The 57671-nt window shown below is 38.4% G+C and carries 54 protein-coding genes, 6 tRNA genes and 3 rRNA genes (2 of these 63 cut by a window edge); 26 read left to right on the forward strand and 37 right to left on the reverse strand.

Translation table 11 applies throughout. From position 1 onward, the window contains the following. A protein-coding gene (locus tag HUV91_RS10390; protein ID WP_174493342.1) for an alpha/beta hydrolase crosses the window boundary here: on the reverse strand, positions 1–209 show its 5' end (the start). 691 nt of this gene lie to the left of the window's left edge; only the first 209 of its 900 coding nucleotides appear in the window; the start codon lies at positions 207–209; its stop codon lies beyond the left edge, outside the window. 124 nt (positions 210–333) lie between these two features. On the opposite strand from HUV91_RS10390, the gene HUV91_RS10395 reads away from it, so the two are divergent. From HUV91_RS10395 to HUV91_RS10410, 4 genes are all read left to right on the forward strand, one after another. Beyond that, positions 334–669: a TIGR01244 family sulfur transferase gene (locus HUV91_RS10395; RefSeq protein ID WP_174493343.1), complete on the forward strand. Its 336-nt coding sequence runs from the start codon at positions 334–336 to the stop codon at positions 667–669. Beyond that, positions 662–1084: a beta-lactamase hydrolase domain-containing protein gene (locus tag HUV91_RS10400; protein WP_130074062.1), complete on the forward strand. Its 423-nt coding sequence runs from the start codon at positions 662–664 to the stop codon at positions 1082–1084. The genes HUV91_RS10395 and HUV91_RS10400 overlap by 8 nt, the downstream gene beginning before the upstream one ends. A gap of 207 nt (positions 1085–1291) precedes the next feature. Then, positions 1292–2491, forward strand: a complete 1200-nt coding sequence (locus HUV91_RS10405) for a hypothetical protein (RefSeq protein WP_174493344.1) — start codon at positions 1292–1294, stop codon at positions 2489–2491. An 83-nt stretch (positions 2492–2574) separates the two neighbouring features. After that, positions 2575–3948 (forward strand): dihydrolipoyl dehydrogenase, encoded by a 1374-nt coding sequence (locus HUV91_RS10410; RefSeq protein WP_174493345.1) that lies wholly within the window; start codon positions 2575–2577, stop codon positions 3946–3948. 109 nt (positions 3949–4057) lie between these two features. Here HUV91_RS10410 and rrf read toward each other — a convergent pair. From rrf to HUV91_RS10450, 8 genes are all read right to left on the reverse strand, one after another. Then, positions 4058–4172 (reverse strand): 5S ribosomal RNA (gene rrf / locus HUV91_RS10415). Positions 4173–4348: 176 nt separating this feature from the next. Beyond that, positions 4349–7241 (reverse strand): 23S ribosomal RNA (locus HUV91_RS10420). Between the two features lie 384 nt (positions 7242–7625). Next, positions 7626–7701: transfer RNA gene (locus HUV91_RS10425), tRNA-Ala, on the reverse strand. A 74-nt stretch (positions 7702–7775) separates the two neighbouring features. After that, positions 7776–7852: transfer RNA gene (locus HUV91_RS10430), tRNA-Ile, on the reverse strand. Between the two features lie 59 nt (positions 7853–7911). Next, positions 7912–9448: ribosomal RNA gene (locus tag HUV91_RS10435) — 16S ribosomal RNA — on the reverse strand. Together the 16S, 23S and 5S rRNA genes with 2 tRNA genes alongside form the textbook arrangement of a ribosomal RNA operon. 446 nt (positions 9449–9894) lie before the next feature. Further along, a complete protein-coding gene (locus HUV91_RS10440; RefSeq protein ID WP_174493346.1) occupies positions 9895–10965 on the reverse strand; it encodes a DUF6670 family protein in 1071 nt (356 codons plus the stop codon). Between the two features lie 20 nt (positions 10966–10985). Next, the gene (gene pssA, locus HUV91_RS10445; protein ID WP_130074401.1) at positions 10986–11813 is read right to left on the reverse strand and encodes a CDP-diacylglycerol--serine O-phosphatidyltransferase; all 828 of its coding nucleotides are present in this window, start codon (positions 11811–11813) and stop codon (positions 10986–10988) included. Between the two features lie 37 nt (positions 11814–11850). Next, positions 11851–12708, reverse strand: coding sequence for a 23S rRNA (adenine(2030)-N(6))-methyltransferase RlmJ (locus HUV91_RS10450; protein WP_130074400.1), 858 nt, complete (start codon positions 12706–12708; stop codon positions 11851–11853). Between the two features lie 114 nt (positions 12709–12822). On the opposite strand from HUV91_RS10450, the gene HUV91_RS10455 reads away from it, so the two are divergent. Both HUV91_RS10455 and HUV91_RS10460 read left to right on the forward strand, forming a co-directional pair. Then, a complete protein-coding gene (locus tag HUV91_RS10455) occupies positions 12823–13425 on the forward strand; it encodes a 2OG-Fe(II) oxygenase (protein WP_174493347.1) in 603 nt (200 codons plus the stop codon). A 94-nt stretch (positions 13426–13519) separates the two neighbouring features. After that, positions 13520–14047 carry a hypothetical protein gene (locus HUV91_RS10460; RefSeq protein ID WP_174493348.1) on the forward strand — a complete coding sequence of 176 codons (528 nt, stop codon included), beginning with the start codon at positions 13520–13522 and terminating at the stop codon, positions 14045–14047. A 66-nt stretch (positions 14048–14113) separates the two neighbouring features. Here HUV91_RS10460 and HUV91_RS10465 read toward each other — a convergent pair whose 3' ends face one another. From HUV91_RS10465 to HUV91_RS10485, 5 genes are all read right to left on the reverse strand, one after another. Continuing rightward, positions 14114–14365, reverse strand: coding sequence for a DUF2789 family protein (locus tag HUV91_RS10465; protein WP_174493349.1), 252 nt, complete (start codon positions 14363–14365; stop codon positions 14114–14116). 209 nt (positions 14366–14574) lie between these two features. Next, the gene (locus HUV91_RS10470; RefSeq protein ID WP_130074396.1) at positions 14575–14811 is read right to left on the reverse strand and encodes a DUF2789 family protein; all 237 of its coding nucleotides are present in this window, start codon (positions 14809–14811) and stop codon (positions 14575–14577) included. A 210-nt stretch (positions 14812–15021) separates the two neighbouring features. After that, on the reverse strand, positions 15022–16008 hold the full coding sequence (locus tag HUV91_RS10475) for a malate dehydrogenase (RefSeq protein WP_130074395.1): 987 nt from the start codon (positions 16006–16008) through the stop codon (positions 15022–15024). 169 nt (positions 16009–16177) lie between these two features. Next, positions 16178–16840 (reverse strand): ribonuclease T2 family protein, encoded by a 663-nt coding sequence (locus HUV91_RS10480; RefSeq protein WP_130074394.1) that lies wholly within the window; start codon positions 16838–16840, stop codon positions 16178–16180. A 45-nt stretch (positions 16841–16885) separates the two neighbouring features. Continuing rightward, positions 16886–18874: a lytic transglycosylase domain-containing protein gene (locus HUV91_RS10485; protein WP_130074393.1), complete on the reverse strand. Its 1989-nt coding sequence runs from the start codon at positions 18872–18874 to the stop codon at positions 16886–16888. Between the two features lie 264 nt (positions 18875–19138). On the opposite strand from HUV91_RS10485, the gene miaB reads away from it, so the two are divergent. The 5 genes from miaB to HUV91_RS10510 all read left to right on the forward strand — a co-directional run bounded on the left by miaB (position 19139) and on the right by HUV91_RS10510 (position 23811). Then, on the forward strand, positions 19139–20593 hold the full coding sequence (gene miaB / locus HUV91_RS10490) for a tRNA (N6-isopentenyl adenosine(37)-C2)-methylthiotransferase MiaB (protein ID WP_130074392.1): 1455 nt from the start codon (positions 19139–19141) through the stop codon (positions 20591–20593). A 38-nt stretch (positions 20594–20631) separates the two neighbouring features. After that, on the forward strand, positions 20632–21708 hold the full coding sequence (locus HUV91_RS10495; RefSeq protein ID WP_130074391.1) for a PhoH family protein: 1077 nt from the start codon (positions 20632–20634) through the stop codon (positions 21706–21708). Positions 21709–21741: 33 nt separating this feature from the next. Then, a complete protein-coding gene (gene ybeY / locus HUV91_RS10500) occupies positions 21742–22227 on the forward strand; it encodes an rRNA maturation RNase YbeY (RefSeq protein WP_174493350.1) in 486 nt (161 codons plus the stop codon). 178 nt (positions 22228–22405) lie between these two features. Next, the gene (locus tag HUV91_RS10505; RefSeq protein ID WP_174493351.1) at positions 22406–23515 is read left to right on the forward strand and encodes a mechanosensitive ion channel family protein; all 1110 of its coding nucleotides are present in this window, start codon (positions 22406–22408) and stop codon (positions 23513–23515) included. 5 nt (positions 23516–23520) lie between these two features. Then, positions 23521–23811, forward strand: coding sequence for an antibiotic biosynthesis monooxygenase family protein (locus HUV91_RS10510; protein ID WP_174493352.1), 291 nt, complete (start codon positions 23521–23523; stop codon positions 23809–23811). A gap of 36 nt (positions 23812–23847) precedes the next feature. On the opposite strand, the gene HUV91_RS10515 is transcribed toward HUV91_RS10510, so the two are convergent. Continuing rightward, complete coding sequence (locus HUV91_RS10515; protein WP_174493353.1) at positions 23848–24732, reverse strand: energy transducer TonB; 885 nt, start codon at positions 24730–24732, stop codon at positions 23848–23850. 219 nt (positions 24733–24951) lie between these two features. Here HUV91_RS10515 and HUV91_RS10520 point away from each other — a divergent pair, with 219 nt between their 5' ends. From HUV91_RS10520 to HUV91_RS10545, 6 genes are all read left to right on the forward strand, one after another. Beyond that, positions 24952–25632: a hypothetical protein gene (locus tag HUV91_RS10520; RefSeq protein WP_174493354.1), complete on the forward strand. Its 681-nt coding sequence runs from the start codon at positions 24952–24954 to the stop codon at positions 25630–25632. A gap of 147 nt (positions 25633–25779) precedes the next feature. Next, positions 25780–26484, forward strand: coding sequence for a DUF3108 domain-containing protein (locus tag HUV91_RS10525; RefSeq protein WP_130074385.1), 705 nt, complete (start codon positions 25780–25782; stop codon positions 26482–26484). 102 nt (positions 26485–26586) lie between these two features. Next, positions 26587–27162: a xanthine phosphoribosyltransferase gene (locus HUV91_RS10530; RefSeq protein WP_174493355.1), complete on the forward strand. Its 576-nt coding sequence runs from the start codon at positions 26587–26589 to the stop codon at positions 27160–27162. Between the two features lie 135 nt (positions 27163–27297). After that, the gene (locus HUV91_RS10535; RefSeq protein ID WP_174493356.1) at positions 27298–28173 is read left to right on the forward strand and encodes an acyl-CoA thioesterase; all 876 of its coding nucleotides are present in this window, start codon (positions 27298–27300) and stop codon (positions 28171–28173) included. A gap of 2 nt (positions 28174–28175) precedes the next feature. Then, positions 28176–28619, forward strand: a complete 444-nt coding sequence (locus tag HUV91_RS10540) for a hypothetical protein (RefSeq protein WP_174493357.1) — start codon at positions 28176–28178, stop codon at positions 28617–28619. 170 nt (positions 28620–28789) lie between these two features. Further along, entirely contained in the window at positions 28790–29185 is a 396-nt protein-coding gene (locus tag HUV91_RS10545) for a hypothetical protein (RefSeq protein ID WP_174493358.1), read from the forward strand. Between the two features lie 335 nt (positions 29186–29520). Here HUV91_RS10545 and wrbA read toward each other — a convergent pair whose 3' ends face one another. Further along, a complete protein-coding gene (gene wrbA, locus HUV91_RS10550) occupies positions 29521–30114 on the reverse strand; it encodes an NAD(P)H:quinone oxidoreductase (protein WP_130074380.1) in 594 nt (197 codons plus the stop codon). Between the two features lie 113 nt (positions 30115–30227). Between wrbA and HUV91_RS10555 the strand changes: the two genes are divergently transcribed. After that, positions 30228–31472, forward strand: a complete 1245-nt coding sequence (locus HUV91_RS10555) for a YihY family inner membrane protein (RefSeq protein ID WP_130074379.1) — start codon at positions 30228–30230, stop codon at positions 31470–31472. A 284-nt stretch (positions 31473–31756) separates the two neighbouring features. Here the strand turns inward: HUV91_RS10555 and HUV91_RS10560 are convergent, their stop codons facing one another. The 3 genes from HUV91_RS10560 to HUV91_RS10570 form a co-directional block, all read right to left on the reverse strand. Next, positions 31757–33118, reverse strand: coding sequence for an NAD(P)-binding domain-containing protein (locus HUV91_RS10560; RefSeq protein ID WP_130074378.1), 1362 nt, complete (start codon positions 33116–33118; stop codon positions 31757–31759). Positions 33119–33575: 457 nt separating this feature from the next. Then, positions 33576–34214, reverse strand: a complete 639-nt coding sequence (locus HUV91_RS10565) for a fumarylacetoacetate hydrolase family protein (protein WP_130074377.1) — start codon at positions 34212–34214, stop codon at positions 33576–33578. Between the two features lie 38 nt (positions 34215–34252). Then, a complete protein-coding gene (locus HUV91_RS10570; RefSeq protein WP_130074376.1) occupies positions 34253–34753 on the reverse strand; it encodes a YcxB family protein in 501 nt (166 codons plus the stop codon). A 174-nt stretch (positions 34754–34927) separates the two neighbouring features. Here HUV91_RS10570 and HUV91_RS10575 point away from each other — a divergent pair, with 174 nt between their 5' ends. Both HUV91_RS10575 and HUV91_RS10580 read left to right on the forward strand, forming a co-directional pair. Beyond that, positions 34928–36232, forward strand: a complete 1305-nt coding sequence (locus tag HUV91_RS10575; RefSeq protein ID WP_174493359.1) for an SRPBCC family protein — start codon at positions 34928–34930, stop codon at positions 36230–36232. Positions 36233–36244: 12 nt separating this feature from the next. Further along, complete coding sequence (locus HUV91_RS10580) at positions 36245–36802, forward strand: hypothetical protein (protein ID WP_130074374.1); 558 nt, start codon at positions 36245–36247, stop codon at positions 36800–36802. Positions 36803–36874: 72 nt separating this feature from the next. On the opposite strand, the gene HUV91_RS10585 is transcribed toward HUV91_RS10580, so the two are convergent. The 6 genes from HUV91_RS10585 to HUV91_RS10610 form a co-directional block, all read right to left on the reverse strand. Further along, positions 36875–36951: transfer RNA gene (locus tag HUV91_RS10585), tRNA-Arg, on the reverse strand. A 144-nt stretch (positions 36952–37095) separates the two neighbouring features. Then, positions 37096–37959 (reverse strand): cysteine ABC transporter substrate-binding protein, encoded by an 864-nt coding sequence (locus HUV91_RS10590; protein ID WP_174493360.1) that lies wholly within the window; start codon positions 37957–37959, stop codon positions 37096–37098. 26 nt (positions 37960–37985) lie between these two features. Continuing rightward, the gene (locus HUV91_RS10595) at positions 37986–38831 is read right to left on the reverse strand and encodes a transporter substrate-binding domain-containing protein (protein WP_174493630.1); all 846 of its coding nucleotides are present in this window, start codon (positions 38829–38831) and stop codon (positions 37986–37988) included. Between the two features lie 44 nt (positions 38832–38875). Further along, positions 38876–39607 carry an amino acid ABC transporter ATP-binding protein gene (locus HUV91_RS10600; RefSeq protein WP_174493361.1) on the reverse strand — a complete coding sequence of 244 codons (732 nt, stop codon included), beginning with the start codon at positions 39605–39607 and terminating at the stop codon, positions 38876–38878. A 9-nt stretch (positions 39608–39616) separates the two neighbouring features. Beyond that, the gene (locus HUV91_RS10605; protein ID WP_174493362.1) at positions 39617–40282 is read right to left on the reverse strand and encodes an amino acid ABC transporter permease; all 666 of its coding nucleotides are present in this window, start codon (positions 40280–40282) and stop codon (positions 39617–39619) included. Continuing rightward, positions 40272–40931, reverse strand: coding sequence for an amino acid ABC transporter permease (locus HUV91_RS10610; RefSeq protein WP_217431196.1), 660 nt, complete (start codon positions 40929–40931; stop codon positions 40272–40274). Before HUV91_RS10610 ends, HUV91_RS10605 begins: the two co-directional genes overlap by 11 nt. A 202-nt stretch (positions 40932–41133) precedes the next feature. Between HUV91_RS10610 and HUV91_RS10615 the strand changes: the two genes are divergently transcribed. Beyond that, the gene (locus tag HUV91_RS10615; RefSeq protein WP_174493363.1) at positions 41134–41799 is read left to right on the forward strand and encodes a hypothetical protein; all 666 of its coding nucleotides are present in this window, start codon (positions 41134–41136) and stop codon (positions 41797–41799) included. Positions 41800–41814: 15 nt separating this feature from the next. Here the strand turns inward: HUV91_RS10615 and HUV91_RS10620 are convergent, their stop codons facing one another. The 5 genes from HUV91_RS10620 to HUV91_RS10640 form a co-directional block, all read right to left on the reverse strand. Next, positions 41815–42012: a hypothetical protein gene (locus HUV91_RS10620; protein ID WP_174493364.1), complete on the reverse strand. Its 198-nt coding sequence runs from the start codon at positions 42010–42012 to the stop codon at positions 41815–41817. 112 nt (positions 42013–42124) lie between these two features. Further along, the gene (locus HUV91_RS10625) at positions 42125–42955 is read right to left on the reverse strand and encodes a hypothetical protein (RefSeq protein ID WP_174493365.1); all 831 of its coding nucleotides are present in this window, start codon (positions 42953–42955) and stop codon (positions 42125–42127) included. An 89-nt stretch (positions 42956–43044) separates the two neighbouring features. Beyond that, a tRNA-Arg gene (locus HUV91_RS10630) sits at positions 43045–43121 on the reverse strand. Positions 43122–43171: 50 nt separating this feature from the next. Then, positions 43172–43248, reverse strand: a tRNA-Arg gene (locus HUV91_RS10635). 15 nt (positions 43249–43263) lie between these two features. Next, positions 43264–43353, reverse strand: a tRNA-Ser gene (locus tag HUV91_RS10640). 267 nt (positions 43354–43620) lie between these two features. Between HUV91_RS10640 and rnr the strand changes: the two genes are divergently transcribed. From rnr to HUV91_RS10660, 4 genes are all read left to right on the forward strand, one after another. After that, positions 43621–46065, forward strand: coding sequence for a ribonuclease R (gene rnr, locus HUV91_RS10645; RefSeq protein ID WP_174493632.1), 2445 nt, complete (start codon positions 43621–43623; stop codon positions 46063–46065). Positions 46066–46206: 141 nt separating this feature from the next. Then, positions 46207–48261, forward strand: coding sequence for a M3 family metallopeptidase (locus tag HUV91_RS10650; RefSeq protein WP_174493633.1), 2055 nt, complete (start codon positions 46207–46209; stop codon positions 48259–48261). 40 nt (positions 48262–48301) lie between these two features. After that, positions 48302–48511 carry a YheV family putative zinc ribbon protein gene (locus HUV91_RS10655; RefSeq protein ID WP_165353081.1) on the forward strand — a complete coding sequence of 70 codons (210 nt, stop codon included), beginning with the start codon at positions 48302–48304 and terminating at the stop codon, positions 48509–48511. Between the two features lie 13 nt (positions 48512–48524). Beyond that, positions 48525–48956, forward strand: coding sequence for a hypothetical protein (locus HUV91_RS10660; RefSeq protein WP_174493366.1), 432 nt, complete (start codon positions 48525–48527; stop codon positions 48954–48956). Between the two features lie 346 nt (positions 48957–49302). Here the strand turns inward: HUV91_RS10660 and HUV91_RS10665 are convergent, their stop codons facing one another. From HUV91_RS10665 to HUV91_RS10685, 5 genes are all read right to left on the reverse strand, one after another. Then, complete coding sequence (locus HUV91_RS10665; RefSeq protein WP_130074363.1) at positions 49303–51498, reverse strand: TRAP transporter large permease subunit; 2196 nt, start codon at positions 51496–51498, stop codon at positions 49303–49305. A gap of 361 nt (positions 51499–51859) precedes the next feature. Then, positions 51860–52447, reverse strand: coding sequence for a rhombosortase (rrtA, locus tag HUV91_RS10670; RefSeq protein WP_174493367.1), 588 nt, complete (start codon positions 52445–52447; stop codon positions 51860–51862). A gap of 86 nt (positions 52448–52533) precedes the next feature. Then, the gene (locus tag HUV91_RS10675; RefSeq protein ID WP_174493368.1) at positions 52534–53661 is read right to left on the reverse strand and encodes a hypothetical protein; all 1128 of its coding nucleotides are present in this window, start codon (positions 53659–53661) and stop codon (positions 52534–52536) included. 551 nt (positions 53662–54212) lie between these two features. Beyond that, positions 54213–54395, reverse strand: a complete 183-nt coding sequence (locus HUV91_RS10680) for a hypothetical protein (RefSeq protein ID WP_174493369.1) — start codon at positions 54393–54395, stop codon at positions 54213–54215. 220 nt (positions 54396–54615) lie between these two features. Then, positions 54616–54873, reverse strand: coding sequence for a succinate dehydrogenase assembly factor 2 (locus HUV91_RS10685; RefSeq protein WP_130074359.1), 258 nt, complete (start codon positions 54871–54873; stop codon positions 54616–54618). A gap of 181 nt (positions 54874–55054) precedes the next feature. Here HUV91_RS10685 and HUV91_RS10690 point away from each other — a divergent pair, with 181 nt between their 5' ends. Continuing rightward, positions 55055–56227 (forward strand): acyl-CoA dehydrogenase family protein, encoded by a 1173-nt coding sequence (locus tag HUV91_RS10690; RefSeq protein WP_130074358.1) that lies wholly within the window; start codon positions 55055–55057, stop codon positions 56225–56227. Positions 56228–56368: 141 nt separating this feature from the next. Here the strand turns inward: HUV91_RS10690 and HUV91_RS10695 are convergent, their stop codons facing one another. Both HUV91_RS10695 and HUV91_RS10700 read right to left on the reverse strand, forming a co-directional pair. After that, a complete protein-coding gene (locus tag HUV91_RS10695) occupies positions 56369–57163 on the reverse strand; it encodes an alpha/beta fold hydrolase (RefSeq protein ID WP_174493370.1) in 795 nt (264 codons plus the stop codon). Between the two features lie 125 nt (positions 57164–57288). Next, a protein-coding gene (locus HUV91_RS10700; RefSeq protein ID WP_174493371.1) for a flavin-containing monooxygenase crosses the window boundary here: on the reverse strand, positions 57289–57671 show its 3' portion. 1108 nt of this gene lie beyond the right edge of the window; 383 of the gene's 1491 nt are visible here — the last part of the coding sequence; its start codon lies beyond the right edge, outside the window — the gene reads right to left on this strand; its stop codon occupies positions 57289–57291.

Here is a 57671-nt window from a genome sequence, read left to right on the forward strand (position 1 = left end):
CAATAACGATAATCAAATAGTACAACCGCATAACCTGCTTGAGCAAAACGCTTGGCATATTCGATTAAACGAAATTGTCTTAAGGCTGCAAATCCATGCGCCATCACAATCACTGCTGGTTTTTTTATATTTTTAGGTCTATAGAAATCAGCAGCAATCACCTCCTGACCGCTTGGAACATACAGTGGTTCGACTGTATAAGCGTACATAGGCACTCCATTCCATTATATTTTGTTGGTTTTATCTTATAAATCTACTTCATTACTAAATCGTAATACAAAGCTTAATGCTATGATACTAACATAGTTTTTTTAAATATTGTGGAGCATCATCATGAGTGAAAATGTTGGATTTGCAGGCCAAATTGGTCCTGAACATATTTCCCAAGTTGTTGAAAAAGGTTTTAAATCGATTATTAATAATCGCCCAGATTTAGAAGGTGGTACTGAACAACCAACAAGTGCTCAAATTGAGGAAGCTGCACGTAATGCTGGCTTAGATTATGTACATCAGCCTGTGGTTGCAGGTCAAATTACAGAAGTAGATGTACGTACTTTTGCGAATCATTTTAATGAACTTCCAAAACCTGTGCTAATGTTCTGTCGTACAGGGAATCGTTCAAACAACCTTTACCAACTTGCAAAACAAATGGATCTCTTAGATGACTAAGAAACAATTTACCTTTTGGATTGTTTTTCTTTGTTTTAGTATTTCAAACACTTTTGCAGAAACACTTTTTGATCGAACTACACTGACACCATCAGTCAGTGTAGCGGGGAAAATGACTGTCAATAAATTTCAAGTTTTGCTCACTCAAGGCTTTAAATCTGTCATTGTGAACCGACCTGATAATGAAAGGGGTAATCTTGTTACAGCATCTCAATTGCGTCAAATATCTGAAAAATCTCAAGTCAGTTTGGTTTATCAGCCTGTCATTTCAGGTAAGATCTCACAACAAGATGTCATTGAATTTTCAAAATATTACAATAGTTTACCCAAACCTATTTTAATGATTTGCAAAAGTGGCTCAAGATCAACCTCATTATTTAATCAAGCAAAAGAGGCGGGACTTCTTCATGAATAAAGTCATTTTTGTAATTATGAGTGTTGTACTTTTAAGCGCTTGTAGCAGTATGAATGTTAAACCAACTGTTGGCGTGAGTATGGGGGCGTCGATTTAAATTAGAAGAAATATGATATGGTGCTATTTGCACCATATTTTAACTGTGCTATCTTTACATAATATAAATAAATTTATACATACATTTCAAATCATTTTTTTGGGGTACTCATGAATTTTCTGAAAGGAACATTAGCATTAAGTCTGTCTTATTTACTCGTTGCGTGTGGTGGTGGAGGTAGCGATGGTTATTATGATAAAGTTACTAATAATACACCTCCAACAACACAATCTGAAGAAACTATCAAAGCACAAAAAACATTAGATCTACTAAAAACTGAAGGGCAATATTTATTTGGAAACTATGATCCAAATGATTCTACAACAGCTAAAGGCTATATTGATCATGCTTTAGATACCTTTTCTCAAGGCCCTTTGCGACTTGCCACTGATGTAAAAAAACTCTTTGATACAGATAAATCTAACTTTAAATACTACAATGTTTGTTTTGCTGGTGAAGGTAATCAAATATATGAGAACACACCTTGTTATGTACTTCAAGGCGAAGCAAATATTAAAGCTGCTCTAAACAAAATCTCACCCAATACTTATCAAAATTGGGATTTTAACGTGACTAAAGACCAATTAAATTCTCTAAAAATTTCACCTGACCAAATATCAAAATTTACTGGTGAAGCATTCCTGATCATTTTTGATAATCAAAATAAAGATAAAGCCTTTAATGATGTATGGGTTGCGGGTGTTTTTGGCTATCCTTATAAACAGTCATGGGGTTTAACACAAACAGATCAATTACGTATTGTTTCAATGAATGGAGAAGGTGAATATAATGTAACCTCTTCCCCAAAAACAACCACTCCATCAACAATAGAGCCAGAAGAAGAAGCTAAAACTTATGGTGCTTTAAGTATTTATAAAGATCCAACATCAAAAGATGGTGAATTATATGTACTACAAAATAATTCTAGTTTTGATGTATTAATTAATGATAATCCAAATACACCAAATGTTGAGCCAGTATCCTTTATAGTTTCCTCTGTTCCAGGTGATCCAACAGCATTAGCTACATATCGCATTAAAGCGAATCTAGATCAAGTCTTAGATTTACCTAATGTTTCTGCAATTTCTGGTATACGTATAGAAAATGAATTACCTTCAAAAAATGAGCAAAGCTTCACTGGTAGTATTCATCTCGAAGGTAGAAATATTTTTACCTTTAAACAAGCCCTAAATGGTTCAATATTGAAATTCAAACATGCACTTAATGGTATTATGTTTGAGGGACAATCTGTCAATCAGAATGGTAAGATTAGCACAACTTTAACTCAACCAAATAACATCAAATACTAATGTAAATATTTGCAAGAAAGCCTTCATTTGAAGGCTTTTTTTATTATATTCTTTTTAAAATAGTGAGTTATGAGTTATTTTTTATGTACGATATTATTATTATTGGTGCGGGAACTGCGGGAATTGCAGCCTATAAAGAAGCTGTAAAATACACCAATAAGCTTCTGATTATTAATGATGGTCCTTGGGATACAACATGTGCACGTGTTGGCTGCATGCCAAGTAAAGTGCTTATTTCAAGTGCAAATCGTCTATATGATATACAACATGCAGATGAAGTTGGAGTAAACATTAAAGCAGAGATTAATACGACACAAATTATGCCGCATGTCCGCCAACTGCGTGACCAATTTACACAAGCAACATTAAAAGATGTAGAAAGTTGGAATTCTACCCATAAAATAAATGGCAAAGCCAAATTTATTAATTCCAATACAATCGAAGTCAATCAACAACAATTTCAAGCAAAAAGTTTTATTATTGCCGTAGGCTCAACACCAAGTTTTGATGTTGCATGGAAACAAGAACTCAAAGAACACCTTATTACCTCAGATCAAATCTTTGAATTAGAGCAACTTCCTAAATCACTCGCAGTCATTGGCAGTGGTGTAATTGCAATTGAGCTAGCACAAGCCATGCAGCGTTTAGGTATAAAAACAACTGTTTTTGCACGAAGTAAAAAAGTCGGTTCACTTTCTAGCCCACAATTGCAAGAATTAGCACAACAAACAATTGCCAAAGAAATAAATATTTTATTTGAAACACTGCCACAAAAAGTTGAAAAAACAAAAAATGGTGTAAGAATTCATTATCAACGTGGAAATGAAAATATAACTTTAGAGGTTGAGTACTTATTAGTAGCAACAGGTAGACAATCTTTGCTGAATACCCTGAATCTAGAAAATATTCATCCTGAATATCAAGACCTAAAAAAACTTCCGATCCATCCCCAAACGAAGCAATTAGCAAACTTACCTATTTTTATTATTGGAGATGCATTTACAAATACACCTATTCAACATGAAGCGGCTCATGAAGGTAGAATGGCTGTACACAATTGTCTAAATACCCCAATTAAAAATATTAAGACATTAACACCACTTGCGATTATGTTTAGCTCACCTGAAATGGCAACAGTAGGACAGAGTTATAAAGCATTAAAAGACAAAGAAGTTGATTTTATCACTGGTTTCGCATCCTATCAAAAACAAGGACGTGCTCTTGTACTCGGTAAAAATAAAGGTGGCATTGAAGTTTATATTGATAAAACATCACGAAGACTTTTAGGTGCAGAACTTTTTGTAGAATCCGCTGAGCATATGGCACATTTACTTTCTTGGATGATCGCTGAAGAAGTAACACTTGACGATCTTCTTACAAAACCCTTTTATCATCCAACACTTGAGGAAGGGTTGCGTACTGCTTTAAAACATGCAAGAAGACAATTAAATCAATAAAATATAACAAGGAATAATTGAAATAATTATTCCTTATTTATAAATATTATTTTCCCACCCGCCATAAAAAACACCCCCAACCTTTCAGTTGAGGGTGTTTAAATTTAAAAGCTGGCGATGACTTACTCTCACATGGGTAATCCCACACTACCATCAGCGCTAAGAGGTTTCACTTCTGAGTTCGGGAAGGGATCAGGTGGTTCACTCTTGCTATTGTCGCCAGCAAACTGTTATGGACCTTATTCGGGTCTTATTTAAACTGTGATTTACAGTGTATGCCTTACTTCGTACCAAATGAGTTATTAACAGGATAATTTGAGTTGCTATTGTAACTAGCTTTTGAACTAAATCAAGCATTTTGCTTTGAATTCATTGAAACATACAACTGTTTGGGTGTTGTATAGTCAAGCCTCACGAGCAATTAGTATTGGTCAGCTTCATGCATCGCTGCACTTCCACATCCAACCTATCAACGTCGTAGTCTTCAACGGCTCTTTAGAGGACATAAAGTCCTAGGGAAATCTTATCTTGAGGTAGGCTTCCCGCTTAGATGCTTTCAGCGGTTATCCCTTCCGAACATAGCTACCCGGCGATGCGACTGGCGTCACAACCGGTACACCAGAGGTTCGTCCACTCTGGTCCTCTCGTACTAGGAGCAGATCCTCTCAAATTTCCAGCGCCCACGGTAGATAGGGACCGAACTGTCTCACGACGTTCTAAACCCAGCTCGCGTACCTCTTTAAATGGCGAACAGCCATACCCTTGGGACCTGCTTCAGCCCCAGGATGAGATGAGCCGACATCGAGGTGCCAAACACCGCCGTCGATATGAACTCTTGGGCGGTATCAGCCTGTTATCCCCAGAGTACCTTTTATCCGTTGAGCGATGGCCCTTCCATACAGAACCACCGGATCACTAAGACCTACTTTCGTACCTGCTCGACTTGTGGGTCTCGCAGTTAAGCGCGCTTTTGCCTTTATACTCTACGCGTGATTTCCGACCACGCTGAGCGCACCTTCGTACTCCTCCGTTACTCTTTAGGAGGAGACCGCCCCAGTCAAACTACCCACCAGACATGGTCCTCGCTCCAGATAATGGAGCAGAGTTAGAACCTCAATATTACCAGGGTGGTATTTCAAGATTGGCTCCACCGAAACTAGCGTCTCGGTTTCAAAGCCTCCCACCTATCCTACACAAGTAAGATCAAAGTTCAATGTCAAGCTGCAGTAAAGGTTCACGGGGTCTTTCCGTCTAGCCGCGGGTACACCGCATCTTCACGGCGATTTCGATTTCACTGAGCCTCTGCTGGAGACAGCGCCCCCATCATTATGCCATTCGTGCAGGTCGGAACTTACCCGACAAGGAATTTCGCTACCTTAGGACCGTTATAGTTACGGCCGCCGTTTACTGGGGCTTCGATCAAGAGCTTCGCTTACGCTAACCCCATCAATTAACCTTCCAGCACCGGGCAGGCATCACACCCTATACGTCCACTTTCGTGTTTGCAGAGTGCTATGTTTTTAATAAACAGTTGCAGGGGCCTAGTTTCTGTGGCTGCTCTCAGCTCAGGAAGCAAGTTCCATCACCAAAAGCAGCGTACCTTCTCCCGAAGTTACGGTACCATTTTGCCTAGTTCCTTCAGCAGAGTTCTCTCAAGCGCTTTGGTCTACTCGACCTGACCACCTGTGTCGGTTTCGGGTACGATTCCTGTGTAACTGAAGCTTAGAGACTTTTCTTGGAAGTATGGTATCAGCCACTTTACTGTACAAGTACAGCTTGCTATCAGTTCTCAGCATAGAGTACCCCGGATTTGCCTAAGATACATGCCTACAACCTTTCACCTGGACAACCAACGCCAGGCTGACTTAACCTTCTCCGTCCTCTCATCGCATTACACAGAAGTATTGGAATATTAACCAATTTCCCATCGACTACGCCTCTCGGCCTCGCCTTAGGGGTCGACTCACCCAGCCCCGATTAACGTTGGACTGGAACCCTTGGTCTTTCAGCGAACGGGTTTTTCACCCGTTTTGTCGTTACTCACGTCAGCATTCGCACTTCTGATACCTCCAGCAGACTTCTCAATCCACCTTCATCGGCTTACAGAACGCTCCCCTACCACGTATACATAGTATACATCCGCAGCTTCGGTACTATATTTTAGCCCCGTTACATCTTCCGCGCAGGCCGACTCGACTAGTGAGCTATTACGCTTTCTTTAAAGGGTGGCTGCTTCTAAGCCAACCTCCTAGCTGTCTATGCCTTCCCACATCGTTTCCCACTTAATATAGATTTTGGGACCTTAGCTGGCGGTCTGGATTGTTTTCCTCTTGACTACGGACGTTAGCACCCGCAGTCTGTCTCCCGGATAGTACTCATTGGTATTCGGAGTTTGCATCGGTTTGGTAAGTCGGGATGACCCCCTAGCCGAAACAGTGCTCTACCCCCAATGGTATTCGTCCGAGGCGCTACCTAAATAGCTTTCGGGGAGAACCAGCTATCACCGAGTTTGATTAGCCTTTCACCCCTATCCACAAGTCATCCCCTGGCTTTTCAACGACAGTGGGTTCGGTCCTCCAGTTAGTGTTACCCAACCTTCAACCTGCTCATGGATAGATCACCCGGTTTCGGGTCTATACCCAGCAACTATACGCCCTATTAAGACTCGATTTCTCTACGGCTCCCCTATACGGTTAACCTTGCTACTGAATATAAGTCGCTGACCCATTATACAAAAGGTACGCAGTCACCGAACAAGTCGGCTCCCACTGCTTGTATGCATGCGGTTTCAGGATCTATTTCACTCCCCTCACAGGGGTTCTTTTCGCCTTTCCCTCACGGTACTGGTTCACTATCGGTCAGTCAGGAGTATTTAGCCTTGGAGGATGGTCCCCCCATATTCAGACAAGGTTTCACGTGCCTCGCCCTACTCGTCATCATTATATGTGCCCTTTCGTGTACGGGACTATCACCCTCTACGGTCGCACTTCCCAGAGCGTTCCGCTAAAACACATATAACTTAATGGGCTGATCCCCGTTCGCTCGCCGCTACTGAGGGAATCTCAATTGATTTCTTTTCCTAAGGGTACTGAGATGTTTCACTTCCCCTCGTTCGCCTCGTATGACTATGTATTCATCATACGATACCTACCTTATGGTAAGTGGGTTTCCCCATTCAGAAATCTCCGGATCACAGGATATTTGCCGCCTCCCCGAAGCTTATCGCAGGCTATTACGTCTTTCATCGCCTCTGACTGCCAAGGCATCCACCACATGCACTTAATTACTTGACTATACAACCCCAAACAGTCGTTCATCCCTACAAGTAGGATGAGCAACAGATCAACTAATTACTCAGTCAATCATACAGTTGGCGTCTTGTGCACTTAAGCACTGTACAGCTTCAATCTAAATTCATATACCAAAACGCTTGATTCAGTTTTATCGCTAGTAACTCATTTCTTGTAGTTGCCTACTTGAAACGAGTATGAACAATTTATTTCAACTCAAATATATTCTGTTAATGATTCACTACGTCTTCGTCAGATCGCAGTCAACTGTGATAAATCACAGAGCTTAATAACAATGCAGCGTATTATACGCTTCTTTATCACTAAGCTCTATAAGCTATCATTTTATTTGCTTGTTTATTAGCTAGTTAACATTCTGTAAGAATGTGGTGGAGACTAGGAGAGTCGAACTCCTGACCTCCTGCGTGCAAAGCAGGCGCTCTACCAACTAAGCTAAGTCCCCAGCTTAAGATCTAAAATATCTAATTCCCTGTACTCAATATTTAATTTTTCAATTAAATAATGTGTTCGTCAGAATGGTGGGTCTGACAAGACTTGAACTTGTGACCCCACGCTTATCAAGCGTGTGCTCTAACCAACTGAGCTACAGACCCTCAGATACTTCAATGAAGAACAACTTGTTGTGGATTCTTACCGATCGTCAATCTTTCGTTAAGGAGGTGATCCAGCCGCAGGTTCCCCTACGGCTACCTTGTTACGACTTCACCCCAGTCGTCGGCCACACCGTGGTAAGCGTCCTCCTTGCGGTTAGACTACCTACTTCTGGTGCAACAAACTCCCATGGTGTGACGGGCGGTGTGTACAAGGCCCGGGAACGTATTCACCGCGGCATTCTGATCCGCGATTACTAGCGATTCCGACTTCATGGAGTCGAGTTGCAGACTCCAATCCGGACTACGATCGGCTTTTTGAGATTAGCATCCTATCGCTAGGTAGCAACCCTTTGTACCGACCATTGTAGCACGTGTGTAGCCCTGGTCGTAAGGGCCATGATGACTTGACGTCGTCCCCGCCTTCCTCCAGTTTGTCACTGGCAGTATCCTTAAAGTTCCCACCCGAAGTGCTGGCAAATAAGGAAAAGGGTTGCGCTCGTTGCGGGACTTAACCCAACATCTCACGACACGAGCTGACGACAGCCATGCAGCACCTGTATGTAAGTTCCCGAAGGCACCAATCCATCTCTGGAAAGTTCTTACTATGTCAAGACCAGGTAAGGTTCTTCGCGTTGCATCGAATTAAACCACATGCTCCACCGCTTGTGCGGGCCCCCGTCAATTCATTTGAGTTTTAGTCTTGCGACCGTACTCCCCAGGCGGTCTACTTATCGCGTTAGCTGCGCCACTAAAGCCTCAAAGGCCCCAACGGCTAGTAGACATCGTTTACGGCATGGACTACCAGGGTATCTAATCCTGTTTGCTCCCCATGCTTTCGTACCTCAGCGTCAGTATTAGGCCAGATGGCTGCCTTCGCCATCGGTATTCCTCCAGATCTCTACGCATTTCACCGCTACACCTGGAATTCTACCATCCTCTCCCATACTCTAGCTTCCCAGTATCGAATGCAATTCCTAAGTTAAGCTCAGGGATTTCACATCCGACTTAAAAAGCCGCCTACGTACGCTTTACGCCCAGTAAATCCGATTAACGCTCGCACCCTCTGTATTACCGCGGCTGCTGGCACAGAGTTAGCCGGTGCTTATTCTGCGAGTAACGTCCACTATCTTTAGGTATTAACCAAAGTAGCCTCCTCCTCGCTTAAAGTGCTTTACAACCATAAGGCCTTCTTCACACACGCGGCATGGCTGGATCAGGGTTCCCCCCATTGTCCAATATTCCCCACTGCTGCCTCCCGTAGGAGTCTGGGCCGTGTCTCAGTCCCAGTGTGGCGGATCATCCTCTCAGACCCGCTACAGATCGTCGCCTTGGTAGGCCTTTACCCCACCAACTAGCTAATCCGACTTAGGCTCATCTATTAGCGCAAGGTCCGAAGATCCCCTGCTTTCCCCCGTAGGGCGTATGCGGTATTAGCGTCCCTTTCGAAACGTTGTCCCCCACTAATAGGCAGATTCCTAAGTATTACTCACCCGTCCGCCGCTAGGTCCAGTAGCAAGCTACCTTTCCCCGCTCGACTTGCATGTGTTAAGCCTGCCGCCAGCGTTCAATCTGAGCCATGATCAAACTCTTCAGTTAAAATCATTTTGCACCTTATTTAAAGAAAAGGTGCCAATTCTGGCTCATCAATTACTGACATTAATTTCTCAAATAAACTTCGAGTAATTTCTACCATCAATCAATGAAAATAATTTCGATCAATCAACCAGTAAAAATCCACACAAGTTGTTCTTCATATTCTCTTAATGATCTTCTTAATGCTTCGTCAGCATCAAGCTAGGTCGGCTATATTACTCTCTATCTCTAAAAAGTCAACATGTAATGAAAATTATTTTTAATCCTTCCTCCTAAAACCCAACTTAATCAATTCAACCAAGTCATTGTTTTATCAGAAGTTTTAATCTTCATCACCGCCGATGGATGTGCATTCTACAGCATTTCAGATATGACACAACCCCTTTTTTGATTTATTTTTTAAAAAGCTTATTACTTGCTTATTTATTCTACAATTTTGGCTGTTTTTGTTATTTTTTGAGCGCACATGGCATGATATTCATTGCTTCATCCGCTTTTTTTTCGTCATTTTCTTTTTCTTGCCACTTTAAAGGACGACAATCAATGTATTCACAGTAGCCACTTTCTCCTGTTTCTTCAATTCCATCAATATTTACACAATATTTAAAACTGCCGACATAGCCTGCTGCTAGACCAAATTTATAATCACCACGGCTTTCTGCATGGATTTCTATTTTTCTATTTCCATTTTGAAAAGTCCAATAAAACTCTCGTGGTAAGTACATTTCTTGGTGATTTGGTGTTTTTACTTTTGGATACACTCGCAAAATTTTGAAATGAACATCTTCATCAAACATCTCAGCGATTGAAGTTTGCGCATCTCTAAAATAAATACGCGACTGTACGATTTGATTAAAGTTATTACGAATCTGTCCTAACAACAATTGACGTTGATTTTGCAGGTTAATAATTTGATAGGTAAAAAAACACAAAGGTAAATAAGGAATATTGATTGCGCGAGCATATTCAAATGAACCCATTTCATCAATGTTGTAACTTTGTCCCTTGTAACTCAGTTCACCTCGACAATGACACAGCAAAGACCAATGATTAAAAATACCTAATTTTAGTTTGGTGAAATGTGAAATGATCGGTGTGGTTTGAATTTTAAGATCAAAACTCAGCTCGTCATCTTGGCGTGTTAATCGAAAAAATGGAAAAGTACCTTGTAATATTTCTTTATTTGCAAATTGATAAAAATCTGATTTGAAGTTGCAATCATTTTCAATGGAATAAGAAGAAAAATGCCCAGCCATATGCGCACTACAACTTACAATAATCGTTGCTGTATCCAAAGCTGTAGTGTGAATCGCATCTTGATTACGTAATATAGGAATGTTGGATTGCCCAATGATGCTCAGGAAATTGAGGTAATATAAAGGTGCGGGTAGATTAGGAATCATCAATCCTTGATGAATAATTTTAAATCGTCCACGTTGTGGATGATAATCGAGCTTCAGCGGAAAAGGAGCCTGATTGAGCTGTTTGGATTCATCGATAAAATTCATGAACAACTGCATATCAAACTCCTATTTTTTTATTAGCTCACCGCATTTTTTCTAGCCAGAAAAGTGGTTATAAATCCAGACATGGCATAGATAATTGAAATAATAAGAATGCCTACAGGAATATTATAGGTCACTGCTGCCAAAATAAATACAGCGATTGGTAACACGAAAAATGGGACACGTTTACGATCAACAGTTTTAAATGAATAATATTTGATATTGGAAATCATCAATAATCCTACAGCGACAATAATCACAGCATTGACAATTTGAATACCGATATCTTTCAAATCAAAAATAGCGGGAAAATCTCGTCCAACCCAGACCAATGAAATGATCATCACAGCAGCTAATGGACTTGCAACGCCAATAAAATAGCGTTTATCGACTACACCGATTTGCACGTTAAAACGTGCTAAACGAAATGCAGCACATGCGGTATAGACAAAACATGCAGCCAAACCGATGCGACCGAGATCATGTAAACTCCAACTGTACATTAGGATTGCAGGTGCAACACCAAATGCCAGTAAGTCAGAGAGCGAATCAAATTGTTCACCAAATGCACTTTGCGCACCTATTGCACGGGCTACACGTCCATCTAAACCATCAAATAAAGCAGCAAGGAAAATTGCATAAATCGCTTGGGTAAAATCACCATTCATACTGGCAATAATTGAGTAAAAACCCGATAACAATGCAGCAGTGGTGATTAAATTTGGCCACAAGTAGATCCCGCGACGTTTGACCTTTTCCCCTTCATAGGTATGCTCCACTTCTTCGACTTCAAAGGTAATGCCGTCAAAAGCATGATCATCGTGCGAAGAAGGATTGCTTTCAGGTTTATTTATATTTGTCATTGTTCGATCCTACTGTGACCTTTTTCATCAATTTTGCTTATTCGCCAACTAACCAACGTACTGCTGCATGACCACCATTTTCACTCATACGTAAATGTGGAAATAGCCATTGTAAAGCTTCATCAGCATCTTCAGAGAATTTCCAAGGTGGATTAATCACCAATAGACCACAACCATTTAAACCTACAGGCGTGTCATCTGGCCAGACACAGACTTCACACACCAACTGACGGCGAATACCTGTTTTGATCATTTTCTTTTCAAAGCGTTCAATCATGGCACGATCTTTAATTGGATACCAAACTGCAAAAATACCTGTAGGCCATTTTTTATAAGCTGCAACTAAAAGTTCTACCAATTGAGGAAAATCTTTACGTTCCAACTCATATGGTGGATCAATCATAACCAACCCACGTTTTTCTTTCGGTGGAATCACACCAAGTAAGCCTTCATAAGCATCACGCTCATGTAAGCCTGCACGTTTGTCACGAATATTATAATAAAGCTGTTGAAATACATCTCGTTGCATTTCAAAAATAGTGGCTTTATCTGTTTCACGCATACCTTCAAGTGCAAACCACGGCGAACCTGGATATGCCCCTTTGCCTGAACCTGCACGCATATCTTCAACAATTTTAAGATATTGTTTTACGCCTTCAGGCGCATTACGCTTAATCGAGTCATCTAATTTGACCAAACGGTGAATACCATTTAAAAATTCACCTGATTTTTGTGCTTCTGCAGTCGATAAATCGTATCTACCCGCACCACCATGCGTGTCTACATAACGATATGGTTTATCTTTGCCATTTAAACGTGCCAAAATTTGCAGCAATAACACATGTTTCATGACATCGGCAAAGTTGCCTGCATGGAAATGGTGACGGTAATTCATGTTTTGATTCATTCCTAAGTTCAACAACTATTTTAGCACGAAAAAATATTTCTTCACTGTCCCGTTCTTGTTCTAAAATAAAGCCTTTATTTTTTCGTTATTTTTTGGATATGTATGGATGTGATCTTTCTCCCAAAGTCTTGGAATGTTGATCAAATTTTAGATGATTTAGATCAACACGGTTTCGCCATTATTGATGATGTTTATCCCACAGACTATTTACAAGCACTTGTACTCGAATGTACCACCCACCTTAATGAATTTCGTGCTGCTGCCGTTCAAAATGGTGTCATCAGCAATATTCGTAGTGATCATATTTTATGGATCAATGACAATTTAGACATTGCCCAACAACATATCGACACATTAAAACAACTCTCCAATACATTAAATCGTTATTTTTATTTAGGAATCAATGAAGTAGAAGCACATTTTGCTTGTTATAATGCAGGCGAATTTTATACTTTACATCGTGATAATCCACAAGGTAAAAATGGTCGAATGATCTCCGCTGTGTATTATTTACATGAGCAGTGGCAAGATGATTGGGGTGGTCAATTACATCTACAAGATAAAAATAATCAATGGCACTATATCCACCCTAAACCCAATCGTCTTGCGATATTTCAGAGTGATTTATTACACGAAGTCATTGAAGCTAAACATCAGCGTTTATCCATTACAGCATGGCTGCGTTCAGATCAGCAACTATTATAAGTTTTACGCTTTGTTCTTTTTAGCTGCTCATTATCTTTAAATTTAAATATTCATCCTCATATATAGCGCTATTGAAAAATGAGGATGAAGGCGCATGTTTGAAAATACAAAACAAATCATTGCACGTATTGGTGAAACAGACCAAATGTATTTGCAAGAAAACACGCCTGAACTCGCTTTGGAACGAGCTGACTTACGCTTGCAATTGGTGGTACTTAGCCATGTACGCCAAGAACAAATTCATTTTCTACAAGAAGCCATTGTATTGCTTGAAAGTGCACGTGTGGAATATGAAGAAATGCCGATGAGTTTATATCTCAAATTGTCGCTACATTTAGCTAAAGCTTATATGTTGTATTTTGAAATTACTCAAGAAAATCGTTTTGCATTAATTACGCAGCAAATTTTAAAACCATTAACACCGCATGAACATAATGAAATTTATTTCTTCCTTGCTTATGCCTCTGCGGTTAAAAATGAATTGGCCTTAACACGACATTGGCTCACTAAATATGTGAAAACTGAACAATGTGATGTAGCATTATTGCAAGAACATCCTGCATTTAAACAGGTACGTCAAAACACATGGTTTAATGATTTAATTCAACATAAATTACATTAAGCTTTGAATTTAAAACAAAAAAAGATGGTGAAATACCATCTTTTTTTCAGTTTGAAATAAATACTTTTAAGCCGTTTGTAGTTTATAGGCATCCATGTGTAATTGTTGATTTAGTTCATCAATCCACATTGCCCAATCATCATCTTGAACCAAATGACTGATTAAAAAGTCACGTTGTGATTTATTCCAAAATGGCGCGTCATGCAAATTTTGACTAGATGTTAATTGATGAGTACGAATATAGAGCTCAATTGCAGCAGGACTATTTGCCAAACCGAGCTGAGAAAATAATAAGGCTAAAGATGGTTGAGTGTTCATGAGCTTCCTGCCCTCCCTCGGTAAATTTTTATCGTTCAAACATTTATGAAGCTTATCCAATAAATTTATATCAATAAAATTGTATTTCCTTATACAACCAACTTATAAGAATTTAGACAAAAAAAATAGTCCTAAGACTATTTTTTGTTGTTTCAATTTGTGATTAATTTTCACACACTTATAGAAAGCATAGACATTCTATTTAAAATCTAAGACTTATCTGCCAATAACTCGTTCAGTTCATCAATCACCAAAGCCCAATCGTCATCTTTACGCCAATGGCTTGCAATAAACTCACGCTGTGAATCACTCCAAAAACTCGCTTCATGTAGCATCGCCCCTTGTGGTAGCTGATGTGTTGCAACAAATTGATCAATTGAAGCCTGATCTGAATCCAATCCCAATTGATCAAATAACAATTTAAGTGTTGGTTGTTCATCAAACATATTATTTTCCTGCGTTGCTTATTGTTAAAGTTTAAATTGACGATATCACTTTTAAAATTAACTGTTTTTTATTCTAAATTCAGCATGATCTTGCTTTATTCTTGTTATTGTTTGTTAATCATTTTTATCAACGAATACCAATAAAAAGCACCCCCAAATGGAGTGCTTTTTTTAATTCAATCTAAAAGATCAACGATCTTAAAAATTCAATTATTTAACCATGTCAGCAACTGCTGCACGTTCGCCTTCTAACTCTTCTAAAGTGAAGTTGATACGTTCACGGCTGAATTCGTCGATTTCAAGACCTTGAACGATTTTGTACTCGCCATTTTCGCAAGTTACAGGGAAACCGAACATTACACCTTCAGGAATACCATAAGAACCATCAGAAGGAATACCCATCGTTACCCATTCACCGTTTGTACCAAGCGCCCAATCACGCATATGGTCGATCGCAGCGTTTGCAGCAGATGCAGCAGAAGATAAACCACGTGCTTCGATGATCGCAGCACCACGTTTACCAACAGTTGGAAGGAACACATCTTTGTTCCATTCTGCATCATTGATTTTGTCTTTTAAGCTTTCGCCGTTTACTGTCGCAAAACGGTAGTCAGCATACATTGTTGGAGAATGGTTACCCCAAACAGTCATGTGTTTGATGTCAGAAACTGCAACGTTCGCTTTTTGAGCAAGTTGAGTTAACGCACGGTTGTGGTCAAGACGTAACATTGCTGTGAAGTTTTTCGCAGGAAGATCTGGTGCAGATTTCATTGCGATATAAGCGTTAGTATTTGCAGGGTTACCTACAACAAGAACTTTAACATCACGGCTTGCAACTTCATTCAATGCTTGACCTTGACCGATGAAGATTTCACCGTTCACTTTAAGTAATTCAGCACGTTCCATACCTGGACCACGTGGACGTGAACCAACTAAAAGTGCATAATCAGCATCTTTAAATGCAACTTTAGGATCATCAGTACCGATCATGCCTTCTAATAATGGGAATGCACAGTCGTCTAGTTCCATCATTACGCCTTTAAGCGCAGCTTGAGCTTTCTCAAATGGAACTTCTAATAATTGAAGGATAACTGGTTGGTCTTTACCAAGCATTTCACCACTAGCGATACGGAATAATAAGCTGTAACCGATTTGACCTGCAGCGCCAGTAACGGCAACACGAACTGCTTGCTTCATGTAATTATCTCCAATTGAGGATCGTTAATGTGATTAAAGGACTATTTCCATTTAATCGAATTATCATAAACGCCAAAGATTGTACTCCAATCTTTGGCGTTATGCATTTAAAAGAAAATGATTTTCAACAAAAGTATTATAGGAAAAATAAATAAGTGCTTTCAAAACCTTAATAGGCACCTTTTATGGAAAAACTATTTGGGCAATTTGAAACTAATTGACTTGAGCATTGTTTATATTGACCATTTACTTTGTAACAGACTTCGATTTCAGTCAAAATTGTGCTTGATCGACTGCTTTGGCAAATAAAATTCAGACTATTTGAAGGCAAACTTGGGTTCAGTTTAGTAAATTGTGCTTTTAATTGATTGTGATACACCACTCGACTGTCTGCACTGGTCAGATCAGCAGGAATTTTTAATTTTTCAGCCAAATTAATCATTGTCCTAAAATATTGGCTCGCATTCATGGGGACACACCCTCCAACACTCGCCCAAAGTTGGGTTCGTGCATTTTGATCGGGCATCACACGAGCAACAACTTTAGATTGTAGTGGCGTAAGTGTTGCAGATGAAGATGTTTGGCAATCTTTTTGTGTGGTTTCAGGTAGTAAACCTGTAATGGTCAGTGAATAGCCTTCTAAACATTTACGTTGCTTTTGTTTAGAGCTATCCAAAGCACAAACCGCTGGCGTCAACTGTATTTGCATTACATAACCTTGTGGTCGTGCGGGTGCAGCAGATGCATCCATTTTAAATAAGAAAAATCCTGTGCAGATCAATACCCACACACGAATTTTTCTTTTCAAGCGATTCAACACAACGTTCTTCATTGTAACCATGCACACAAAAATTTATTACAAAATCATCCAATTCTGTTATTCAAAAGCTCGAATGGCAATATTTGGCATACGGCTTTCAATGACTTGTGGTCCTTGCCCGAGTAACATGCCGTAATGTACCGCATTGGTCATCACATTTTTTACATAATCGCGTGTTTCATTCAGTGGAATCGCCTCAGTATATTGATCTGCGGCTAAACTGCGATCATTTGGCTGCCAACGTTTAGCACGGTTTGGGCCTGCATTATACCCCGCTGTCGCTAAAACAGGATTATTACTTAACTGTTGTTGAATCATAGATAAATAATATGTGCCATAGCGAATGTTGGTATTTGGATCACTCAGTGCGGCAGGATTATAGGTTTCACCCATTTGTCGTGCAACTTGCTTTGCTGTCCCTGGCATGATTTGCATCAGACCACCTGCCCCCACATGTGAACGAGCCGCAGTGACAAAACGACTTTCTTGACGCATCAAACCATATGCCCAAGCAGGGTCAATGCCAACATTACGACTGTGACTGACAACCAAAGATTGATGTGGTGTGGCATAACGATAACTATAGTTATGCTTTTTCTTAGTACGGTCTGCTGCATAAATTGCACGATCATACCACCCCATATTCGTCGCACGTTGTGCAGCAGCAAGCAATAAACCATCATCTTGTTTTAAATACGCTTGGCGCACGGCCCAGTTCCATTCACGATTGGTATAACTCGGATTGGCATTGATATTTTTTAAGGCAAATGCACGGCGGAAATGAATATCTTGATTCAAACGTTGCACATCGCTTGACGATGGTTGTTCCTGACTCAAACCGTCATTATATTTTTGACCAATATGATCTCTTGCTAAGAGATTATGGTAATCATCGCCTGACATTGCCAAACGTTTAAAAATTTCTTCGGCTGTCTTTTTCGAGGATTTATCACCCCGTTGTTCAGATGCACGTGCTAACCAATATTGCCAACGATCTTCTTGTTTCTGCGTGACACTCATGCTCTCAATCGCACGAATGACACTTTCCCAAGCGCCAAAACGAATGGCTTGTCGTGCATAAATCTCAGCCTCTTCTGCACTAAATGGCACACCATAACTGGCATCTAAACTTTCTAAGACTTGGCGATTGAAATTATTTTTCATCACCGTTGTCCCGCCGATATAACCGACTGTACGGTATAAATACTTTTGTACTGTATCTGGCACACCCTGAGCAAGGCGTGGCACAGACTGTAAGGCAGAGGTTAAATCAGTGTCCGCAGCACGCCCTAAAGCAAATATCATATAAGCATAATCTGTAACATTAGCTTTAGGTGCTGTCCATAAATAATTTAATGGATTGGCTTGAATCTGATTAAGTTGTGCCAATGAAAGATTAACACCGATCGACTGTGCGGTAGCAATGGCTTGTCCAGACTGCCCCGCACGAAGCTGTGCATAGAGTCGCTGTTGACGATCTTCAGCCGTCAATAACGGACTAGACAACATTAAACGACCTAAGCCATTACATGATTCAGGTTGAGAATTGGTCGCCAACCAAACATCTTTAAACTCAGCAAAGACTAAGGAATCGCCTGTTTTGGCACGTACTTGTGCCATAGCACAACTTTCTGCTTGGTCTGGATTAGACACATAAGCCAAAACAGGTTGAGCACTCGCAAAGTCGGCTTGTTTCACTTTTTCTTCGACATAATCTGCAGCAAGCTTTTCTGCCATAGCAGACTGTGGGTAACGCTGTGCAAAGCTCACAATATTTGCAGCAGGTTGAAATGCTAAATTTGAATTTAACGAGAAATATTCCGGGTAATATCCTAATGCATCATTTTGCATGGAATACTTGTATTGCTCTAAAGCTGCTGGATTATTGGCATTACGAAGTACATCATTAAATTGTTCTTCTACAGCCTGCGTGACTTGTAAACCTGCACATGCAACTAAACCTAAAACACACGATGTTATTTTATTTTTTTTGATTGATTTTTGATTTAACACGTTTTCTCTCACCAAGGTATTGTTATCTTGCATGGTTAACCTTTTTCAACATCGCACGAAATAACGTGTAGTTTAATTATTCTCATGCTTTTCTACTGTTCTGTTGTGTAACCTTATGATTCAACGTTATTAATTTTATCCATTTTTCGTTCTTTTTTAGCATAATTTGAATATTCATCTTACTGTATAGATTTTTATTATGGCTTTGTATGTAAATACTGTAAAATGCGCTACTTTATTGGTTTGACGAAACGTCACTCCATTTAATTTTTGGTTTTATATAGGATAAACACCTCCATGACGGTTCAAACCTTCATCCCCAATGGTGCCAAAGCTGCCTCAGAAAACACTGTTCTCCAGCCACAGCACACCCCAGCAGACGGTACAGTGAAAAAACTGTATATCGAAACGCAAGGGTGTCAGATGAATGAGTATGACAGTCATCGTATGGCAGATCTTTTAGGCGATTCACACGGTTATGTACTGACCACTGATCCTAAAGATGCAGATATTCTCCTAATGAATACCTGTTCAATTCGTGAAAAAGCACAAGAAAAAGTGTTTTCTGAATTGGGTCGCTGGCGCAAATTGAAAGAACAAAATCCAGATTTAGTGATTGGTGTCGGTGGATGTGTTGCTTCGCAAGAAGGTGACAATATTCAAAAACGTGCGCCATATGTCGATATGGTTTTTGGTCCACAAACCTTACACCGTTTACCACAAATGCTTGATCAACATCATGATCAAGTCGAAAAACCAAAAAAAGAAAAAATTAAATTGGTCGATATTTCATTTCCAGATATTGAAAAATTCGACTTTTTACCTGAACCACGTGTGGAAGGTTTTAAAGCTTTTGTTTCGATCATGGAAGGCTGTTCAAAATACTGCTCTTTCTGTGTTGTACCATATACACGTGGTGAAGAAGTTTCTCGTCCACTTGATGACGTTTTAGCTGAAATCGCAGGTTTAGCTGAAAAAGGCGTGCGTGAAATTAGCCTTTTAGGTCAAAACGTGAATGGTTACCGTGGTGAAACCTTTGAAGGTGAAATCTGCACCTTTGCAGATTTACTGCGTTTAGTCGCGGAAATTCCAGGGATTGGTCGTCTACGTTACACAACTTCACATCCACTTGAATTTAATGATGATTTGATTCAATGCTACCGCGACTTGCCACAAATGGTTTCACATTTACATTTGCCTGTACAAAGTGGCTCAAATGATGTGTTACAAGCAATGAAACGTAACCATACTATCGATGTTTATATCGATAAAATTGCGAAGTTACGTAAAGTTCGCCCAGATATGCATTTATCTTCAGACTTTATTATTGGCTTCCCTGGTGAAACTGATGCAAATTTTGAAGAAACTTATCAGTTTATTCAAGATTTAGATTTTGACCATTCTTATAGTTTTATCTATTCAAAACGTCCAGGTACGCCAGCATCTGAACTTGCAGATGAAACGCCTGAGTCTGTCAAGAAAGAACGCTTGGCTAAAGTTCAACAATGGATTAAACAATCCAGTATTGAAAAAACTGATGCCATGCTTGGAACCATCCAACGCGTTCTAATTGAGAGTGTTTCCAATAAAGATCCTAATTTATTGGTTGGAACCGCAGACAATACACGTTTAGTAACATTTATTGGCGATGCGAATTGGGTGGGACGCTTTGCAGAGATTGAGATCACAGAGATTAAAACCTTAAATTTAGTTTATGGTGAACTCTTGAATCTTGAGCCTGACGTGTCGTAATGTAGAGCTATCCATTAAGCTTATAAAAAGGATATCTCTTGACTGCCGAAATTCGACGTACAGTAGCTTTTCCTGGCATTTCTATGGAACGTTTAAAAAGCATGCTTGGTGCTTATAACAGCCATATGAAACAAATAGAACAACGTTTAGAGGTCAAAATCTCCCATCGAAGTGAAGCTTTTTTTATCGATGGGAAATTAGATGCTGTTGAAAGAGCAGAAATTTTATTGCAACGTTTATATGACGAAGCTGAATTTTCTGCTCAAATTAGTGCAGATACCGTTCACCTCATGATTCAAGGCAGTCAAACTGACCGAGAGTTACAAGCTGATTTATCAGATAACGAACATACAGGGCTTGAAGCCATTTGGCTGCAAACTCCTAAAGGGCGTGTTAATCCACGCGGCATCAACCAAAAACGTTATGTACAACGTATTTTACAAAGTGACATTTCTTTCGGGATTGGTCCTGCAGGTACGGGTAAGACCTATCTTGCTGTTGCTGCCGCAGTCGACATGCTTGAGCGCAACGAAATTCAAAGAATTTTACTCGTCCGTCCTGCTGTTGAAGCGGGTGAAAAGCTAGGTTTTTTACCCGGCGATTTAACTCAAAAAATTGATCCCTACTTACGCCCACTTTACGATGCCTTGTATGAAATGCTTGGCTTTGAAAAAGTCGCAAAACTCATTGAGCGTCAAATCATTGAAGTTGCTCCCCTCGCCTATATGCGTGGTCGTACTTTAAATCATTCTTTTGTTATTTTGGATGAAGCGCAAAATACTACACCTGAACAAATGAAAATGTTTTTAACGCGTTTAGGTTTTGGTTCACGGGCTGTCATTACGGGAGATATTACCCAAGTTGACTTACCACGTGGTCAACAATCAGGTCTTGCGCATGCACTGCGTGTACTTGAAAATGTCAAAGAAATTCATATCACACGTTTCCATTCTCGTGATGTTGTTCGTCATCAATTGGTTCAAAAAATTGTTGAAGCTTATGAAGGATGGGAAGGTGAACAACACCGTTTAAGTTCTGCTGCACGTGCTGAGCGTAAAGCGCTACAACAAGCCCTCATCGCAGACAATGATCTCAAAGCAGATGCACAGGACTAAAACGTTATACATGGTTAAAGTTAAGGATTCATTTTGAAACTTAGTTTATCGTTACAACAAGCGTTTGAGGCACCTGAATTGGTACTCAAACGTGCCTATATAAAAAAAGTCGTTGAAACGACACTGCGCTTTATTGACACACAAAGTGATTGTGAAATTGGTATTGCCTGTGTGGATGTCGATGAAAGTCACAAACTCAATTTAGAATATCGTGGCAAAGACAAACCAACCAATGTTCTGTCTTTCCCAAGTGATTTGCCTGATGAAATGGCTCAAATCTTAGATACATTCCCCATTGGTGATTTGGTGATTTGTATTCCTGTGGTTTTACAAGAAGCACTTGAACAAGAAAAAACACCGATTGAGCATTTCACCCATATGCTGGTGCATGGTACTTTGCATTTAATGGGTTATGACCATGAAACTTCTGAAGCTGATGCTGAGGAAATGGAAGCTTTAGAAATTGAGATTTTGGCAAAATTAGGTTTCGATAATCCTTACACCATCAAAGAAAGTTAATATCAACTTTCCTTGCTAGATAAGTAATGTCAGCATTGCTTATCTTGCTTTTATTTGAGAATAGGAAAATCGTTACACTTATACGGTAAAATTACAAAAGTTAGTTCTATCACCGCAAACACCTTTTATCTATACTGTCAAAGTCCCTAAAAATATTAGATAATTCATCACTTAAATCATGTTCGACCGCCTATTCAACGAGTTTTTAGATGCCCTCAAACGCAGTATCTATTTAAGTATGGGTGCGCCAGAGAATCACGATTTAGATTGGGATATCCTTGCAGCTTCAATATTGAGCAAGCTCTTTATTGTCGTCATCTTAATCGCATTTTTTTGGCTACTGAGTCGGGTTTTACGGCTTTTTGTTCGCTATATATCTAAAAAATTTAATACTAATCAAATCATTACAAATATCATCAACAATACGATTCACTTTTTTTGGTTACTTGCCTCAGTCATTACGATTCTTTCGCAATTTGGTTTATCTGAAAAATATTTACAAGCTGTTTCACGCGCTGCGATTGTTTCTTTGATCTTTTATATGATTTGGATGCTATTTACCAAACTCACTATGCGTTTCTTAGATCGTTTTTATATTGATGATTCGTTAAAACAACTGTTACGTAACATTATTTCTGTGCTCCTCGTCATTTTTGGCATCGCAGCCATCATGGCACAGTTTGGCTTTAATATTATTTCGATTATGGCAGGTCTTGGGATTGTCGGGATTGCAGTGAGTTTCGCCGCTCAGTCCACATTGTCTAATTTTATTGCGGGTATTACAATTTTAATAGAACGCCCTTTTCATATTGGCGACTGGGTGCGTATTAATAAATTTGAAGGAAAAATTACGCAAATTTTACTCAGAACGACCCATATTCGTAACCGTGATAATTTATTGATTATTATTCCAAACTCAACCGTTGCCAATGCCGAGGTCACCAATTTAACTGCGCATGAAAGAATGCGTTTTGAAAGTTATTGCCGTATTTCACTGCATGAAGATATTGAAAAAGCACGTCAAGCTATTTTAATGCGTTTAGACCAAGAAGATGAATATTTAAAAACCCCTGCACCGAGTGTTGATGTGCGTGAATTTGCAGAATCAGGGATCGTGCTGATTGTGCGTTATTGGCTCGAACCCTATCAAATGGAGCGCTTACCTCGTATTCAAGAAAAGTTACTAGAACACGTCAAAGAAGCCCTGCAAGATGCCAAAATTGAAGTACCCTATCCACATCTGCAATTACTGCCTCAACCTTTTTCAAAGCAAAATAAACACGAGTAAAATACATGAAATTTGTTGTGATTTTTAAAGCTAGAATCAAAGAATTAGATGAAGAATATTTTAATACTGCAAATTTACTTCGAGAAAAAGCTTTAACTCAATTTAATTGTCAAAAATTTGAAGCACTGTCTGAAAATAATCTTGAAATCGCTTTATCTTATTGGAATTCACTTGAGGATATTCATTTATGGCAACAAGATGCAGAACATCAAGTTGCACAAAATCAAGGTAAAATAAAATGGTATACACACTTTAGTGTAGAAGTTTGTGAGATCCAACGAACTTATACATCATGAGAAAATCAATCATATTAATCTTTATTTTTCACTACCTTAATGTACTTCAAACTCAGATTCAGCAGGATCAAAACGCCAAGTTCGTATAATTCTCAGCTCAGAAATATCTTTCATACTGGCATCAAAATTTCCAAACGGCGCACCTTTACGCACTGAGTTTTTTGCAGCTTCATCTAAAATTGGATGCCCTGAACTTTCAATCAAACGAATCGCACGAATCCCGCCTGAAGCATTCAAGATCACCATTAAACGAACTTCACCCGATAAGCGTTGTTGTTTTGCCTCATCAGGATAATAACGGTTACCGTACAACTCCACTTTAGTCCGAAATTTTTCCAAATAAGCTGCTGAAGCGTCTTTTTTCGCTTGAATACCATCCACAGTTTTAATTTTTTGCTGTTTACTAAAATTTTGCTGTTTTTGTAAATATTGTGCTTCTAAACTCGCCACCATGGCTGCTTTGGCTTGAAATTGACTTTGCAGCTCATCCATGGCTTTTTTACGTTCATTTTGTTCTGCTTGTTTCTGCCAACTGAGCACAGTCATCAACACTTTTTCTTCAAACTTTAATTCACGCTTTTGCTGTACTTTTTCCAACGCTTCTAACTCTTGCTCACCAACGCTTAGATCTTTTGTCTGTGCGGGCATATCACTCGACATACGGTGCTTTTCACGAAATACACCAGAGCCTTGTTGGTCTTCTTGCGCTAAAAAGTCTGCATCTTTGACTTCATCTGCACTTGGGCGCAAGGTCACAGCAATGTCTTTGCTATGATGTAAATCATGTTCTTTGGGCTCAGCAAACTGTAATGAAATAAAAACCAGATGCAGTGCAATCGCCACTACGACAGCACTTAAGAAGATATTGTCTTCCCACCAAGGTAAAAAAGCCTTAGATGAAATCTTCATTTTTTTAAACATGACAATTGACCGCCATTCCCCAACTGAATCAAAAATAAAACTATTTTAGCATTACACTTTTAATACTTTTCAGTGCTGCTTTTAATAGAAAATATATCATTAGAATAAAACGTTAAAATGGTGCATCTAAATTTGCTAAACTGCAAGAATAAAGCTTGGAAATTTTAAACAAATCGACAAGATACACCGAATAAAATGAAGCTGATTTGGAACTCACTTATGCCGTCGCTACTTTCTAAGATTGCTCAACGTATTCAACGTATTTACCAAAAAGCTGGGGATTTTATTGAAGAAGAACGTGAGTTCCCTATATCACAGGTTTTTCTCAATGCTACTTTTCAACGTTTTGTCACTGACAATGTTGAAATTTTAGAAGACTTACATGCTGACTTACATAATGATTGGCTACGTTTATATGCAACATTGAATGTTAAAGGCATGCATCTAGTCTTAGGCGTAGATCTTAAACTCATTCAAATGGAATTTAACAAAGACATGCAACTCATCGTCTTTGAACAAATTAGCAATACCGAAGTCATTGAAGCAACTTATCCCAATTTTTTCTATAAGCTTGGGGTTAATGCTGCATTATTTTTCTATCAAAAAATTCTAAAAAAAGACCCTTTGGGCATGATTTTAGAAAAATTTAATGTATTGACTGTCAAAGATGAACTTTTGCATTTAGACCTTAATCGTTGGCTTGGTGACAAACGCTCAATTATGGATACCCTAAACAAAGTCCATATTAATCATGCTGAACTGAGAGAAACTGAACTTGTGGTCATTGGCAATGTCAATCTCATGGCACTATTTAACAAAGTAGGGAGTAATGACTGGGATGACGACTCCGCCGAGGATGATTTTATTGAAACGGATGTCACACCAATTCAACAAAAATAGCTTAAGCCCATGTTTAAAATGAAAACTTTGAAATAGATGTATGCAAAATAAATACACAAATTCACATATTTTGCTTAAATTCTAAGTTTTTCTCCTTAATTCAGTCGCATAATAGCTATATCGCGTCAATTGCATAGGATATTCCTTATGGCAACACAATTAATGAAAAAAATGAGTCTTACCACAGGGCTTGTTGCAGCTATATGCTTCACAGGTTTTTCAAGCCATGCTCTTGCCATGAGTCCATTCCAAGCCACTTACCAATTTTCCTATAATGGTAAAAATATGGGTTCGGCTACCCGCACCTTGAGCAAAAATGGTAACAATTGGAGTTATGTATTTGCAGCGAAAGCAGCAGCCATTGCCTCTGCCACAGAAACCAGTAATTTTTCTTTAAACAATGGTCAAATCCAATCCAATAACTTCAGTCGTACCAGTAAAATTTTGGTTCATAATGACACTATGACCATCAAGTTTAATCCAAGTACCAAAACTATTAACACCAATAAAAGTAATAAAGCCCGTTCTTTTGCTTGGAAAGCAGGTGCATTGGATGAGTTAAATGCTGAGTTACAAGTTCGTGAAGACTTAAAAGGTTCAGGCTTAAAATCAAGCTACCTCATTGCAGATGCCAAAGGTTTAGACACACGTCATTTTGTCAAACAAGGTAATGAGTCTGTCAAAACCAGCTATGGGACCTTCGATACTATTAAAGTCGTACTCACTCATGATAACAAAACCAAACAATCGATTTTTTGGTTAGCACCGAAGTTGGATTACTTACCTGTAAAAATGTCACACCAAGATGGTAAGACATCTTATAATCTTTCTCTGACAGGCTATAAAAAATAAGCTATTTTCCACTTTTCGTGAAATTGAGCTTGCTTTTTTCTTGGTGCTTTTTAAAATACGCCTTTGCTTGAAAAAGCACCTTGCCCTTAGAGGATTCTTCCCGTGTACGCACTAGAACAGAAAATCTTGGCTGAAGGTATCGTTCTATCTGATCAGGTTCTGAAAGTCGATTCTTTTTTAAACCATCAAATTGATCCTGTTATGATGCAGCAAATTGGTCAGGAATTTGCTCGTCTATTTAAAGATGCAGGTATTACCAAAATTATTACGATTGAAGCTTCAGGTATCGCGCCAGCAGTAATGGCCGGACTTGAGCTTGGTGTTCCCGTGATTTTTGCACGTAAATACCAATCTTTAACGTTAAAAGATGACCTATATCGTTCTAAAGTTTTCTCATTTACTAAACAAGTTGAAAGCACCATTGCGATCTCAAAAAAGCATATCAGTGCAGGTGATAAAGCCCTTGTTATTGATGACTTTTTAGCAAATGGTCAAGCTGCTTTAGGACTTGCTGATCTTATCCATCAAGCGAATGCTGAAGTTGTCGGTATTGGCATCGTGATTGAAAAATCATTCCAACCAGGTCGCCAACTACTTCTTGATAAAGGTTACCGTGTTGAGTCTTTGGCACGTGTTGAATCTTTAGCAAACGGTACAGTTACTTTCGTTCAAGAATAACTGTAACTGTTTAAAATTGGGCGCTTTAGGCGCTCTTTTTTATTTCTGATCGAAAGGATAAATACTTTATTCATTCATTTCTTAAGTTGACTCGACTATATTATTTACAAATACAAAAATTAGGTCATCACCAGAATGGATTCACTCACACAGCAACTGACGCATTTATTAAATGTGCAACAAATTGACCAATATCTTTTCCAAGGTCAAACCAATCAACTTTTTGGTTCACATTTATTCGGCGGACAAATTTTAGCACAAGCTTTGATTGCTGCCTCTAAAACTACAGACCGCCCTGCACACTCACTCCATGCTTATTTTATTCGTAGTGGTCGCACCGATTTACCGATTTTATTTAAAGTTGAAAATTTACGAGATGGTTCAAGCTTTTCAGCACGACAAGTTCACGCATTACAAGATGGTAAAGTCATATTTTCAGCAATGCTGTCTTTTGCGCAACCAGAACAAGGGTTAGAGTTTCAAATTTCAGCACCTGACTATCCTCACCCTGACACACTCATCCCTGAACAAGAGCATAAAATGATGATTGTGAATGATATTCCTGAAAGTCGCCGTGCCATTGTGATGCAACAATTTAACTTATTAATCCACCCTGTTGAATTTGCGAATCCATTTCACCCCATCAAAGCAGATACAAAATATGCTGAATACTTTAGAAGTTTTGATAAAATTGAAGGTGAATTAGATACTATTGCAATGCATCAAGCCATTGCAGCTTATTATTCAGATTATAATTTACTCACCACATCTTTACGTCCGCATGGTGTAAGTTACGCCAACGGCGGTGTGCGCAGTGCTAGTTTAGATCATACCATACATTTTCATCATCATTTTCGGGTCGATGAATGGATGCTATATGACATGTATGCCACGCGCTCTAGCCAAGCACGCGGTTTAAATTTTGGTGAAATGTGGCAAAATGACCGTTTGGTATGTAGCGTTAGTCAAGAAAGTTTGATGCGTCAACGTACGCTTAGATCAAATCAGTAAAAATGATGAAAACCAAAATTATTCTTATGTCGGTGCTCTTATTGGCATGTACTGGGTTGATTGTATATTTCTTTACCCCAACCAAAACGATTTATTTACATCCTGAAGCAATGGGAACTTTGTATGATCAGCATACTGGACACCCTTTAGCGTATAAGACGGGAGATATTGGTTATTACATGGCTGCGGATCATCGCTTCGAAAAAACCTTATCTGCTCAAGGCGCTTTTCAACTGCCTGCTTTTGAAATTCATTATAAATTTTTTAGACCCAATATGCGTAAGTTAAAAGGTCCTTTACAAATTTATATCGCCTTTGAAGGCTATGAAGGGAAAATTTATGATTATTCAGAAGTGTACTGGCAGCAAGTCCCTGATGAAAAAAATTCACCGCATATTTTCAATAAAATCAATGTCGGAAAAATTTATTTAAACCCTAAAAAATAATCAAAAATTTCTTTGTATTTGTTACATGAATGATAAAAATCAAGTGTTTGAATGAGTTACAATTTAGATGTCATAAGATTGAAATCATGACTTCAATTCAATCTAATAATGAATAGCATCAACAGAATAGACAAAGGCAAATGGACTTTATCCGAAATGAGTACTGATCAATGACTGATGAAATGGTTGTAATCTGCCCTAAATGTGGTTCAAGTGAAATCGAAACACGTAATCATGAACAACTACTGCAAAAAGCAGGTGGCGTACTGCTTAGCTCAGCGGGCGCAGCAGCAGGAACTGTCGGCGGGGCTGCTTCAGGTGCATCGATTGGCGCTGCGATTGGAACTGTTGCAGGACCATTAGGCGTGATTATGGGAGGCACGATTGGGACGTTTGTCGGTGCAATCAGTGTCGGAATCACAGGTGGATTTTTAGGACATCGCTTTGGTAAGAAAGCGGGGGTGATGGTCGACCAGAATATTTATTTAGATTATGTATGTAAAAAATGTAAGCATCGTTTTAATATGACGACCAATACAAATGCAAATCAAAAACAACTCAAATAGAGCCCCATTCAGAAAAATACTTTGTGCATTACAAGATTCAATTTTAGAAAGTGAAAGTCACTCACTTTCTAATTTCATCCAAAATGAAATGAAATTACTTTGATCGCTCTGCCTTCTATTGAATCATCGAATGAATAGCATTGATCAAAAAACCATTAAAAGGTCTTAGGATCAATTTTCATATCATTAAAATTGGGTATTTTTAATCATTTTCCGATTTTCTAAATCAGCATTTTGAACATATTTTTTTGTTTTAATTCGTATTCAATACATAAAATAATGGCTCTCTAATCAACTCATATAAATACTGTAGACCAGAGAACCTTGCACACATATTAAAGTGCCATTTTTTTCACCACTTCACCCAAGCGTTTGCCTTGTGCTTCACATAAAACTTTTTCATCTTGGCTTAAACTTAAATCATGACGTGGACCACTCACATGAGTTGCACCATACGGCGTCCCCCCTGTTTTTGTATTCGACAATGCAGGCTCTGCATTGGTTAGACCCATGATCATCATGCCATGATGGAACAATGGAGGCAGCATCGTTAACAGTGTACTTTCCTGACCACCATGCATTGAACCCGAAGAAGTAAAGACACACGCAGGTTTATTATGTAAAGCACCATTGAGCCAAAGACTTGTGGTCTGATCCCAAAAATATTTCATTTCAGATGCCATATTGCCAAAACGTGTTGGTGAACCTAAGGCTAAACCTGCACAATTTTGTAAATCATCCAAAGTACAATAAATATCACCTTCTTCTGGAATACTGGCTTGCGCTTCTGTCACCACGGTTGATAAATTGGGTACGGTACGTATTTTTACAGCAACCCCTGCTGCTTCAATACCATTGGCAATTAAATGTGCCATTTCTTTGGTTGCACCATATTTACTGTAATACAGAACTAAAACATACATTTGCATAATTTTTTAAAGATGTAAAAAAGAAAACTATACGGTATTTTTCTGTATTTTTGGTTAAGCTGTAACAGTAAATCTAGATAAACATGATGAAAATAAATTGAGATACACAAAATATGATGAATTTACTGAAAAAGCTCCCCTTTTATGACAAAACTTGGTTTCAGTTTATTCTGTTTGTGATTCGTCGTTTTGAAGCGGATCGTTGTCGTGATCAAGCAGGCTCTTTAACCTATACCACGTTATTTGCTGTTGTCCCGATGTTGACGGTTTTTCTAGTGATTATCTCCTCGATTAAAGCACTTGAACCCGCTCGACAGCAGTTGCAACAAATGATTTATAGTAATTTTTTGCCAAAAACCAGTATTGCTTTTGACAAAGCCTTTAACGTTTTTACGCAAAACTCGAGCAACTTAACCGTAATCGGGATACTGTTCCTCTTCATCACCACCGTGATGATGCTAACCAGTATTGAATCAGTCTTTAATCGTATTTGGCGTGTCCAAGAAACCCGCAATGGTATAGTCGGCTTTATGCGCTATTGGACGATTATTTCTTTAGGACCAATTTTGCTCGGCAGTGCATTTGTGATTTCATCAACTCTTGCATCAATGAATGTACTCAGTAACAACTTTGCAGGTTACCAAGTGGATGGCACAGCATTATTATGGATTATCTCTTTTGCCTTAACGGTGCTCGGCTTTTTCATTTTATATTGGACTATTCCAAACCGTAGTGTACCCGTAAAAGCTGCAGCAATTTCAGGTCTATTTAGTGCCATTGTTTTTGAATTACTGAAAAATTTGTTTGGTTTCATTATGACCAACTTTACCAGTTATACCATTGTTTATGGTGCATTTGCGGCAGTACCTATTTTCCTATTATGGATTTTTATGTCATGGAATATTGTATTACTAGGAGTTGAAATCAGTTATGCACTTACTGCATTTCATACAGGTAAAATCCAAACTCGTCATCCTATTTTAATGTTATTAGACGTTTTAGAGTTATTTTATCAGAAGCAAAAAAGTGGCAAAGCTGTGAGTGATGCAGAAGTGCTAAAAATTTTGGGCCGTGGTGAAATTGGGCGTTGGCCTGCTTATGTCAGCATGCTAGAAAAACAAAATTTAGTGACACGGACAGACAATAACGAATATGTATTGGCACGTAATTTAGACACTATTGATTTTTGGACATTTTATACTGCCTTACCTTATCCACTACCACGCCGTCAGGACGTTGGAAATATTCACCCTGATGATGTTTGGATGCAACGTATTGGTCCTGCCTTGATTGAGTCGGATGAATACTTGGCTGCGAAATTGTCAATTCCACTTTCAACAATTTTAGAGAATAAATAGCAAAATCAAATCTCTTCTGAGATGATCCATTGTTTTAAGCTCAATGGATCTACTCGTTCCACTTTAAGCGGTATTAGTTCTTGTTTTGTTAACCATTGTTAATGATCTATACGGTGAAAAGAGGCAGCATCTAAATGATATAAATAACCATAAGTGCGACCTTGTAAACTGACCACTAAAATTGCCAATAAAAAAGGGCTGTAAAACTACAGCCCTTTTCATCTTAAAATATTGACCCATATAATTTTTCAACTATGCATTGATATGAATCACATGCTGAAAAATTATATGGCTTGCTGCTCTCGATTTTCACTCTCAAGATAAGCCTCCAAAGAGTCATCTAAAGCATATAACCACGGTGTATGATGCGGTTTCGACATTTTACCCGTCATGACAGAACGATAAGTTTTATCTCTAAAGTTCATAATGCCTTCTTTTTTATGCTTTTTCCATTGCATAAAAATATCATTTACGGCATCAATGTCAAAACTAGGATAATCGGTGGCTGCTATCAATTGTTTGATATATTCGCCTTGGAATTTCACCATTTGCTCAGGCGTTTTTAACTTACTTTCACGTGCCATCCACATTTGAGAGTGTGCTTGCATGTCAGCCGATGGAGGTAATTCAATTTTCCCCATGATAATGTCACGCACATACCAAGCTTGTGCATCGAACATATTAAAGGTATACCACTGGTCTTGCATACCCAAATAGAATAGTTTTGGATTATTTTCCCAAACCACGCCTTGATATAAAGATTGTGGATACAAGCAATTGTGCGTTTTGAGTCGTAAATCTTCCGCCATATAAGGAAAATGGTGCAAATAACCCGTACACAGGATAATCGCATCAATTTTGGCAGAACTTCCATCACCAAAATAGGCTGTATTTTCATCTACTTTTAGCAGATGCTGCTTTTCAGACCAGTTTTTTGGCCATTTATAGCCCATCGGTTGACTACGATAACAACTATAAATTTGCTTTGCACCATATTTATAACATTGTGAACCAACATCTTCGGCAGAATAGCTACTTCCAACAAGCAGCACGGTTTTACCTTTAAATTCAACAGCATCACGAAAATCATGTGCATGTAGAATTCGACCATTGAATTGATCAAAACCTTCATATTCAGGAACTTTAGGTGTAGAAAAATGTCCTGAAGCAACTACCACATAGTCAAACTGTTCCGAATACACTCGATCTTGTGTGTGGTCACATACGTGAACTGTAAATTTTTCCGTTACTTGATCATATTCAACATGACGTACTGCTGTATTAAAGCGAACCTGATTTTTCACACCAGCCTTTTCAACACGTCCTTTGATGTAATCCCAAAGTACCGCACGTGGAGGATATGAAGCGATTGGCTTTTTAAAATGTTCATCAAACGTATAGTCTGCGAACTCCAATGCTTCTTTTGGTCCATTAGACCATAAATAACGATACATACTTCCGTGTACCGCTTCGCCATGTTGATCTACACCTGTACGCCAAGTGTAATTCCATAGTCCGCCCCAATCGTTTTGTTTTTCGAAACATACAATTTCTGGAACTTGTAGACCTTTGGACTTTGCTGATTGAAATGCTCTTAATTGAGCCATGCCACTAGGACCTGCTCCGATAATTGCAATTCGGGTCATTGCTATCTCCATTAGTTTTGAGTTCTTTGAAAAAGCTCCTAAAATGATGAGTTTAGCTAGCATTCAGATGCTACAGGCATCATTTTTATGATAAAAAATAAGAACAAATAGAATCTGAATTTCAAGATCAACATCATCTTTTAAATTAGGATGCAGAGACAAATGAATATGAGTTCTTAGAGAAAAGTACATTGTTTATCCAACAAGATATCTCTAAATAAGAATAAAACTCATACAAAGAATAGACACCATATCACAAAAATAGATTTTATTTACCGATATCCATCAATTTAATGAATAATAATTTGTTACAACAGTTTCTAAATATTTCAAATAGTTATTTTTAACAATCGTAAAAAAGCAGATCAAATTATACTTAATCTGCTTTTCATCCATCGAATCTGTACTGAATCAAAACAACATTAAATTCAGATGTAATTCCAAGTTCATGAATGAATTACTTCACAAAGCTTTTCCAAACAAAATCTTGATTTTGACCATTCAATGTCATCGTCAGTTGATCACCTGAAGCCAATGCACCCACACCAGCCGGTGTACCAGTCATCACTACATCACCTGGCTCTAAACTGAAAACTTGGCTTATATCTGCAAGCAAATAACCGATGTCGAAAATTAATAACGACGTATCCCCCTTTTGACGGACTTGCTCATTCACGGCAAATTCGAAAGTAATTGCATCCCAAGCTTTGACTTCATCGACACTGACCCAATCGGCAAGTACGCATGAACCATCAAATGCTTTCGCACGTTCCCAAGGTTGACCTTTTTTCTTTAAGTCATCTTGCATATCACGCAAAGTTAAATCTAGACCAAGCGTGATAGCACCAATAGCTTCTAAGGCTTTCTCAGGATTGGTTTCACCCTTTAATGGCTTGTCTATACGTAAAGTTACTTCACATTCATGGTGCAAACTGCCCCAATTTTCATTCCAAGAAATACCTTCTTGTAAAGAAATCAAACTACTGGGTGGCTTAATAAATAAAACAGGACGATCTGGTGTTGCATTACCTAATTCTGCAATATGCGCTGCATAGCTACGACCGACACAGACAATTTTCGATGGACGTGTACTCATAATCTTCCCTTTTTCATATTAGTTTTGTTCGTATTAGGTTATTTTTTAAACGTATTAGCAAATCGTGTTTGATCAGCTGAGTCTGCAAAAGCACGTTTCGGTACAATAATCACAGTACGATTTTTCAACTCAATCATATAAGTTAATTTGCCTTCCAAAAAATGTTGTACATCACTATATTGGAAAGGTTTTTTAGGACGACCACTAGAAAAAATTTCTGCATGATCTTGAAATAATTCAATTCCTTGCTCACTTTTACCAAATTGGTATTTAATAAACTGGCGTTTAAACATCATGGGTAAAAACCAATAACGCATCAAGCCTTGCAGTAGCAAAAAGAATAGACCTAAAAAAACATAGTAACGTCCAACTGTTGCCATGCCCAAATACACGCCATATCCTATAATTGCAATGCTGACCAAAGGCGTTAAAAAACGTGAAATTTGCTTTTTGCCTAAGGTTGCAAGCTTAAAACCGTCCTGTGATTCTTCTAGATTAAGATAATAACGTGCAGATAATGCAGGCTGAGTGTCTGACATAGTGCTTCAATACAAAATTTAACGATACCAAGATATTACACCAGAAATGACATTTAGCACTGCGTTTTCATGTTAATTTACATGCTTAATTTTAAAGTTTAGGTCAATTCAAAAAAGATCATTTTCATGTAAAAGATAAATCTAAAAATGCAGTACAAAAATAAGGATGCAAGGATGAAAATTATTCAAAAAACCCTATGTACATTACTTTGTGTAAGTGCAAGTTCGTTCAGTTTTGCCCAACTTGTGACATGGAGCGACAACATTCCGAGCAGTCTAAAACCTTTTCAAAATAGTGCACAGCAACTTGCGAGTTATGTACAGGATGATATTTTTATCTATCCTCAAGCAGCAACCAAAACAAGTTTACCCACATTAAAAGCCAACCCGAACCCAACTGCACGCTTCACCTCTGCGGCTATTATTGTGCCTGTTAGTAGCCAAGAGGTAGCAAAAACTTTAAGCAATTACACTCAATATGTCGGCTTATTTCCAACCTTAAAAACAGCAAAGTTGCTTGAACAAAAAGGCAATGTCAGCAAAATGCAATATCGCGTATCAATTCCGACACCCATTCCTGTACTAAATTTTAACGAAGATATCGTGATGCAACATCAAGTCTCTAGCAACAGTATTTCCACAATTGTCATTGATGCACCACTCCCCTATGCAGTTGGCAAATTAGAATGGTTTAGCTTAGGGGATAAAAAAACCCTTGTGACACTGACCCAATGGGGTGACACAAATCAACCTAAAGGATTCTTATTTAAACAAATTTTAAATGCAATTCCTGAAGCCAAACTTGGGATTCCAACAGGTACAGGTGCTTTTGTTCTAGAGTCATTACGACAACGCTTTGGAACAAAAAATGTCATTGCACTGAATGCTGGACAATTACCTGAACCTAAACTGAGTGCTGCTCAACTACAGAAAATTGATGCTTTAAGTGAAAATACAGGACAACCCGTGAGCATTGTGAACATGCCGACAACCGTACCTTATACGCATGGACGGGAGATGTTACGCTTTACCACTACCTATCAATCCTTTAAAGAAACACCGCAACAATTACAAAAATGGCTACAACCCACTTCTTATCAAAGTGTTTTTCCGCGTCAAATCAAGAAAATCACCACATCATCCCTCACAGCACAAGGGCAAGATACCGATTTTAAAGTCAGTATCGGTCTCGGCGTAGTTAGCATTCCCTTTGACTTTAAAATGCATTTTAATTTTCCAAAAAGCAATGAAAATAACTTTTTCGCCAATGGCGGTGATTTACGTTATCTCAAAGGGCAAGTCCAACTCAATCCGCAAGATACAGGTACATTTATGCGTGTAACGACAGCCGTCAAAGTCGATGAAAAAGCACCTTTCTTACTCAGAGCTGCACGTAGTTTGCCATATCATGATATGTTACCTGCCGTAGGTGGAAATGCTGTATTTACTCAAAAAATTAGAGCGCAAAGCAAATCATAGGACAAAATAAACATGTTACAGGGACGCAGTCGATATTTAGTCAGCACATTCGCATTGTTATTGATTGGATGTGAAAAAATGCCTGAATATCAAGTCCCTATTACCCTTGAACCGCAATATACTTTTGTTGCACCTCAACACATACCTGAATTAGATCGGCATGGTTATCTATTATTTAATACCACCGCCTTCAGTCAGAAACCATTACATAAAATTTATGATGAATATCGCTTTCATTATGCCCACTTTAAATGCCCAATTAACGACAAATTTGAAGTGAGTGGCTCTATTGCTGCAGATGAACTGGAAGACAATCCGATCATTTATGAAAATCATCATTTTAAATATGATGTTTTATTTACGATCTGCCCTGAAAATGACGCATCCAAATTAGAATGTATCTATGACTTTAAACAATTAAAAGCCTTGCCTAAAGAACTTTCTTGTCGTGTCATTTTTGGACGAATGTTTGGGCGTAGTGCTGTAATTTCAGAAAATATTAAAATGGATATTTCACAGCTTGAACATGCAAAAGTGTATGAACCACCTCAGCTTAAAGAAAATCAATAATATATTTTTTAGACACAAAAAAACCGCAATTAAGCGGTTTATTGTCAATTTAACATCTGTCGATGATCAAGTTGGTGCGCTCAGAGAGATTCGAACTCCCGACCCCTTAGTTCGTAGCCAAGTGCTCTATCCAGCTGAGCTATGAGCGCGACGTCTTGATGGGACGCATTATACGCCTTTTCACTTTATTGAAAAGACTTTTATATAACTTTTACAACTGAATGTATATGAATTAAACATTCGTACAATATATTGTTGATTATTCATTCAAAATAGATTGTATGCAATAACAATTATTCCACCAACAAATCTTTCGGATTGATTGTGTCACCATAAACAGGTTTTAAGGTTTTTTCATAGGCTTGTTGGATCACACCTTCTTTAGCTAATTTCTCTAAATCTTGATTCAACCAATCTAATAATTCCTTATCGCCCTTTTTCACTGCTGGTGCAATCAAATCATGCTGACCTAAACTGGTGATTCCCACGGTATAGTTAGGATTTTCTTTTGCCCAAGCCAAAACCAATAAATTATCATGAGCCAAAGCTGCACCACGACCATCTTTTAAAGCATCGAAAGTTTCCGTATTTTGCTCATATTTCTGCAATTTGATTTCAGGATGTGACTTGGTAAAGAATGAATCTGCTGTCGTGCCTTTATTGACCAATAAAGTTTGGTCTTTCAATTGTGCCACATCTGTAATCGGTTTGGCTTTTGGAGAAACAACGCCTAAAGATACTTTCAAATATGGCTTAGAGAAATCAACCACCTCCTGACGTTCTGGTGTGACTGTGAAATTGGCGAAAATAATATCCACCTTATCCGCCTTTAGATATTCAACACGATTAGCTGCCTCAGTTAAAACAAACTGAACCTTGTTTTCGTCACCCAATAAATCTTTCGCAACGTGCTTAGCAATTTCAACATCGAAGCCTTGATTTTTCCCTTGCGCATCCAAATAACCAAAAGGTGGCTTATCGCTAAATACTCCGATACGTATTACACCATTTTTCTTAATTTGCTCGATTGTTGAAACTGTTTTTTCTGTGTCTGTCGTCTTATCAGGTGAAGTAGAATTTTTATTACATGCGACTAAACCTAAACTCAATACAGAAGCGACCAAGAGTTGCATTACATTTTTTATGGCGATGTTCATTTTATTTTCCTCTTATTGATTCAAAATTATTTTGCTGTGACATCTAAAAAGACTTTTGCATCAACGCTTTCACCATAAATTGGCTTTAAGGTTTGGTCATAAATCTTCTGGATTTCACCATTTTTTTGTAGTGTCAAAATTTCTGTATTGAGCCAATTGAGCAGTTGGGTATTGCCCTTTTTCACCGCAGGTGCAATAAAGTCTTCATTGCCAATTTGTTGAATTCCTGCGGTAAATGTTGGATTTTCTGCTGCCCAAGCCAATGCATAGGTACTGTCTTGAGAAATCGCATCACCACGCCCATCCTTCAAAGCATTAAAAGCATCGGTATTTTGTTCAAATTTCAACAAATTGATTTTTGGATAATTTTTGGTGAAATAAATATCAGAGGTCGAACCTTTATTCACAATCAAAGTTTTAGCTTCAAGCTGTTTGATATCGGTAATGGCTTTGGCTTTTGGTGAAACGATACCTAAAGCTGCTTTTAAATAGGGCTGTGCAAAATCCACAACTTCCTTACGTTCAGGTGTGACAGAAAAACTGGCAAATACCGCATCTGCTTTACCCGATTTTAGAAACTCCACCCGATTCGCCGCCTCAGTCACCACAAATTCAATTTTTGACTCATCGCCTAATAAGTCTTTGGTGACTTTCTTAGCTAAAGCGACATCGAAGCCCTGTGGCTTACCTGCGCTGTCGACATAACCAAAAGGAGGGTTGTCAGCAAATACTGCGACACGAAACACACCATTCTTTTTCACTTGTTCTAAAGATTGATCTTCTGCAGATTGTTGCTTGGTCTGATGGTCTGTAGGTTTCTGACAGGCAGAGAGAGAACCAACAAGTAAAAGTGTACTTGTCCAAATACTCATCGTTTTTAAGTTTTTTAATACAGTCATTTTTTTCAACTCTAATTTTAGTAATTCAACATATTTAAAAATGCTTTAGCACGTTCAGTTTGCGGTTGTTCAAAGAACTGTTCAGGTGTGGCTTGTTCGATGATTTTGCCTTTGTCCATAAAAATAATCCGATCTGCAACTTTCCGAGCAAAGGACATTTCATGGGTGACAATCAACATGGTCATGCCATCATGAGCGAGTTTTAACACCACATCTAAAACTTCACGCACCATTTCAGGGTCTAATGCGGCGGTAATCTCATCCAAAAGAATTACTTGCGGTTGCATCACCAATGAACGAACAATCGCAATTCGTTGCTTTTGCCCACCTGAAAGTTGGCGTGGATAATCCAATTTACGATCATATAAGCCCACACGTTTTAGCAATTTATCCGCAACTTTTTCCGCTTCTGCACGATTCCTTTTTTGAACTTTCAAAGGGCCAAGTAAAATGTTATCAATCACATTCATATGCCCAAAAAGCTCATAATTTTGGAATACCATACCAATTTTTTGACGGACATCGACCCACGGTACATCCTGTCCAAGTACGCCCAAACCTTGCAACGTGATCGAGCCACTTTGGATTTTTTCTAAGCCATTTACACAGCGCAATAAGGTGCTTTTTCCACAGCCTGAAGGCCCAAGAATAACAACGACCTCACCCTGTTCTACGTCCAAATCAATCCCTTGTAAAATATGACTTTCTGCAAATGATTTCTGTAAATGTTGTATAGATAACAAAGCCATAATGAATCTTTACTCCCAAACTTTTTCTAAATGGGTCGCTAAACGTGATAAGGGATAACAAATGATGAAATAGAAAATAAAGATTAAACCGTAAATCCATAGTGAAGCATTGGGCACAATTAAAAGTGAATTTTCAATAATTTGTTGTCCCACTTTGATCACTTCCATCACCCCAATGAGTACCGCTAAAGAACTGGTTTTCACCATTCGGGTAAATAAATTGATTGCGCCTGGAGTGACTCGTTTTAAGCTCTGTGGAAAAATGACATAGGTTAATGTTTGAATTGGATTGAGTCCGAGTGCATAAGCTGAATCACGTTGATGTTGGTCTATAGATGTTATTGCAGCACGGACGAGGTCGCCCATTTCCGCTGTGCCCCATAGAACAAATACAACGATACAAACAGCCGTTGCTGAAAATTGCCAATTAAACCAAGTAGCAAAACCAAAATAGAAAACAAAAAGCATCACCAAAATAGGAATAATACGGATGGCTTCTAAATACAGTCGGCAAATGCTTTTGACGAGAATATTTTTTGAGGTCATGATCACCCCAAAAATTGCACCGAAAATTGCTGAAAAGAAGACTGAAATAAAGGCGATTTTCGCTGTGACCCAAAGCCCTTCGAATAATCGTTCAAGGTGTGCAGGTTGAAATAAATACTCAAATCCCATGGCTCACCTTCCGACTACGATATTCCAAATAACTACTCAGAATAGAAACAGGCAATAAAATAATGAGATAAGACATGACCAATAAAAATAAGGCTTCAGTGGTTTTGTAATCCATACCAATCAAGTCTTTAGTAAGGAATAAAAGTTCTACTACGGCGATTGCACTGACCACTGAGCTTTCTTTGATCAGGAATAGACAGTTTGCTCCAATCGCTGGGATTGAGACAGCCAAAGCTTGGGGAAAAATCACATATTGAAAAACTTGAAATCGGTTTAAACCAATACTTTCCCCTGAATCAATTTGTCCCTTGGCAACTGCTTGCAGACCTGCTCGAAATGCTTCTGCCATATAGCTCCCCCCTAAAAAGGTTAAGCCAATCACACCACAGGTAAACCCATCAATTTTTATGCCGAGTTTAGGTAAGCCGTAATAAAGGAAAAATAGCTGAATCAGTAAGGGTGTATTACGTGAGAGTTCAATATAAAATTTGGCAATTCTGTCAAATACACGAACATGATAGGTGATCAAAATACTGCAAATTAAACCCACGATGATTGCAAGTAAGATACTGATCACTGAAATTTTTAATGTGGTCAAAGTTGCTGAAACAAACTGTGGCATCACACTGTAGATATATTGCCAATTCAAAGAAGTCGTCCAAAATATTATTGTTTTGCTTTGTGCTAAAGCAGAAATAGTGATTTTGGATTATCTTACTGTGATTATTTTTACTAAAGAAATATGTTAATAGAATAAGTATTTCTAAAATAATGCAGTGCATTCACTCGAGCGCTATAATCTTCATAAATTCAATATTTACCAACGAATACAATCTCAGTAAAAGGTAAAAATGATAGATTCTCAAGAAAATGAAGCGGATATAAATTTCATTATTCAATTTATAATGTGTTGTATCGTTGCTATTGTATTCTTGACCTCAACTTATCGAGAGTTCTCGTCTTTTGCTCAATTCCAACATAAATTAAAAAACAAAAATTGGGTTCAAAAAACGATGGAAATAACACCTCAAATGGAGATTGAGATATTCCATTACCGAAATCATCAATCCAAAATAATATTTAAGGAAAACCAACAAGAGATTTTCTCCAAATCCTGTAATGGGCAACTCGAACTGATTTGTAAATTTATTGAAAACCACGAAATTCAGATTATTTCACTTAACTTTTATACTTTTTTAGAAAAAAACACTAATAATTACAATGAATTCCTTCTCAACACAATCGCATTTAAAGACAAACAGGGACAGCTGCAAACTTTCCCATACATGACAGACGCTCCGAATTCGCCTCAATATATTGCAGAAATAAAAACAGAATTTCGCAGCTTTTTTATCTTTGCATTTTTGAAACATTTAATTTTTGCAATCATGTTTTTAGGATTCAATCTATCTTTCAATGTCTTTAAAAAATCGACGATAAAATTGATTAACTATCTCATCATTACGACTTTTTCACTCAGTTTTATCTCATTCGTCATCCGGTATTTTTTGATTTAAAACTGATCACTTAATTTAATTAGCACTGATCAACTCTAATTGTTCCATACAAGATGCACAAAAAAACACCACTTCAGTGTCAAAGTTCTGAATTTGTAATTCGTAGACAAAACCTGTCATGGTACGATTACAACCATCACACTGCTGCAAGTTGAAATGGCAAATAAAATCAACATGCTGATAAATATAATATCCATCTGTATATTTTTTCATGTTCTTTTCAAAGCTTCTGTTCTTGTACTTATTTTAATTTTTTTGCTTTGTAAATTGAGCTTTCAATTGATGCTGTGCGACAGAAATGGTCGCATAATCGAAGAATCTTTACTTAATTTTTGCTTGGATACTTTTTCTTTAAAGCTGAGCGCCACTCACCTTTCCATTTTGTTTTCAATTCATTTCGAAAAATTGCTTTATGTTCTTTACTGTCAGGTACGGATGATAAATACAAGTCTAATGACGATTCACAAAAAAACAATACATCTAAATCAAAAGCCTCAAATCCAGCATCTAGCCAAAATTTATCAGAAAGACACGTATTAAAAATAGGCTTAATATGCTCCAAAGGACGAGTACTTAATTCAGCTTTTAATATAAAAGCGTGGCCACCTGTTCTAGTTACGTCCGGACCATTGATTTTAAAGTAATCCCGAGTTTTATTGGTTATCTTAACCAAACTCCAAGCTCTTTCCACATATTGCTTTTTCAACGGATCATCAAATTTTAATTTTTGCTGCAAATGAGAATATGCAACGATCATTGGCTTTATTTGCTCAGGAAGCATCACATTTTTAGGATCATCAAGTCGTATCAATTTCTGTGCAGCTAGCTCTGATAAGGCTTTCATTTTTTCAGAATCAGAGGGTAGATAGTAGCAAGATTCTACGCATTGCTCTAAGGAAGTACGATCGCCACGAAGTACTCCTTCATTTCTTTTTTCAATAAACTCATTAACACGCTTATTCTCTTTGTATTCATCATAAATGCCTACAGGTATTGCTACAGGTACGAGCATCACCATATAAACAACATCTAAAGCACTACAACTTCTAGAACTTAAAATACTGCATTTCGAATTTGAGGTAATTAAAGCGAGTAATCCTAAAATAAGTGCATAGCCACCAATAAAGTAAAGAGCATATTTTAAAAATTTAGGCATAAAAACCTTTCATTATAATTTTATATTTTGAATCTTCTAATTATCACAGGAACAAAAAAACCGCAACATGTGCGGTTAATTCTTCAAGTTGGTGCGCTCAGAGAGATTCGAACTCCCGACCCCTTAGTTCGTAGCCAAGTGCTCTATCCAGCTGAGCTATGAGCGCAATACTTGTGTGTCAAAATATTGACGATTCGTTACTTTCGATTAACTTATTGGTGCGCTCAGAGAGATTCGAACTCCCGACCCCTTAGTTCGTAGCCAAGTGCTCTATCCAGCTGAGCTATGAGCGCGACATAAGTAATCGTTGGCGGTGAGAGAGGGATTCGAACCCTCGATACAGTTGCCCGTATGCATCCTTAGCAGGGATGTGGTTTCAGCCACTCACCCATCTCACCGTAACGAGCCGCCATAATACAAACTAAAACATCATTCGGCAAGTCATGATTTAAAAAAAATGCAGTTTTTTTGCCTGATTACATATTTTTTAAACAATTTTTATAAATTTGTACTTTTTTTAATCCAAACAGCACTTTAATCCAATGAATTTTTTGATAAATCTGCATAAATTTAAATTTAAAACAGTTTATTGCAATCAATTACGTGCAGTATTTGCCTGTTTGACTTATGCTAATCCTACCTTCTGACTAGAAACCACATACATGATGAAAAATTGGGTCGATCCTGAAGCGAAAGCTGAAGCCGAACGTTACGACAATCCTATCCCAAGTCGTACCCTTATCCTTGAAACGATTGAACAAAAACAAGAACCTCAATCACACGCAGATTTAGTAGATCTGTTTGAAATTGCTGATCAAAAAAGTATAGATGCGCTGAGCCATCGTTTAAGCGCAATGGTGCGTGATGGTCAGCTGATGAAAGATGGTTTTAAATACCAACTTATGGCGGATCAACCGATTTTAGATGCGACGGTATACGTTAACTCCAAAGGTTTAGGCGTTGCCAATATCGATGGTAAAAAAGAAGAATTTTTACTGCCTGAACGTGAGCTACGCCAAGTCTTCCACGGCGACCGTGTCAAAGTTCAACAGACTTCCGTAGACCGCAAAGGCAAAGCATGGGGCTATATCACCGAAGTCACGCAACGCCGTGTGAAACAGTTGATTGGTAAAGTCGCTGAGTTTGAAGATGAGTATTTCATTCAACCCGCAAATCCCAATGCACATCAACCAATCACATTAGAAAAAGAATTGATTGAGCATGCCAAAGCCAAAGTGGGTGATTCAATTCGTGTCGAAATTGATGACTATCCAACACGGGATGAATTTGCCACAGGTCATGTCATTCAATCTATGGCAGACAAAGCGGATACCGAAATCATTATTCCTCAAACCATTTTGGAATATGGTCTACCGTATGAATTTCCTGAAGAAGTGGTCAAAGAAGCTGAAAGCTTTAAAGAGCCTTCAGAAAAAGACCGTGCAGGTCGCATCGATCTACGTGATTTACCGCTTGTCACCATTGATGGTGAAGATGCACGTGACTTCGATGATGCAGTCTATGCGGAAAAACGTCCGGGTGGCGGTTATCGTGTCGTTGTGGCTATCGCAGATGTGAGTCACTATGTTCGTATCGGGAAACCGTTAGACGATGAAGCGCAAGAACGTGGTACATCCGTATATTTCCCACATTTTGTTTTACCGATGTTACCTGAAGCGCTTTCTAATGGTTTATGTTCACTCAATCCAAATGTCGACCGTTTGTGCATGGTCTGTGACTTGAATTTGAGTCGTGCAGGCCGTGTGACCAAGTTTGAATTCTACCCTTCTGTGATGCATTCAAAAGCACGTTTGACCTATACCCAAGTTGCACAGTATTTAGATGGTGACAGCAAAGCAGTACCTGAAGACCGCAATGTTCGCAAATCATTAAATACGCTTTATCAACTCTATGAAACACTCAAAGGTTTACGTGCTGAGCGTCATGCAATGGAATTTGAAACCGTTGAAACCTATATGACCTTTGATGAGTTAGGCGGAATTAAAGAGATTTTGCCTCGTTCACGTAATGTCGCACATAAACTGATTGAAGAATGTATGTTGCTTGCCAACGTGGCAGCAGCAGAATATTGCTTAAAAAATGAAGTGCCAATGTTGTACCGTGTACATGAAGCACCTGAATTTTCACGCATTCAAAAAGTCAAAGACTTTGTCAAATTACTGGGTTTACCTTTCCCTGATCAACCCACACAAGCTGATTATCAGAACGTCATTGAAGCAACCAAAGACCGTATCGATGCGCCAAGTATTCATGCCGTGTTATTACGTTCAATGATGCAAGCGTATTATGGTGCAAAAAATGTCGGTCACTATGGCTTAGCGTATGAAGCCTATACCCACTTCACGTCTCCGATTCGCCGTTATCCTGACTTGTTATTACATCGTGCCATTAAAGCGAGTTTAACCAGCAAACAATATCCGCTTTCAGGTGCAGCATTGGATGATGCAGGTGAACACTTCTCTGCAACTGAACGTCGTGCCGATGAAGCATCTCGTTCAGTGACCTCTTGGTTGAAATGTCACTATATGCATCAGCATATTGGTGAAGAATTTGTTGGTGTGATCAGCGCCACCGCTGAGTTTGGACTATTCGTCACCCTGAAAGATTTGTATGTCGATGGTATGGTACATGTCAGCCAACTTGGTGATGACTATTTTGTCTTTGATCAAGCGAGTCAAACCTTAGTTGGGCAAAATCGTGGACAAGTCTTTGGTTTAGGCGATGAAGTTAAAATCAAAGTTGCTGGGGTCAACCTTGAAGAACGCAAGATCGACTTCGAGCTTTTACAACAGCTTTCTCATGCAGGGCGTGTGATTCGTAGTCGTGCGCCACGTGTGGCAAAACCTGTAGCCAAAGAAGAAGTTTTCGCTGAACGTCCTGCGAAAAAGAGCAGCTCTGAATCTTCGAATGTGAGTGAAGATGGAGAACGTCCCATTCGAAAGAAAAAATCCAAAGGAAAACCTAGCACTTACAGCAAAAAGCCTGCTAAAAACACTGCAACGAAGTCTGAAACGAAGATTAAAGATAAAGTAAAGAAAAAGGCAAAAGCGAAAAAGAAAAAGTCCAATGCAAAGACGAAAAGTGAATAATTAGATGTAACAATAAGAGCGCTTCGGCGCTCTTGTTTTTTATAATTGTCCAAAATTTATTACCATATTATGGTTTTAATTTATTGCCAAAGCTTGATTTCCCCTATCAAAAGCCCTACATCTATCCATAACGAAGCATATATTTGGCATAAAGACATGACATTAGAAAAGGCGACTTTACCTGTACCCCAATTCGATCAAATCACTTTAGAGAAACTAAAACAAAATATTGAACAAGCCATTCAAGATGGACAAGATTTCTTAAATGAACTTCAGCAAGTACCTGAAACGTTACAGCAACAACTGCAAGTATTAGAAAAAATTGATACGCTTGAAAATAACATGAGTGAGTCGTGGGGGATTTTGTCACACCTAAATGCCGTGATGAACAACTCAGAAACCCGTGAAGTCTATCAATCGTTATTGCCGAGTCTAAGCGAATATTACACACAACTGGGTCAGCATGTTCCACTTTACCAAAGCTACCAACATGTATTTGACAATGCGATTTTTAACGACCTGCCCGCCGCGCAACAAAGTGCCATTAAACTCGCTTTACGTGACTTTAAACTGTCTGGTGTCGCTTTAGAAGGCGAAGCAAAAAAACGCTATGCAGAAATTTCAGCACGACTTTCACAACTGTCCTCAGATTTTTCTAACCATGTATTAGATTCAACCCAAGCATTTTTTTTACCGTTAAATGCACAACAACTCAAAGGTTTACCACAAAGCAGTATCGAACTGTTAAAACAGTACGGTCAACAACGTGAATTAGACCAAGCTGTTGCCACTTTAGATATTCCATCTTATTTAGCCATCATGACCTATGCCCAAGATCGTGATTTACGTGAACAGCTTTATAATGCCTATACGACTCGTGCTTCAGACTTAGCAGCCGATCCACAATATGACAATGCCCCTGTCATGGTTGAAATTTTAAGTTTACGTCAAGAAATGGCAAAACTTTTAGGCTTTGACAACTATGCAGAATATTCATTAGCTTCAAAAATGGCACCTGATGTTGAAACCGTCAATCAGTTCTTGGTTGACCTCGCAGAACACGCACGTGCACCTGCTGAAAAAGAAATCGCTGAACTGAAAAGCATTGCAGCACAAGATGGCATCAGTGAATTACAAGCATGGGATACCACGTATTATTCAGAAAAACTCAAAGTTCAGCAGTTCAATCTTTCACAAGAAGATTTAAAACCTTATTTTCCAGCACCAAAAGTGATTCAAGGCTTATTCAATGTCGTGAATCGTCTCTATGGTATCGATGTGATCGAACGTGAAGCACCACTTTGGCATCCAGATGTACATTATTACGAACTTGAAGATCAAGGTTCAGTGATTGGTGGTTTCTATTTTGACCTCTATGCACGTAGTGGCAAACGTGGTGGCGCTTGGATGAGTGGTTTCCGTTCACGCATGCAAACTGAATCAGGCCTGCAAAAACCAATTTGTTATATGGTTGGAAATTTTACCCCACCTGTTGGTGATCAACCTGCTCTGCTGACACATGATGAAGTCAATACATTATTCCATGAGTTTGGACATGGCTTACATCATATGTTAACAGAAGTGGATAATATTGCGGTGGCAGGCACACACGGCGTAGCATGGGATGCTGTTGAGCTACCAAGTCAATTTATGGAGTTTTGGACTTGGGACAAAGACAGTCTAGACCTGCTTTCTGAACATATTGAAAGCAAGCAAACCTTATCTGAAGAGTTATTAAAATCTTTACTTGATGCACGTTTCTTCCAATCTGGAATGCAAACTTTACGTCAAATTGAATTTGCCTTGTTTGACCTTAACATCCACAAACTTACACCTGCTTTGGATGCAAAACAGATTCAAGCCACTTTAGATGACATTCGCCAAAAATTTGCTGTTGCCCCTAGCACAACAACAAACCGTTTCCAAAATAGCTTTAGCCATATTTTTGCAGGTGGCTATGCCGCAGGTTATTACTCCTATAAATGGGCTGAAGTTCTTGCGAGTGATGCCTTTGATCGTTTTGAAAATGAAGGTGTTTTCAACACTCAAACGGGGCAAGAATTCCGCAAAGCCATTTTAGCAGTGGGGGGAAAAGATACTGCTCTAGATGCTTTTATCAATTTCCGAGGTCGTGAACCTAAAATTGATGCATTGTTACGTCATCAAGGTTGGACGAATGCCTCTAAAAACGCTTAAACTACGCATGTAAAATTAATTATGTGGTGAGTGTATGAATATCAAACGTCGTTTCATTGCAGGGGCTAAATGTCCAAGATGTGAGGCGATGGATCGAATCGTCATGCTCACCACTGACGATGCTGAATGGATTGAATGTATCGAGTGCGATTATTCTGAAAACCGCCCTACTTATGTAGATGCGCCTGAAGAATCTGCTGCACCTGATGAAATTGGGGTCATTCAATTCAAGCCTCGTTCTTCAAAATAAATTTGGATTAAACATGCAATTAGATACAAGAAATAATTCTAAACTGATGTGGTTTATTGCTGGGGGATTGATCATTATTGTAGCTTTAGCCAGTGCATTATTTTGGCTTAAAGCAGATCAAGACCAAACAAAAACTGTAACGCCTGCAGAAACCAAAGCACCCGCTAAGGCAGCAGCGCCACCATTGGCACAACCTGTAGAACAAACAGCTGCATCAGAAACAACGACACAAACCTTGGTCGATTCCTCTATTTTACAAGAGCCTGTTTCTGAAAATGAAAGTCTTGCTAAAGAAGAAATTGCAAAACTTGATGACATTCAAACACAATTAAAAGATCAACAACAGTCTTTAGAATCACAACATGCTGATGCAGATCAATTGATTAAACTCAAAGAAGAGCAATTAAAACTACTTGAACAACAACTTGCTGCTGAACAAAAATAGTCTTAATACTCCAATTAAAAAACACCATTCAACTCCATTTGGATGGTGTTTTTTAATTGCTCACCACTTCTGCACTTTATCTTAGCACTACACTTTCCATCAAAAACAAATACAACTATACGTATTAGCCGCATCATTCCAATTACAGCTATAAACCACCTGATTTTACAGCACTGGTCCTTTGCATTATCTTAAGATCAATCATAGACATTCATTAATAAAAACTGTTTTTATACAAACGGACATGCAAGTGATGTGATCCCATGAGGCAACTTTAAAGCTTGATTTAAATAGAATCGACTGAAAACAAAAAAGCACCCGAAGGTGCTTTAATGAAATGAAGCTGTTACTTATTGGTATACCAATCAAACATATTGAGTAAGTATGGAACAAACGTCACAATTACAAGAGCAGAGAACAAGACGATCATCGGCAATAACCAACGCTCATAACGATAATAGAAGCTTGTATACTTCTCTTTCGCTTCCGCATCTGCGGCGGCGACTTCCTCATCCCCGACAGAGAGCCTCGTCAGCAAGTGGTTGAGTGCAACAGGTGGTGTCACATAACCAAACTCGAAAGCAACCAATACAATCATCCAGAAATGAATCGGATGGATGCCATTCTCATACGCTACAGGTGCAATTGTTGCAGCCACCAAAATCACCGCACCAAATGGATCTGTCGTCATACCAATAATCGCAAGCAAGATCGCAAGGAATGCCAATGAAAGCATGATGCTACCTAAATGCGTCGGTACCATTGTCACGATTTCACTACGCTCGATCAGACCACCCATACTCGCTGAAAGTGCCATTAGAATGATCAAAGCACCGATATGTCCAACACTTTCAGATGAGGCGAACCAGATCGATTGACCAAAGCTACGTTTATGTTCAGCCGCACTACCATGTGTGCGTAAATATTCAGAGTTTTTCGCATGTTCTTGTGCTAAAGCAGTATTGTACTCAGGCACAGGAACGCGATCCCCCCAATATTTATCAAATAAAATATAAGCCAATAGCATGATTGGAAGAATCACAGGGGCTGTAAATTCATCCATTTGTGTATCTAAGCCATAGCTATAGAAACCCACAACCAATGCGGTAATTACCACATATGGAATCACAGGAACCAAAGCTTTCAACATGCCAGGGACTGCAATTTTTGGTGAATTAATACGGAATTTATCTTCTGCAAGGTATAAAGACACACCAAGGAAAATAAACGCAGTTAACCAGAAGACATAAATACCATGATTAAATAACTCATCAGAAGTAACATGACGGCTATCTAACATCGAAATCAAGATCACCAATAGACATGGACGTAATACAACACCCAGTGAACCAGACATCGCTGAGACTGCAAGTGCATACTGACGGCGTGCACCAGAGTTCCATACTTCACGATAGATAATCGCACCCGCTGCCACAACGAAGATCCCTGAAGCACCTGTATACGCTGTTGGAATCGCAGCAGCAATCAAGATGATCCAGGTTAATGTTTCTGGCGCAAGGTTCCATGGACGTAAGATCGCAAGGAATACATCCATGATTCGTGTTTGTGTTAGTAACATACCTGCCCAAATAAATAGGGCTAAGTTCAGGAAGATTCCTGAGAATTCAACCAACTGACCAAGGTAAATACCTTGCCCCATTGGATAATCCATAAAGAAGGTAAATGCAATACCCGTGACAATCGCCATAATGGCATATAACGGAATACTGATGAGCGCAAGCCCGATATTTCCACCTTCTTTGGCAGTTTTTGGAATCGCGAAAAACTGATACAAACTAATCAATGTCACACTGACAAACAAGATCAACCATAGCCAATATCCCCAAATCGTCTCATAAGTTGACTCTACCCCTGAGCTCATAACAGACTGATATTGACTCCAGACAGAGTATGTCAATAAACCATTACCCAAAATCATGGCAATTGAATACACTCTGAAATCGAGTTTCGTTGTTGGTGGACGTAAACTAATATGATGCATTTTCAACGACGCAGTAATCGATGAAATCATGACCATAAACAGTAAGATCAAGACACGGTTTTCTGTACCGAACTTAAACAACCAGAAAAATCCCGTTTCCATCGTACGATAAGAACGAATAGAAGGATGCTGCTCCATATGCTTCATTGACTTATCATAAAATGCAAATTTTTCTTCACATTCAGTTTTAGCCGCTAAAAAAGATTGACGCACATCAGCTTCAGATGTCACCCCAAAGAAACTGGCATCTGGATCGCTTGCCTCAGCCTTCATACGCTCTTGCACAAGCGCATCAATATTTGGATTTCGTTCACAACTTGGTTTAGTGGGTTCAGCTCTTAAAAAGGAATATTGCATTCCTATTTTTTCGTCACCGTATAGACGTTCGCCTATACGTAACATTTGCCCATGAATCATTTCCCCTGTACCAATCAATAAGGTCAACAAGAGAAGTAGAAGAACGAGAAAAGTTGAGATCCCTTCTGTCCATATACGACCAATCAGCCCTAAGCCTGATTTATTTTCTGCACTATCATTCATGATAATTCCATTTTTATCTCTAATCTTATAAATCTTTTATAAGACTAATTTTTTTATAAGTTATGAGTAACGCGGAAGTCCTCATTTCCTATTTTTATGTCCACTTGCAAATCTGCATGTTTTTTTAAATTAAAAGAATGGCAGTGTTACATTTTTTTTCATGCATTTTTGTCAAGTATAAAACGATAAATGTAAATTAACGCACTTAAGTCTATGCATTAATAAGCAATTTAAGATAAAAAAACAATAGATTCGCTCCAAATAGCAGAGAAATATTTTTATTTCTACTTCTTAAATACATCCTCATTTTATATAGAGCATAAATTGCAAAATAGGAGGCTTATCTTTTAAATGATCTTCGTTAAGATTTATTCTTATTTTCTATAAAAAGCTGCTGAGAGAGCAAATACATTACGGCTAAAATTGCCCCCCAAAATGTACCCACCAAATGCGCTTCAACCAAAACTGGACTACCTATGAGCTGCGCTGTACCAATTTGACCAAACGTATTTTCCCAAATGAGTTTTGCAACCACCAAACATAAAACCAATACCGCAAAATTGCGCTCTTTACGAAATTTTAAATAGAAAAATGCAGCAGCAACATATAAACCATGCAATACACCCGATAGTCCAGCATAAGCTTCAATTTCAGGATAAAAATAATAAAAACTTAGGCTACATAAAGGAGCTAAAATCAAAAGCAGTAAAATGATAAAGCGATTTTGAATATGTGGGAATATAAAGGGCAAACATGCAAATGCAATCATATTTAAGGCAAAATGAATCCAACCCACATGTACCCAATGTGCAGTCCACCATCGCCAAATTTCACTAAAAAATGTATAACGCCAATAAATGAAAGTGGACTGGAAAATTTGCAAGCAAGCAGCAATACATATGCAACTTGCAATCAAGATCATACGTTTCTTGAGTTGTATTTCTTGCATATCCAGTTCCTCTAAAAAAACAAGAAAAGCCGAAGCTTTTCTTGAGTATAAATACAAAACTTAAATTTCAATGTGTATTTTTGCAGTTAAGGTGTTGCACTTTCTGGCGTAGCTTCTTCAGTCGGTGCAGCTGTTTCTTGTTGAGCTGGAGCAGCACCAGAATCCTCCGTTGCAGGATCGCCTAATCCCTCAAATAAAGAATCATCGCCTGTTGCACCTTGCTCATCCCAGAATACAGTCATACCATCATCTGCTGCACGCACACCTGTATGTTCAGTCCAATAACGGTCTGCAATCGCTTGTACCATTTGCCCTGCCATTGCATCAATCAATCTAAACTCTGGATTAACAGGTTTATCTTCTTCACGAGATGCAGCATAAGTTCGTAATGCTTCACGAATACGTGCATCATCACCACTGGCTTGAGCAGATACAGCATATAAAGCATGGGCTAGACGTACCCCTTTTTGTTCACCGATTTGCATAGACTGTTTCAAAGTTTGATATGGATCAGGCTTACCTTCATCCGCACCAGGTAATAATGTCCAAATTACTGCACGTGTCGCCATTGGCGCACCCCAGAATTTATTATTATCCAAACATGTCATACCACGTTCAACAATTGCTGCGATATCCTTTGGAACGTTTGCTGCACCACCTGAATTAATATCATTGGTCATCGCTTGCAAACCACTAAGCATTCCCAAGAGATAAATGGTCTGATCTAAATCTTTTTTCATCGTTGGGCAAGAATCACCCAATGTATATTTATATTTGGCTTGCCAACGTTCAGCAAATAACTGATAGCCGGCATACTGACGATTTGCAGCCAATGCAGCCCAACGTTTTTGCTCTACTCGTGCATCTTGCGCTTCCGATACTTTACCGTCTTTTGAAGCACGGAGATAACGCAACTCCGCCTCTAAAGCACGATTTTCAGCACACATCCCTGCCGCAGAGTACAGCAATACAGCCATACGAGTTGGATCAGCCCCCATATCTTTGGTTGCCATCACAGCGGGGGTTAAAGCACTACCGGATTGGCATGCCATATCTGCATCATTACCTGCTAAGATGGGTGGCACAATATGATTTTCACTAAAGCCTAAAGCGACATTTGCCCCAGACTTAACCACATATGAACAACCAGATAAAATGGATGAAGCAACAATGGCAGTCACCATAAATTGCCCAATTTTTTGGACTTTAGACATACTTCCTGTCCTCTATATAATTGTGTTTATGTCCTTTTTACTTAAAATATCAGATGCTCTATTTGATGAAAAGAGCAATAACTCTAATTTTATTAATATAATTTGCCACAATCCACATAGAAATGAATTGACCGCACAATAAGAACTAGCAAATTTTAGGCAAAAAAAAGTAGCATTGCGACGGTTCAGCACATGCTACTTATTAAACAATAAACCCTCAAGAGAGTTTGTTAGTTTTGAGCTTTCTTTTCTCAATCTGTTCCCTCAGCACAGTTCCTAGTCTTCCTACCACAATCGCAAGAATAATTGCGACCACTAGAAACAACCATTGTTGAACTTCAGTCATCTCGAAATTCCTCATTTGCTGTTGGTAGGTTTAATGTACAGGTAAAATTTAAAATTCTTAAATATAATTGTCTAACAATCCATTTTTTTGCTTAGTTTGTGTGATTTTAGTCTAACAATCGATTATTTTGTACTTAATACACATTATAAGATATTATTTTTAAATAATTTTATAAAATTCAACCCAATTAAAAAATGTCCAACAATTAACCTAAGTTTGCATGTGCTTTTAACATTTTCCAGCTTTTTAAGTCACATTGATCATGCCAAATAATGATATTTGATGACTTATTGAGCGCATTGATATCCTCAAAATAGATCACAATATAAAAAAGATGATCCACCATTTTTTTGATTTTCACCTGTTGAATGACTGTGTCTTGCGTCATTTTGACCGACCAAAGATCTACATCCAACTGTTCAAATTGCTCGATTCTTGCCTGCCTATGCCAAAAACACGCTGAAATAAGCAACAGAAAGACCGCAACCAACCAAATACCAAGACTCAAAATTTGAAATAAAATTATGCTAATCACAAGACCGAAAAAAAACTGAAACCCATATTTAAATCGACTAGGTTTCAGTTGAAAACACGGATAAAAATTAGAATTAACCGTGGACATATTTTTTTAATTTAATAATAAGTTGTCTTAATTCAGGTTTTGGTGGCTCAGAAACCTCCATAAACCAATCTAGCAAATCAGGGTCTTCCTGATCCACTAACTCTTTAAACAAGCCTTTCTCTGTCGCATCTGCTTGTAAATAATATTGCTTCACATAAGGATCAAAATAAACATCTATTTCTTTTAAACCACGACGTGCACGATAAATGACTTTACGCTCTTCCAAAGTTAATTCTTCAAACATTGATTTTCCCCGAAGATGATAGTGAGCAGTATTTTACCTGATTCCATCATAAATACTTGAGTATATATGTCGATTGGCGAAATATATCAATATTTAATAGCAAATGAGCATTCACCTCATTGAGACTAGCTGAATGTTCACTTAATTTATAAAGATTAAACAATAATTTGGAATAAAAAACATGCAATCAGGCGCAATTCGTCCATTGGCAAATATGCTACCTCGCAATTTATTTAATGCTGAACATGAAGCATTTCGTGAAACAGTCCGCAAGTTTTATGAGAAAGAAGTCGTACCCAATATTGCCAAATACGAAGAACAACAACACGTTGACCGTGATTTATGGAATAAAGCAGGCGAAATGGGCTTATTGTGTGCAACCATGCCAGAAGAATATGGTGGTTATGGTGTAGACCGTTTATACAGTATGATTTTGATTGAAGAACAAGCCTATGCAATGGATTCTTCAACAGGTTTTTCATTACATTCTGACATTGTTGCAAACTATATCAACAACTTTGGTAATGAAGAACAAAAGAAACATTGGTTACCCAAAATGGCATCAGGTGAAGCAGTAACTGCCATTGCAATGACCGAACCTGGCACAGGTTCTGATTTACAAGGTGTACGTACCACAGCCGTTTTAGATGGCGATGAATATGTCATCAATGGTTCGAAAATCTTCATTACCAATGGTTATTTATGCGACATGGCAATCGTCGTGTGCAAAACAGGCAATACAGACAAAGGTTCTGCTAACTTATCTTTGATCATTGTTGAAGCTGACCGCGCAGGATTTAGCAAAGGTAAACCACTCAACAAAATAGGGATGAAAGGTCAAGATACCTGTGAGTTATTCTTTGAAGATGTCCGTGTCCCAAAAGAAAATTTACTGGGTATGGAAGGCATGGGGTTTATCATGCTTATGAAAGAATTGGCTTGGGAACGTATGCTCGTTGCGATTATCTGCCAAGCAGGTGCTGAAGCTGCATTTGCACATACCGTGCAATATACGAAAGATCGTAAAGCATTTGGCAAACCCATCGGTGCGTTCCAAAACACACGTTTTAAACTTGCTGAAATGCGGACTGAAATTGACTTCTGTCGTGCTTATTTAGATCGTTGTATGGAACTACAACTTGAAGGCTCACTTGGTGTAGATGCAGCCGCAGCCGCTAAATATAAAATTTCTGAATTATTCTCAAATGTTGTCGATGAGTGCCTACAACTCCATGGTGGATATGGCTATATGCTCGAATACCCAATTGCTCGTGCTTATATCGATAACCGTGCAAACCGTATTTATGCAGGGACCAATGAAATTATGAAGGAATTGATTTCTCGTTCACTTTAAATACGGTCAATGCTGTCTTCATATAGAACTTAAAGCATCTTCCTATTAGAAGGGAGATGCATTCTCATTAAAATTTATTTTTATAAAAAAGTGATCAGTTTACTTAATATTCACATTTAAATATTTATTCAATCGCAAGATTTAAGCAATTCTTTTTAAAAATCCTTCAACCAATTCTAAAACGTCATGCTGTTTTTCTTGATGAGGAAAATGTCCACAAGCCTCAATAATCGCCAATACATTTTCACCCTGCCCTCGCTCAACGAAACGTCTCGGTTGCGCTAAAGTTGCATATTCATCATGTTCGCCATGAATCGCCAAAAGGGGACATTGAATTAAAGTCAAATACTCATCCAAATTCCATGTTACAAAATCAGGTGAAAGCCATGTTTCTGTCCATGCATCTAATACCCATTGTGTTTTGTCTGCATGGTATTTAGCTAAACGATTAAATAATTTTTCATTTTTAAAGTTTTCTTTAGCTTGCCTAATCCCTGCTAAAGTCACGTCTTCTACTTGAGATTGCGCAGACACTGTGATTAAAGCTTGGCATTGCCTTGGGTAAAGTGCAGCACAAACACTAGCCATACCACCACCTACACTATGCCCCATTGCAATAAAAGTATTGATTTGAAAATGATCCAACAGAATAGGCAATATTGATTTGGCTTCTTGTGCAACAAAATCAATAGCTAAGGGATGATCTAATGCAGAGGAACAACCAAATCCTAAACGATCATAAGCAATGACACTACGTCCTGTCACCATTGCCAATTTTTCAGGAAAATCACGCCACAACTCCACACTTCCGAGTGATTCATGAAATAAAATAATCGGTGATTTTTGCTCAAAAGTGCAATCCTTTTGCCAATGCTGTGCAAATAATTCAGCCTTTCCAATTTTAATTCTATGCACTGAATGTATGAGCTGCATCATGTATTCATCCTAAATTTATAATAAAAGCTCAATATTTTTAGCATATTTTATCGTAATAAAAATGAACCCTTTGGTCTTGAAAATAAAAAAGGAGCTTTCGCTCCTTTTCTGATTCCCTATTTTAATTAAGAAACCAATTTAGGCTTTTTTGCCGCTTGTGCTTCACGCTTACGAAATTTCAACACACCATCATCAAACTTAGCATGTTTCAATTCTTTACGGTCTGCAAGATAGTTGTTCGTCACTTTCCAAGGTGCATGTTTACCTTGTTTAGGCATCACATCAGCAGCACGTGCAATATAACCCGATGATAAGCTTCCCATAACGGTGTCTTCCATCAATTCAGTTGCATCACCTTGTGGAACCACCTCATCATAGCCTTTCTTATCCATATAATTGAGGAGACGAGTAATATAATCCGCTGCAATATCAACTTTAAGTGTCCACGATGCATTAATATAACCAATAATCATCGCCATATTTGGGACATCACTCACCATCACACCTT

It is taken from the genome of Acinetobacter sp. Marseille-Q1623, assembly GCF_902809895.1.
GTDB lineage: Bacteria > Pseudomonadota > Gammaproteobacteria > Pseudomonadales > Moraxellaceae > Acinetobacter > Acinetobacter piscicola_A.

Bases quoted from the DNA above. Each gene is read 5' to 3' on its own strand.
- HUV91_RS10565 (WP_130074377.1), bottom strand. From the start codon at position 34,214: ATGAGTACACGTCCATCGAAAATTGTCTGTGTCGGTCGTAGCTATGCA.
- HUV91_RS10405 (WP_174493344.1), top strand. From the start codon at position 1,292: ATGAATTTTCTGAAAGGAACATTAGCATTAAGTCTGTCTTATTTACTC.
- HUV91_RS10440 (WP_174493346.1), bottom strand. From the start codon at position 10,965: ATGCAGTTGTTCATGAATTTTATCGATGAATCCAAACAGCTCAATCAG.
- HUV91_RS10680 (WP_174493369.1), bottom strand. From the start codon at position 54,395: ATGACGCAAGACACAGTCATTCAACAGGTGAAAATCAAAAAAATGGTG.
- HUV91_RS10625 (WP_174493365.1), bottom strand. From the start codon at position 42,955: ATGCCTAAATTTTTAAAATATGCTCTTTACTTTATTGGTGGCTATGCA.
- HUV91_RS10620 (WP_174493364.1), bottom strand. From the start codon at position 42,012: ATGAAAAAATATACAGATGGATATTATATTTATCAGCATGTTGATTTT.
- HUV91_RS10540 (WP_174493357.1), top strand. From the start codon at position 28,176: ATGATGAAAACCAAAATTATTCTTATGTCGGTGCTCTTATTGGCATGT.
- HUV91_RS10455 (WP_174493347.1), top strand. From the start codon at position 12,823: ATGGATGTGATCTTTCTCCCAAAGTCTTGGAATGTTGATCAAATTTTA.
- HUV91_RS10480 (WP_130074394.1), bottom strand. From the start codon at position 16,840: ATGAAGAACGTTGTGTTGAATCGCTTGAAAAGAAAAATTCGTGTGTGG.
- HUV91_RS10600 (WP_174493361.1), bottom strand. From the start codon at position 39,607: ATGGCTTTGTTATCTATACAACATTTACAGAAATCATTTGCAGAAAGT.
- HUV91_RS10505 (WP_174493351.1), top strand. From the start codon at position 22,406: ATGTTCGACCGCCTATTCAACGAGTTTTTAGATGCCCTCAAACGCAGT.
- HUV91_RS10690 (WP_130074358.1), top strand. From the start codon at position 55,055: ATGCAATCAGGCGCAATTCGTCCATTGGCAAATATGCTACCTCGCAAT.
- HUV91_RS10560 (WP_130074378.1), bottom strand. From the start codon at position 33,118: ATGACCCGAATTGCAATTATCGGAGCAGGTCCTAGTGGCATGGCTCAA.
- HUV91_RS10570 (WP_130074376.1), bottom strand. From the start codon at position 34,753: ATGTCAGACACTCAGCCTGCATTATCTGCACGTTATTATCTTAATCTA.
- HUV91_RS10515 (WP_174493353.1), bottom strand. From the start codon at position 24,732: ATGTTTAAAAAAATGAAGATTTCATCTAAGGCTTTTTTACCTTGGTGG.
- HUV91_RS10520 (WP_174493354.1), top strand. From the start codon at position 24,952: ATGCCGTCGCTACTTTCTAAGATTGCTCAACGTATTCAACGTATTTAC.
- wrbA (WP_130074380.1), bottom strand. From the start codon at position 30,114: ATGCAAATGTATGTTTTAGTTCTGTATTACAGTAAATATGGTGCAACC.
- HUV91_RS10485 (WP_130074393.1), bottom strand. From the start codon at position 18,874: ATGCAAGATAACAATACCTTGGTGAGAGAAAACGTGTTAAATCAAAAA.
- HUV91_RS10510 (WP_174493352.1), top strand. From the start codon at position 23,521: ATGAAATTTGTTGTGATTTTTAAAGCTAGAATCAAAGAATTAGATGAA.
- HUV91_RS10675 (WP_174493368.1), bottom strand. From the start codon at position 53,661: ATGTCTAAAGTCCAAAAAATTGGGCAATTTATGGTGACTGCCATTGTT.
- HUV91_RS10475 (WP_130074395.1), bottom strand. From the start codon at position 16,008: ATGAAGCAAGCAGTTCGTGTTGCCGTTACTGGCGCTGCAGGTCAAATC.
- rnr (WP_174493632.1), top strand. From the start codon at position 43,621: ATGAAAAATTGGGTCGATCCTGAAGCGAAAGCTGAAGCCGAACGTTAC.
- HUV91_RS10555 (WP_130074379.1), top strand. From the start codon at position 30,228: ATGATGAATTTACTGAAAAAGCTCCCCTTTTATGACAAAACTTGGTTT.
- HUV91_RS10695 (WP_174493370.1), bottom strand. From the start codon at position 57,163: ATGATGCAGCTCATACATTCAGTGCATAGAATTAAAATTGGAAAGGCT.
- HUV91_RS10525 (WP_130074385.1), top strand. From the start codon at position 25,780: ATGGCAACACAATTAATGAAAAAAATGAGTCTTACCACAGGGCTTGTT.
- rrtA (WP_174493367.1), bottom strand. From the start codon at position 52,447: ATGCAAGAAATACAACTCAAGAAACGTATGATCTTGATTGCAAGTTGC.
- HUV91_RS10535 (WP_174493356.1), top strand. From the start codon at position 27,298: ATGGATTCACTCACACAGCAACTGACGCATTTATTAAATGTGCAACAA.
- HUV91_RS10470 (WP_130074396.1), bottom strand. From the start codon at position 14,811: ATGTTTGATGAACAACCAACACTTAAATTGTTATTTGATCAATTGGGA.
- HUV91_RS10615 (WP_174493363.1), top strand. From the start codon at position 41,134: ATGATAGATTCTCAAGAAAATGAAGCGGATATAAATTTCATTATTCAA.
- HUV91_RS10545 (WP_174493358.1), top strand. From the start codon at position 28,790: ATGACTGATGAAATGGTTGTAATCTGCCCTAAATGTGGTTCAAGTGAA.
- HUV91_RS10685 (WP_130074359.1), bottom strand. From the start codon at position 54,873: ATGTTTGAAGAATTAACTTTGGAAGAGCGTAAAGTCATTTATCGTGCA.
- miaB (WP_130074392.1), top strand. From the start codon at position 19,139: ATGACGGTTCAAACCTTCATCCCCAATGGTGCCAAAGCTGCCTCAGAA.
- HUV91_RS10410 (WP_174493345.1), top strand. From the start codon at position 2,575: ATGTACGATATTATTATTATTGGTGCGGGAACTGCGGGAATTGCAGCC.
- HUV91_RS10590 (WP_174493360.1), bottom strand. From the start codon at position 37,959: ATGAACATCGCCATAAAAAATGTAATGCAACTCTTGGTCGCTTCTGTA.
- HUV91_RS10665 (WP_130074363.1), bottom strand. From the start codon at position 51,498: ATGAATGATAGTGCAGAAAATAAATCAGGCTTAGGGCTGATTGGTCGT.
- pssA (WP_130074401.1), bottom strand. From the start codon at position 11,813: ATGACAAATATAAATAAACCTGAAAGCAATCCTTCTTCGCACGATGAT.
- HUV91_RS10605 (WP_174493362.1), bottom strand. From the start codon at position 40,282: ATGGGATTTGAGTATTTATTTCAACCTGCACACCTTGAACGATTATTC.
- HUV91_RS10465 (WP_174493349.1), bottom strand. From the start codon at position 14,365: ATGAACACTCAACCATCTTTAGCCTTATTATTTTCTCAGCTCGGTTTG.
- HUV91_RS10580 (WP_130074374.1), top strand. From the start codon at position 36,245: ATGTTACAGGGACGCAGTCGATATTTAGTCAGCACATTCGCATTGTTA.
- HUV91_RS10660 (WP_174493366.1), top strand. From the start codon at position 48,525: ATGCAATTAGATACAAGAAATAATTCTAAACTGATGTGGTTTATTGCT.
- HUV91_RS10595 (WP_174493630.1), bottom strand. From the start codon at position 38,831: ATGAGTATTTGGACAAGTACACTTTTACTTGTTGGTTCTCTCTCTGCC.
- HUV91_RS10395 (WP_174493343.1), top strand. From the start codon at position 334: ATGAGTGAAAATGTTGGATTTGCAGGCCAAATTGGTCCTGAACATATT.
- HUV91_RS10450 (WP_130074400.1), bottom strand. From the start codon at position 12,708: ATGAATTACCGTCACCATTTCCATGCAGGCAACTTTGCCGATGTCATG.
- HUV91_RS10460 (WP_174493348.1), top strand. From the start codon at position 13,520: ATGTTTGAAAATACAAAACAAATCATTGCACGTATTGGTGAAACAGAC.
- HUV91_RS10575 (WP_174493359.1), top strand. From the start codon at position 34,928: ATGAAAATTATTCAAAAAACCCTATGTACATTACTTTGTGTAAGTGCA.
- HUV91_RS10400 (WP_130074062.1), top strand. From the start codon at position 662: ATGACTAAGAAACAATTTACCTTTTGGATTGTTTTTCTTTGTTTTAGT.